64 protein-coding genes (1 of these 64 running past the window's edge) are annotated in these 57,671 nt (G+C 33.3%); 49 read left to right on the top strand and 15 right to left on the bottom strand.

Going from position 1 to position 57,671, the window contains the following annotated elements:
* The 7 genes from nifS to ACKI44_RS03215 all read left to right on the top strand — a co-directional run.
* Positions 1-1,106 carry the 3' portion of a cysteine desulfurase NifS gene (nifS, locus tag ACKI44_RS03245; protein WP_407421483.1) on the top strand. The gene continues 100 nt to the left of window position 1, outside the view, so only the last 1,106 of its 1,206 coding nucleotides appear in the window; its start codon lies off the left edge, out of view; it ends in the stop codon at positions 1,104-1,106.
* A gap of 2 nt (positions 1,107-1,108) precedes the next feature.
* On the top strand, positions 1,109-1,483 hold the full coding sequence (gene nifU / locus ACKI44_RS03240; RefSeq protein ID WP_303736283.1) for a Fe-S cluster assembly scaffold protein NifU: 375 nt from the start codon (positions 1,109-1,111) through the stop codon (positions 1,481-1,483).
* A gap of 52 nt (positions 1,484-1,535) precedes the next feature.
* Positions 1,536-1,901 carry a desulfoferrodoxin family protein gene (locus tag ACKI44_RS03235; protein WP_303736284.1) on the top strand — a complete coding sequence of 122 codons (366 nt, stop codon included), beginning with the start codon at positions 1,536-1,538 and terminating at the stop codon, positions 1,899-1,901.
* A gap of 83 nt (positions 1,902-1,984) precedes the next feature.
* Positions 1,985-2,485 (top strand): hypothetical protein, encoded by a 501-nt coding sequence (locus tag ACKI44_RS03230; RefSeq protein ID WP_407421480.1) that lies wholly within the window; start codon positions 1,985-1,987, stop codon positions 2,483-2,485.
* Between the two features lie 9 nt (positions 2,486-2,494).
* A complete protein-coding gene (locus tag ACKI44_RS03225; RefSeq protein ID WP_407421478.1) occupies positions 2,495-4,756 on the top strand; it encodes an OB-fold nucleic acid binding domain-containing protein in 2,262 nt (753 codons plus the stop codon).
* Between the two features lie 9 nt (positions 4,757-4,765).
* Positions 4,766-5,671 (top strand): double zinc ribbon domain-containing protein, encoded by a 906-nt coding sequence (locus tag ACKI44_RS03220; protein ID WP_407421476.1) that lies wholly within the window; start codon positions 4,766-4,768, stop codon positions 5,669-5,671.
* Positions 5,672-6,649, top strand: a complete 978-nt coding sequence (locus ACKI44_RS03215; protein WP_407421474.1) for a zinc ribbon domain-containing protein — start codon at positions 5,672-5,674, stop codon at positions 6,647-6,649.
* Here ACKI44_RS03215 and ACKI44_RS03210 read toward each other — a convergent pair.
* Positions 6,646-6,927, bottom strand: a complete 282-nt coding sequence (locus ACKI44_RS03210; RefSeq protein ID WP_303736289.1) for a winged helix-turn-helix domain-containing protein — start codon at positions 6,925-6,927, stop codon at positions 6,646-6,648. The genes ACKI44_RS03215 and ACKI44_RS03210 overlap by 4 nt on opposite strands.
* A gap of 420 nt (positions 6,928-7,347) precedes the next feature.
* On the opposite strand from ACKI44_RS03210, the gene ACKI44_RS03205 reads away from it, so the two are divergent.
* The 10 genes from ACKI44_RS03205 to rrp42 all read left to right on the top strand — a co-directional run bounded on the left by ACKI44_RS03205 (position 7,348) and on the right by rrp42 (position 16,019).
* Positions 7,348-7,941 carry a zinc ribbon domain-containing protein gene (locus ACKI44_RS03205; RefSeq protein ID WP_407421471.1) on the top strand — a complete coding sequence of 198 codons (594 nt, stop codon included), beginning with the start codon at positions 7,348-7,350 and terminating at the stop codon, positions 7,939-7,941.
* A 230-nt stretch (positions 7,942-8,171) separates the two neighbouring features.
* Complete coding sequence (locus ACKI44_RS03200; protein ID WP_407421469.1) at positions 8,172-10,028, top strand: transglutaminase domain-containing protein; 1,857 nt, start codon at positions 8,172-8,174, stop codon at positions 10,026-10,028.
* Between the two features lie 61 nt (positions 10,029-10,089).
* Positions 10,090-10,593 carry a hypothetical protein gene (locus tag ACKI44_RS03195; RefSeq protein ID WP_407421467.1) on the top strand — a complete coding sequence of 168 codons (504 nt, stop codon included), beginning with the start codon at positions 10,090-10,092 and terminating at the stop codon, positions 10,591-10,593.
* Between the two features lie 70 nt (positions 10,594-10,663).
* A complete protein-coding gene (gene rnp3 / locus ACKI44_RS03190) occupies positions 10,664-11,362 on the top strand; it encodes a ribonuclease P protein component 3 (protein WP_407421465.1) in 699 nt (232 codons plus the stop codon).
* Positions 11,363-11,719 (top strand): Rpp14/Pop5 family protein, encoded by a 357-nt coding sequence (locus ACKI44_RS03185; RefSeq protein ID WP_407421463.1) that lies wholly within the window; start codon positions 11,363-11,365, stop codon positions 11,717-11,719.
* Between the two features lie 217 nt (positions 11,720-11,936).
* Positions 11,937-12,707, top strand: coding sequence for an archaeal proteasome endopeptidase complex subunit alpha (gene psmA / locus ACKI44_RS03180; RefSeq protein WP_407421461.1), 771 nt, complete (start codon positions 11,937-11,939; stop codon positions 12,705-12,707).
* A gap of 36 nt (positions 12,708-12,743) precedes the next feature.
* The gene (locus ACKI44_RS03175) at positions 12,744-13,445 is read left to right on the top strand and encodes a ribosome assembly factor SBDS (protein WP_407421459.1); all 702 of its coding nucleotides are present in this window, start codon (positions 12,744-12,746) and stop codon (positions 13,443-13,445) included.
* Positions 13,446-13,476: 31 nt separating this feature from the next.
* A complete protein-coding gene (gene rrp4 / locus ACKI44_RS03170; protein WP_407421457.1) occupies positions 13,477-14,508 on the top strand; it encodes an exosome complex RNA-binding protein Rrp4 in 1,032 nt (343 codons plus the stop codon).
* Positions 14,509-14,531: 23 nt separating this feature from the next.
* Entirely contained in the window at positions 14,532-15,224 is a 693-nt protein-coding gene (rrp41, locus tag ACKI44_RS03165) for an exosome complex exonuclease Rrp41 (RefSeq protein WP_292798944.1), read from the top strand.
* A gap of 9 nt (positions 15,225-15,233) precedes the next feature.
* Positions 15,234-16,019 carry an exosome complex protein Rrp42 gene (gene rrp42, locus ACKI44_RS03160; RefSeq protein WP_303736296.1) on the top strand — a complete coding sequence of 262 codons (786 nt, stop codon included), beginning with the start codon at positions 15,234-15,236 and terminating at the stop codon, positions 16,017-16,019.
* Here rrp42 and ACKI44_RS03155 read toward each other — a convergent pair.
* The 8 genes from ACKI44_RS03155 to aroD form a co-directional block, all read right to left on the bottom strand.
* Positions 16,002-16,613 carry a molybdenum cofactor guanylyltransferase gene (locus ACKI44_RS03155; RefSeq protein WP_407421455.1) on the bottom strand — a complete coding sequence of 204 codons (612 nt, stop codon included), beginning with the start codon at positions 16,611-16,613 and terminating at the stop codon, positions 16,002-16,004. The two genes, rrp42 and ACKI44_RS03155, sit on opposite strands and share 18 nt — an antisense overlap.
* A gap of 4 nt (positions 16,614-16,617) precedes the next feature.
* A complete protein-coding gene (locus tag ACKI44_RS03150; RefSeq protein ID WP_407421453.1) occupies positions 16,618-17,379 on the bottom strand; it encodes a hypothetical protein in 762 nt (253 codons plus the stop codon).
* Between the two features lie 19 nt (positions 17,380-17,398).
* Entirely contained in the window at positions 17,399-17,962 is a 564-nt protein-coding gene (gene cbiT, locus ACKI44_RS03145) for a precorrin-6Y C5,15-methyltransferase (decarboxylating) subunit CbiT (RefSeq protein ID WP_407421451.1), read from the bottom strand.
* Entirely contained in the window at positions 17,963-18,511 is a 549-nt protein-coding gene (locus tag ACKI44_RS03140; protein WP_407421449.1) for a UbiX family flavin prenyltransferase, read from the bottom strand.
* 8 nt (positions 18,512-18,519) lie between these two features.
* Positions 18,520-19,746, bottom strand: coding sequence for an HD domain-containing protein (locus tag ACKI44_RS03135; protein ID WP_407421447.1), 1,227 nt, complete (start codon positions 19,744-19,746; stop codon positions 18,520-18,522).
* 5 nt (positions 19,747-19,751) lie between these two features.
* Positions 19,752-19,982, bottom strand: coding sequence for a hypothetical protein (locus tag ACKI44_RS03130; RefSeq protein WP_407421445.1), 231 nt, complete (start codon positions 19,980-19,982; stop codon positions 19,752-19,754).
* Between the two features lie 177 nt (positions 19,983-20,159).
* Positions 20,160-20,774 carry a S24/S26 family peptidase gene (locus tag ACKI44_RS03125; protein ID WP_407421443.1) on the bottom strand — a complete coding sequence of 205 codons (615 nt, stop codon included), beginning with the start codon at positions 20,772-20,774 and terminating at the stop codon, positions 20,160-20,162.
* Between the two features lie 5 nt (positions 20,775-20,779).
* Positions 20,780-21,460 carry a type I 3-dehydroquinate dehydratase gene (aroD, locus tag ACKI44_RS03120; RefSeq protein WP_407421441.1) on the bottom strand — a complete coding sequence of 227 codons (681 nt, stop codon included), beginning with the start codon at positions 21,458-21,460 and terminating at the stop codon, positions 20,780-20,782.
* Positions 21,461-21,610: 150 nt separating this feature from the next.
* Between aroD and ACKI44_RS03115 the strand changes: the two genes are divergently transcribed.
* The 4 genes from ACKI44_RS03115 to ACKI44_RS03100 are packed head-to-tail and all read left to right on the top strand — an operon-like array spanning position 21,611 to position 24,626.
* Positions 21,611-22,336: a hypothetical protein gene (locus ACKI44_RS03115; protein ID WP_407421439.1), complete on the top strand. Its 726-nt coding sequence runs from the start codon at positions 21,611-21,613 to the stop codon at positions 22,334-22,336.
* 17 nt (positions 22,337-22,353) lie between these two features.
* Entirely contained in the window at positions 22,354-23,214 is an 861-nt protein-coding gene (sucD, locus tag ACKI44_RS03110; RefSeq protein ID WP_407421437.1) for a succinate--CoA ligase subunit alpha, read from the top strand.
* Between the two features lies 1 nt (position 23,215).
* Positions 23,216-24,418 (top strand): hydroxymethylglutaryl-CoA reductase (NADPH), encoded by a 1,203-nt coding sequence (gene hmgA / locus ACKI44_RS03105; protein ID WP_407421435.1) that lies wholly within the window; start codon positions 23,216-23,218, stop codon positions 24,416-24,418.
* A gap of 4 nt (positions 24,419-24,422) precedes the next feature.
* Complete coding sequence (locus ACKI44_RS03100; RefSeq protein ID WP_407421433.1) at positions 24,423-24,626, top strand: hypothetical protein; 204 nt, start codon at positions 24,423-24,425, stop codon at positions 24,624-24,626.
* Here the strand turns inward: ACKI44_RS03100 and ACKI44_RS03095 are convergent.
* From ACKI44_RS03095 to ACKI44_RS03080, 4 genes are read right to left on the bottom strand one after another with little or no spacing between them, the layout of a single operon-like run.
* Positions 24,623-25,264 (bottom strand): DUF116 domain-containing protein, encoded by a 642-nt coding sequence (locus ACKI44_RS03095; protein WP_407421431.1) that lies wholly within the window; start codon positions 25,262-25,264, stop codon positions 24,623-24,625. The genes ACKI44_RS03100 and ACKI44_RS03095 overlap by 4 nt on opposite strands.
* Before the next feature lies 1 nt (position 25,265).
* Complete coding sequence (locus ACKI44_RS03090) at positions 25,266-25,718, bottom strand: hypothetical protein (protein WP_407421429.1); 453 nt, start codon at positions 25,716-25,718, stop codon at positions 25,266-25,268.
* Positions 25,719-25,757: 39 nt separating this feature from the next.
* On the bottom strand, positions 25,758-25,913 hold the full coding sequence (locus ACKI44_RS03085; protein ID WP_303736312.1) for a hypothetical protein: 156 nt from the start codon (positions 25,911-25,913) through the stop codon (positions 25,758-25,760).
* A 31-nt stretch (positions 25,914-25,944) separates the two neighbouring features.
* Positions 25,945-26,979, bottom strand: coding sequence for a hypothetical protein (locus ACKI44_RS03080; RefSeq protein ID WP_407421427.1), 1,035 nt, complete (start codon positions 26,977-26,979; stop codon positions 25,945-25,947).
* Between the two features lie 248 nt (positions 26,980-27,227).
* Here ACKI44_RS03080 and ACKI44_RS03075 point away from each other — a divergent pair, with 248 nt between their 5' ends.
* The 10 genes from ACKI44_RS03075 (at position 27,228) to ACKI44_RS03030 (ending at position 39,847) form a co-directional block, all read left to right on the top strand.
* Positions 27,228-27,659: a hypothetical protein gene (locus ACKI44_RS03075; protein ID WP_407421425.1), complete on the top strand. Its 432-nt coding sequence runs from the start codon at positions 27,228-27,230 to the stop codon at positions 27,657-27,659.
* A 249-nt stretch (positions 27,660-27,908) separates the two neighbouring features.
* The gene (locus ACKI44_RS03070; RefSeq protein WP_407421423.1) at positions 27,909-28,136 is read left to right on the top strand and encodes a hypothetical protein; all 228 of its coding nucleotides are present in this window, start codon (positions 27,909-27,911) and stop codon (positions 28,134-28,136) included.
* Positions 28,137-28,338: 202 nt separating this feature from the next.
* Complete coding sequence (gene thsA, locus ACKI44_RS03065; RefSeq protein WP_407421421.1) at positions 28,339-29,994, top strand: thermosome subunit alpha; 1,656 nt, start codon at positions 28,339-28,341, stop codon at positions 29,992-29,994.
* A 393-nt stretch (positions 29,995-30,387) separates the two neighbouring features.
* On the top strand, positions 30,388-34,884 hold the full coding sequence (locus ACKI44_RS03060; protein WP_407421419.1) for a transglutaminase domain-containing protein: 4,497 nt from the start codon (positions 30,388-30,390) through the stop codon (positions 34,882-34,884).
* 162 nt (positions 34,885-35,046) lie between these two features.
* Positions 35,047-35,751, top strand: coding sequence for a metal-dependent transcriptional regulator (locus tag ACKI44_RS03055; RefSeq protein WP_407421417.1), 705 nt, complete (start codon positions 35,047-35,049; stop codon positions 35,749-35,751).
* A 112-nt stretch (positions 35,752-35,863) separates the two neighbouring features.
* On the top strand, positions 35,864-36,379 hold the full coding sequence (gene endA / locus ACKI44_RS03050; RefSeq protein WP_407421415.1) for a tRNA-intron lyase: 516 nt from the start codon (positions 35,864-35,866) through the stop codon (positions 36,377-36,379).
* A 107-nt stretch (positions 36,380-36,486) separates the two neighbouring features.
* On the top strand, positions 36,487-37,575 hold the full coding sequence (locus ACKI44_RS03045; protein WP_407421413.1) for a tryptophan--tRNA ligase: 1,089 nt from the start codon (positions 36,487-36,489) through the stop codon (positions 37,573-37,575).
* Entirely contained in the window at positions 37,541-38,161 is a 621-nt protein-coding gene (locus tag ACKI44_RS03040) for a stage II sporulation protein M (RefSeq protein WP_407421411.1), read from the top strand. Before ACKI44_RS03045 ends, ACKI44_RS03040 begins: the two co-directional genes overlap by 35 nt.
* A 62-nt stretch (positions 38,162-38,223) precedes the next feature.
* The gene (gene thrC, locus ACKI44_RS03035) at positions 38,224-39,417 is read left to right on the top strand and encodes a threonine synthase (protein ID WP_407421409.1); all 1,194 of its coding nucleotides are present in this window, start codon (positions 38,224-38,226) and stop codon (positions 39,415-39,417) included.
* Positions 39,418-39,649: 232 nt separating this feature from the next.
* Positions 39,650-39,847, top strand: coding sequence for a histone family protein (locus tag ACKI44_RS03030; protein ID WP_058738942.1), 198 nt, complete (start codon positions 39,650-39,652; stop codon positions 39,845-39,847).
* A gap of 112 nt (positions 39,848-39,959) precedes the next feature.
* Here the strand turns inward: ACKI44_RS03030 and ACKI44_RS03025 are convergent, their stop codons facing one another.
* Positions 39,960-40,847, bottom strand: coding sequence for an alpha/beta hydrolase (locus tag ACKI44_RS03025; RefSeq protein WP_407421407.1), 888 nt, complete (start codon positions 40,845-40,847; stop codon positions 39,960-39,962).
* A gap of 269 nt (positions 40,848-41,116) precedes the next feature.
* On the opposite strand from ACKI44_RS03025, the gene ACKI44_RS03020 reads away from it, so the two are divergent.
* The 18 genes from ACKI44_RS03020 (at position 41,117) to argH (ending at position 57,162) form a co-directional block, all read left to right on the top strand.
* The gene (locus ACKI44_RS03020) at positions 41,117-41,677 is read left to right on the top strand and encodes a hypothetical protein (protein ID WP_407421405.1); all 561 of its coding nucleotides are present in this window, start codon (positions 41,117-41,119) and stop codon (positions 41,675-41,677) included.
* A gap of 80 nt (positions 41,678-41,757) precedes the next feature.
* Positions 41,758-44,766, top strand: coding sequence for a C1 family peptidase (locus ACKI44_RS03015; protein WP_407421403.1), 3,009 nt, complete (start codon positions 41,758-41,760; stop codon positions 44,764-44,766).
* A gap of 265 nt (positions 44,767-45,031) precedes the next feature.
* Positions 45,032-46,627: an ABC1 kinase family protein gene (locus ACKI44_RS03010; RefSeq protein ID WP_407421401.1), complete on the top strand. Its 1,596-nt coding sequence runs from the start codon at positions 45,032-45,034 to the stop codon at positions 46,625-46,627.
* Between the two features lie 394 nt (positions 46,628-47,021).
* Complete coding sequence (locus ACKI44_RS03005; RefSeq protein ID WP_407421399.1) at positions 47,022-48,188, top strand: AAA family ATPase; 1,167 nt, start codon at positions 47,022-47,024, stop codon at positions 48,186-48,188.
* 455 nt (positions 48,189-48,643) lie between these two features.
* Positions 48,644-49,012, top strand: coding sequence for a 50S ribosomal protein L7Ae (gene rpl7ae / locus ACKI44_RS03000; RefSeq protein WP_407421397.1), 369 nt, complete (start codon positions 48,644-48,646; stop codon positions 49,010-49,012).
* A gap of 34 nt (positions 49,013-49,046) precedes the next feature.
* The gene (locus ACKI44_RS02995; RefSeq protein ID WP_042692817.1) at positions 49,047-49,253 is read left to right on the top strand and encodes a 30S ribosomal protein S28e; all 207 of its coding nucleotides are present in this window, start codon (positions 49,047-49,049) and stop codon (positions 49,251-49,253) included.
* 14 nt (positions 49,254-49,267) lie between these two features.
* Positions 49,268-49,429: a 50S ribosomal protein L24e gene (locus tag ACKI44_RS02990; protein ID WP_295594697.1), complete on the top strand. Its 162-nt coding sequence runs from the start codon at positions 49,268-49,270 to the stop codon at positions 49,427-49,429.
* On the top strand, positions 49,426-49,878 hold the full coding sequence (ndk, locus tag ACKI44_RS02985; RefSeq protein ID WP_303737210.1) for a nucleoside-diphosphate kinase: 453 nt from the start codon (positions 49,426-49,428) through the stop codon (positions 49,876-49,878). The genes ACKI44_RS02990 and ndk overlap by 4 nt, the downstream gene beginning before the upstream one ends.
* 28 nt (positions 49,879-49,906) lie before the next feature.
* On the top strand, positions 49,907-51,697 hold the full coding sequence (gene infB, locus ACKI44_RS02980) for a translation initiation factor IF-2 (protein WP_407421395.1): 1,791 nt from the start codon (positions 49,907-49,909) through the stop codon (positions 51,695-51,697).
* Positions 51,698-51,735: 38 nt separating this feature from the next.
* A complete protein-coding gene (locus ACKI44_RS02975; RefSeq protein WP_407421393.1) occupies positions 51,736-52,161 on the top strand; it encodes a 30S ribosomal protein S6e in 426 nt (141 codons plus the stop codon).
* 63 nt (positions 52,162-52,224) lie between these two features.
* A complete protein-coding gene (locus ACKI44_RS02970) occupies positions 52,225-53,439 on the top strand; it encodes a translation initiation factor IF-2 subunit gamma (RefSeq protein WP_407421391.1) in 1,215 nt (404 codons plus the stop codon).
* A gap of 14 nt (positions 53,440-53,453) precedes the next feature.
* Positions 53,454-53,846 carry a PIN domain-containing protein gene (locus ACKI44_RS02965; RefSeq protein WP_407421389.1) on the top strand — a complete coding sequence of 131 codons (393 nt, stop codon included), beginning with the start codon at positions 53,454-53,456 and terminating at the stop codon, positions 53,844-53,846.
* Between the two features lie 67 nt (positions 53,847-53,913).
* Positions 53,914-54,474 carry a DNA-directed RNA polymerase gene (locus ACKI44_RS02960; protein WP_303737214.1) on the top strand — a complete coding sequence of 187 codons (561 nt, stop codon included), beginning with the start codon at positions 53,914-53,916 and terminating at the stop codon, positions 54,472-54,474.
* A gap of 2 nt (positions 54,475-54,476) precedes the next feature.
* Positions 54,477-54,653, top strand: a complete 177-nt coding sequence (gene spt4, locus ACKI44_RS02955) for a transcription elongation factor subunit Spt4 (protein ID WP_303737215.1) — start codon at positions 54,477-54,479, stop codon at positions 54,651-54,653.
* A gap of 7 nt (positions 54,654-54,660) precedes the next feature.
* Positions 54,661-55,170 carry a GTP-dependent dephospho-CoA kinase family protein gene (locus ACKI44_RS02950; protein ID WP_407421386.1) on the top strand — a complete coding sequence of 170 codons (510 nt, stop codon included), beginning with the start codon at positions 54,661-54,663 and terminating at the stop codon, positions 55,168-55,170.
* Between the two features lie 19 nt (positions 55,171-55,189).
* Positions 55,190-55,507 (top strand): 30S ribosomal protein S24e, encoded by a 318-nt coding sequence (locus ACKI44_RS02945; protein WP_407421384.1) that lies wholly within the window; start codon positions 55,190-55,192, stop codon positions 55,505-55,507.
* A gap of 8 nt (positions 55,508-55,515) precedes the next feature.
* The gene (locus tag ACKI44_RS02940) at positions 55,516-55,668 is read left to right on the top strand and encodes a 30S ribosomal protein S27ae (RefSeq protein WP_292784086.1); all 153 of its coding nucleotides are present in this window, start codon (positions 55,516-55,518) and stop codon (positions 55,666-55,668) included.
* 72 nt (positions 55,669-55,740) lie between these two features.
* Positions 55,741-57,162 carry an argininosuccinate lyase gene (gene argH / locus ACKI44_RS02935; RefSeq protein ID WP_407421382.1) on the top strand — a complete coding sequence of 474 codons (1,422 nt, stop codon included), beginning with the start codon at positions 55,741-55,743 and terminating at the stop codon, positions 57,160-57,162.
* A 240-nt stretch (positions 57,163-57,402) separates the two neighbouring features.
* On the opposite strand, the gene ACKI44_RS02930 is transcribed toward argH, so the two are convergent.
* On the bottom strand, positions 57,403-57,579 hold the full coding sequence (locus ACKI44_RS02930) for a hypothetical protein (protein WP_407421380.1): 177 nt from the start codon (positions 57,577-57,579) through the stop codon (positions 57,403-57,405).
* Positions 57,580-57,671: the final 92 nt, after the last annotated feature.

Below are 57,671 nucleotides of genomic sequence, written 5' to 3'. Positions count from 1 at the left end.
ATTCAATAGGTCGTGAATCTAAAAAGGCTTTGGAAGAAGCTAGACAAAGAATAGCTGATTCCATTAACGCAAAAAAAGATGAAATAATATTTACAAGTGGAGGTTCAGAATCTGATAATTTGGCTATTAAAGGAATAGCTTTCAAATTACGCAAAAAAGGTAAACACATTATTACTTCTGAAATCGAACATCCTGCTGTTAAAGAATCTTTATATTTCCTGGAATCTCTCGATTTTAAAGTAACTTATTTGCCGGTCTATGAAAATGGTATTATTAAAATTGAAGATTTAAAGGAGGCTATCACTCCTGAAACAATCTTAATTACTATTATGCATGGTAACAATGAAATCGGTACTTTGCAGCCTATCGAGGAAATCGGAAAAATAGCTCATGAAAATGGTATTCTATTCCATACTGATGCTGTTCAGACTTTCGGTAAGGTTAAGATTGATGTTGAAAAGCAGAATATCGATTTATTGTCCGTATCCTCCCATAAGATTAATGGTCCAAAAGGTGTAGGTGCAATATATATCAAAAAAGGCGTCAGATTAATACCGATTATTCATGGCGGTGGCCAGGAAAGAGGTATCAGGGCAGGTACTGAAAACGTTGCAGGAATCGTCGGTTTTGGAAAAGCTGCAGAAATTGCCACTTCAAAACTTGATGAGCATGCTGAAAAGTTATCTAAAATCAGGGATGAAATCGTTGAAAAAGTACTCAATACTATCCCTGAGTCTTATTTGAATGGTGATGTTAATGAAAGATTGCCTAATATTGCCAACATCCGTTTTAAAGCTATTGAAGGTGAATCCTTAATTTTATTATTGGATGCTAAAGGTTATCAGGCTTCAACAGGTTCTGCCTGTTCATCCAATAAACTGGAAGCTTCACCAGTACTCACTGCTTTAGGTTTGGATCCTGTGGATGTCCATGGTTCCTTAAGAATATCTCTAGCTCCTGAAAGTGATGAATTCGATGTTGATGAATTTGTAGATGTTCTTAGTGAAGCTGTTCAAAGATTAAGAGAAATGTCACCTCTCTGGAATCAGGAACTTGATTATGATGGTGTAATGTGTAAAAAACATGATGATTGTAGGATGTGTTAAATATGGATTATAGTGAAAAAGTAATGGATCATTTTGCAAATCCAAGAAACTGTAGAAAAATGGAAGATGCTGATGGGGTTGGAACTGTTGGAAACCCTACCTGTGGAGATTTGATGACTATCTACATCAAAGTTGAAGATGATAAAATTGAAGATATATCCTTCCAGACATTCGGTTGCGGTGCAGCAATTGCAACAAGCAGCATGATTACCGAAATAGCTGTTGGAAAAACTTTGGATGAGGCTTTAAAAATTTCACGTAATGATGTGGCTGATGAGCTTGACGGACTTCCACCGGTTAAGATGCACTGTTCAAATCTTGCAGCCGACGGTCTTCAGGCAGCTATTGAAAACTATTACGAAACCCATCAAAGTTAAATAGTCATGACAACTATACATAAATATAACTAAATTTATGGAGATGTTTGTTATGGCAAAAATATTAAAATGTGACGATTGTGGAAGCATTATCCAAGTTTTAGCTGAAGATGACGGTGACACTTGCGATACTCATATGTTTGAATTCCCGGCACAGACTGAAGGAGAAAAATCTCCTAAACACAAACCTGTTGTTGAAATTGATGGTGACAAAGTAACCGTAAAAGTCGGTGAAGCTGCTCATCCAATGGATGATGACCATTACATTCAATTCTTGATTGTTGAAGCAGGTGCTGAACAATACGCAAAATGCTTCAAACCAGGAGATGTTGCAGAAGCAACCTTCACAGTAAACTCTGCTGATGATGTAAAAGCATTTGCTTTTTGTAACTTACACGGACTCTGGTCCAGCGAATAGATTTTAAGATTTTATCTTAAAATTTTTCTTTTTTTTCTTTTCATGACAAATATTAATAACATCTTTTTTACATATATTATAATGTGTCAAATTATAGTAAAGTAATAATTTTTATCGTTATTTTAATCGTTTTTTCAGGTGCTGTAATCTATTTATATAATACTGAAAGCAGTATGAACCAGGCAATGCCCGATATCAGTTCAAGTATCGTTGCGGGGGATTCCGATTACAACCGTGCCGTTGATTTGTTGAATGATAAAAGTTATAATGAAGCAAAAAACAAGGCCATTTCGGCCGAAAATAATTTTAATCAAAGTATGATTCAATTATTGGATATAAAAGATAATTTTACGTCTGATACTAATGACGTTCATAAGAACTATATCAATACAGTAATTAAAGAGCTTGAACTTAAGATTAATGCTACTGAGAATTTATTGGAATCAATAGATTATTATAGGAATTATCAAAACAGTACAGGAAATGATTATTCAAGCCATGCCAATGAACTGATGAACGAAGCATTAGACTTTCAGAATGTAAGAAACAATTTGGTTAGAGAAAATCCTAATTTATTTAAATGAGGTATTAAATTGAAGAAGAATTGTCCAAAATGTAACGGTTCCGGATCTGTTGTTGTAGATTATAAGGAATGTTCTAGCTGTGGAGGAACCGGATATGAAGAGGACTCTTTTGATGTTGGAAATCATTTCAAAGGAGTAAATAACAATGCTAGAGCAAAATTTGATTTAGGTGCAGAACAGGATGTTCCATGTGAAGTCTGTAATGGAAAAGGCCAGGTTGAAGTTTATGAAGACTGTGCTTATTGTAATGGAACAGGTCAAGTTAATGTTTGCCGTGATTGCGGTAAACCTTTAGATGAAAAATACGACATTTGCGCTGAATGTGGAGCTAAACGTAGGGAAAGAAAAGAGGCTGAAGAGAAACGCCGCGCACGTGAAAATGAAGTTAAAGATGTATATATTTTAGATCCTCTGGTTCAGATGCGTGATATGGACCGTGATAAACTATACAAAGGAAAAATTACCAGAATTGAAAAATACGGTGCATTCGTTACTTTAAACAATAACGTCTGGGGTCTCATGAGAGGAGAAGTCTCCGGCTATAATGTGGGAGATGAAGTAATAGTATTCATCACTTCCATCAAATCAAGGGAAGGAAAGATTGATTTTGCTCCTGCTTACGTTAGAAATCATAGGATTATCAAATTAACAAAATCCATTCCCCGTACTGTCATTGATGACTTGGACAGTAAAATGGGAAGGATGGTTCGCATTGACGGTGAAGTTTTACAGGTTCAGCAGACATCAGGCCCTACAATATTTACCGTAACTGATGAAAGTGGCGTTGCTGAAGTTGCTGCCTTTGATGAGGCAGGTGTCAGGGCATATCCTGAAGTTTCAGAAGGTGATGCCGTTGAAATATTGGGTGATGTTAATCAGCATGGCGGAAAGACACAGATTGAAGCATCTTCAATGACAAAACTTGAAGGAACCAAAAAGGATGACATCTTAAAATTAATTGACGATGCATTAAATGAGAAAGCCAGACCTGAAGATGTTGAATTCTTAGTCAAAAGTGACATTTTAAACAAACTTAAACCTAAGATGAGGGAGGCTGCCCACAAGATCAGAAGAGCAATTCTCGACGGCAGGACAGTTTTACTCAGACACCACAATGACGCTGATGGAATATGTGCCGGAGTTGCTATGGAAAAGGCAATCGTTCCTTTGATTGAAAGGAACAATCCAAGCAATGATGCGCAATATTATTATTTCAAACGTTCTCCATCAAAAGCTCCATTTTATGAGCTTGAAGACGTTGTAAAAGACTTGTCCTTTGCACTTGAAGACCAGGAAAGGCACGGTCAGAAGCTGCCGTTAATAGTTTTACTTGATAACGGTTCTACAGAAGAAGACATTGTGGCGTTAATGCAGGCTAAAATCTATGATATTGAAGTTGTTGTAATAGATCACCACTCTCCTGGAGATTTATTGACTGTAGATGAGCGTGACGGTGAAATCGTAGGCGCTACCGTTGCAGTTGATGAGTATGTTGATACTCATGTAAACCCTTACCTTGTCGGCGGAGACTCACAGTTAACTGCAGGAGCATTGGCCACAGAAGTTGCCCACATCATCAACCCTGAAGTTAAAGAGCTAATAAAACATCTTCCGGCTATTGCAGCATTGGGAGACCGTGCGGAATGCGGTGAAGTTTATCAGTATCTGGAACTTGCATATGAAAAAGACTTTACAAAAGAGCATTTGTCAAAAGTGGCTGAATGTATTGATTTCGAATCCTATTTCCTGAGATTCATGAACGGTAGGGGAATAATGGATACCATTCTTGCTGTCGATAATTTTGATAAACATTATAAAATGATTGATGCTTTATATAAGGAATATGAAAAGAGAATCGATACTCAACTTAAAGCGGTTCTTCCAAACATTGAAAAAACCCAGTTTGAGAATGGAATTTACTTCAATATGATTGACGTTGAGAAGTTTGCCCATAAGTTCACATTCCCTGCTCCAGGAAAAACCTGCGGTTTTGTCCATGACAGTGTGATAAAAGAGCTTGGGGAAAACAAGCCTATAGTTACCTTAGGTCACGGGCCTGATTTCGGTGTATTCAGAGCAACCGATGCAGTTAATGAGGAATTTGGGTTCAATGTCAACGATATTGTTTCAGAATTAGCTGTTAAGGTACCTTCAGCAGGTGTTGACGGAGGAGGACATGAATGCGCAGGTTCCGTCAAGTATATTGAAGGGTTGGGAGAAGAAGTCCTCTCACAAATAGTTAATGAAATAAAATCTTTATCTAAAATTTAATTGATTTTTATGGGGTTTTGGAATTATTGTCCTGATTGCGGAAAGAGATTAAAGCCAAACGAGAAGGAATGTTCTTCCTGTGGGGCTGAAACAGTTTTTCTCGATAATGAGGATAATTATTTTTTCACTCCTCCAATCCATAATATTGGTTTTTTTGATTTGAAAATTGATTTTTCACCATATATCAACACTGATGCTGATTTTAAATATGATATATGTGAATGTGGATATTTAAATAAGATTGATAATGAATTCTGTCCATTTTGTGGTGTAAAACGTATTGACAAGAGCATATCAAGATTCATTAAAAAATTCGTAAAGCCGAAATTTAACATGGACGATATTGAAGTCAATAATGACATTATCTGTGAATGCGGTGCTGTAAACTCCGAAGACAGTGAATTTTGTGAAATGTGTGGCAGGTATTTGCATGAGGAAGTTAAAATTGATGATGCTCATGCCAATTTTAATTTGGAGTATAAAAATCCTATTTTTTGTGTTTGTGGAGAAGAAAATTCCGAAGACAGCCAATACTGTGATAATTGCGGAATTCCTTTAAACGGTTATCACCATATTGATGAAATCAAAATATTGTGTGTATGTTCTGTTTTGAATGATTCAACCTCTGACTTTTGTGTTGAGTGCGGAAATAGTCTTAATGAGGAAATCTCAGAAATCATATGTGTCTGCGGCACCAGAAATCCTTTGAGTGCAAGATTCTGTTCATCATGTCAAAAACGTCTGAATCCCGAAAGACTCATTAAATCCAAGATCGTCTGCAGCTGCGGTAAAATAATGGATTTCAATTCAGAATTCTGTCCTAATTGTGGTAAAAATGTTAAAAAGATTATTAAACGTAAAAAATCTTTTTCAAAAACTATCAAGTCTGTTAGAAATGCATGGAACGGTGTTTAGATGAAAAAATGTGAAGTTTGCGGAACTTTGAATTTGAAAAAAAATAACTATTGCACACACTGCGGATGCAGAATAGTTGAGGAAAACATCTGTCCTGTCTGCGGTCAAAAAAATCCTGATTCAAGTGATGTCTGCATTAATTGTCACGCTCAGATAACGCCGATAGCTATTGACAGTTTTGATGTCTTATTCAGTGAGCATAATCTTTCACGGATTTTAAATGCAAATTTCCAGTATGAGGAATATGTGGAAATATTAAACAATATTTTTAAGAAACTGGATTATGCAAATATTAGTGGGGAAAGTCCTAAAGAAAAGGTTTTCCAAATTGCCAATGTTTTTACCTATGTCGTTCCAAAATCAAGCGGTATCCAGCGTGGAGAATATGGAAGTCAGCTTATTTTATTTGATGACCGTTTAGATGAAAGCCTTCAGACTTCAACAATTATTCACGAGCTGGCTCATTTTTTACTCTTTGACATTACTGTTAATATTTTATCAAAAATTTTGGAGGTAAATCCTTCACCGGTCATTAAAAGTTTTGTGGAGCATTTTTTGACATTGCCTGATATTGAAGTTATCAATGAATTCTACGCCCACAGCGTTGAAAACAGATTCATACCTTTAAAATATCAGAATTTCAATTCATTCATTAAATGTGTAACCGATTTGAATATGGGCAGTGAAGAAATTGATGTCTACATTAGGATAGCTAATTCCTTTGCTTATGAAGTTATTCATTATTTGCAAAAATATATCAATGATGATTTAAGGGAAGCCATTAGACTGCAGTTTAAAATAGACATGATTGAAACTAAAAAACTTGAAACTGATTTTGGTGATCTGGTCTGTGACCCTCAGGAAAAAAACATTGTATTTTTGAATTTAATCGGTAGTCACTTTGAGTATTTATTAAATAATGAAGAAGCTAGAGAAGAATTAGGATATTTGAAAAATAAGTTTGAAGATTTTGATTAATCTTCTTTTTCATTTATAGTGTCTAATACTTCTTTACCGGTATCAGTTAATCTATATAATCTTCCTTTACGAGCTTCTTCATTTATGCATTCAACAATTTCTTTGTTCTTAAGTTCGCTTAAAACTTTTGAAATGTGATTAGTTCTAATACCGCTATCTTTTGCAATGTTTGTTGGTATTTTTACTTCATCACCAATAGACTTTAAGGTTTTTTCACGATATTTTGATATTTGAACATATGATGTCAATTTCAAAAGCTCGTCATTTTCTTTACTCATAATACTTATTTTATATGTTCTAATATAAAAGATTTTAGAATTATGGCACTTTTTTAGTGTTTTTAATGTATTGTTTTGAACATTAATGTATTTTTATGTACATCAATTTAATATTAATAAATTATTTATTAATTGTGTTAAAGATGCTAACTAATTAAAAATTTTTTAATATTTTTGTTCAAAAATTAAATAAAAATCATATATTTTTCATAAGTTTATTCAATTGTCAAATATTTTTTTAAACACAATAAATGTATATTTTGTCCATAGGAATAAATCATTATTAATACTAAGTTATTTATATGATGTGTTTAAGATTATTTAAATAGTATTATTCTATCTTAAAAAGATATAATGGAAATCTATAATTTGTATAAATTCTAAAATTACTATTATAGAATCAATTAAATTATTGATATTATGAAATGTAGTAAATGTGGTTTTGAAAATAAAAACACTGCGAAGTTTTGCAGTAAGTGTGGTAACTCACTTGAAGCAAAGCCTGAAATTGAAAAAAACAATAACAATTCCAAAATAATTATCGTTGCATTAGTGATTATAATTCTTATTTTGGCAGTTAGTATAGGTTATTTTGCATTAAATAATAATTCTAATGTTTCTAATCAAGTTCAGTCAGCTTCACAAAGCCAGCAAGCCCCATCTTCTAGTGGGGAAAGTTCACAACAGACCACTTCATCCGAACCAGCTAAAGAGTCAAAAGAGTGGAAACTGATCGGAACATATTCCGGTTCAGGAAGTGGTAGTCAGTCAATAAATGTTCCTGCAGGACAGATTATGGTTAAGATATCTGCATATCCTATTAAAAATTATGCAACTAATCATTTGTACGTTACAGGTTCTAACGGACAGTCTGCAGGTGTGGATTGGGGTTCAAACAGTGCTGTTGAAACAAGATCCGATTCCGTATCTTACACATCCTCATCTCCGCAAACCTTTACTATTGATTATTACGAGACTGTCAGCTGGCAAGTAGAGTTCTACAGATACCAATAGCTTTTCATTTAAGTGATTATTTTAATCACTTTTCTTTTTTTCTTTTACGCCAAAATTGAAATTTTTTGAAATAAATGGTGATTTTTTAATATTTTTAATCGGATATTATTAATTTTAAATTGTAACTGCAACTGAATATTATATTTTTTTTAGGTTTCCTGACATAAAACTATATATTTATGTATTATAAAAATATTAATTGGTAATATATTGTGGGAGAAGTGTTAAAAATGAATTATAAAATTTTATTATTGACTTTAATCATATTAATTGGAATTTCAAATCCTATTGTTTTTGCAGAGGATATTGATGGAATTTACAATTCAATTGATTTGAACAAAATAGATATTGTAGAAATAGATAATCAGAAATATTTGAATACAGAAATTGAGCATTTTTATACAAATCAAACAGATAAATGTAAAATTGAGGTCGTTGATGATGATATCGGCTTAAATTATGGTCAAAAGGAATTAATTTATAATGATCCTCTCACTATAAATCCTGAGGACATAAATTCAAAAAATTCTCAGAGATATTTTACTATTTTAACTCAGGATGTTCAAAAAGGATCATATTTTCAAGTTATTCTAAAAAATCGTACTGTGGGGTCTACTGATGGTATTCCACTTCCTAATCAGCAAGTAACTTTTAATATTGAGGGTGTAGAAACTCAAACAACAACAGATACCAATGGTATCGCTAAAATTAATATGACACAAAATGCAGGGTATCATGAGGTGCACTTTAGTAATGGTGCATATAATAATGTTATGAATGTAGAGGTATTTGAGGGTAATTGTCATTTTAAATATCAATTAAATGAATTATATCAAACTGAATATTTTACTATTCTTTTGTTGGATGAGAATAATAATCCATTAGCAAACAAAAATGTATATATCAATGTCAATAATATCATTTATCCTAGAATTACTGATGCTAAAGGTATGTCTAAATTACGTATTAATTTGGATACTGGTACATATGTGGTTTACTATTCATTTGCAGGAGATACATTTTATTCTCAATGTTCTGGTTCAACTACGATTACTGTTGCAAGAAAAAATGTAATTCTCACTCCATTAACTAAATCTGTTGTTACTCATTCACAGAAATACTTAGTAAAATTAACTGATAATTCATATCAACCAATTAGTAATGCATCTGTTCTTATTTCAATTAATGGAGATACTTATACTAGATATACAAATTCTGATGGGATAGCTAAATTAAATATTAATTTAAATCCAGGTTATTTTTATTCTATTACTGCATCATATAACCCTCAATCACCAACTCCTTATAATTCAAAAACAATAACAACATCATTGGCCGTTTATGAATCGAATATAGCGAGCACTATAACTTTTAGTGGAACTTACTTTAATAAAGATACTTTTTTAACTGTTACATTAAAAACTACTGGTGGAAATGTAATAACTGGAAGATCTGTTGACTTATGGATTAATGGAAATATATATTCCAATATTACAAATAATCAAGGCAATGCTTTTTTTAAATTAAATCAGGCTACGGGAGTTTATGGTGTTTCTGCTATGTATGCGAGTGTTGCTCATCTAAGTAGTTACATTTATAAATTAATTTATATCACTGATGGTAACATGAACAATGATTATCAAACGTGGACTGATGATTATAATGATTATCAATGTTTAAATAATACTTTAATAATAAATTTGGCTAATCAGCTCACTGCAAATTGTAATAGTGATTTGGAAAAGGCTGTAGCTATTCATTCATATGTTTCAAGAATGAATTATCGTTTGTATGGTAACGGATTAAATGATGCTTATAATTCTCTTATGTTGTTCATGGGGAATTGTGTTGACCAATCTAATGCATTCATGGCTATTGCAAAAAAAGCAGGACTTATTGTAAGGGGTGTGACTGGAGTTGATTCTAATCTCATTAATGGTCATGCATGGACACAAGTTAAAATTGATAATAAATGGGTTGTTGCTGAGATTACGGGATATAATTTTGGATGTTGGCCTGGAATTGAAACTTATTCTATTAATAGGGATTATTTCGCTGCATTTAATAAAGAGGGATATAAATCATAAAATATTTAAATCATTAATATATATAAAATATATTACATATTAAATTATAAAGGAGGCACGTATGGACAAAAAATACGCAATAGTTATTGGTATTATTTTAGTTGTATTTCTCATTTCATCAAGTTATGCACTTTTAACTAATGGTAATGCAAATTCTACTAAAAATACTAATGATGTTACAAAAGACAGTAATATTTCTGTAGATAAATCTGTTAGTGTAGACAATAGTAGTATGGATAATTCTGCTGGTGTAAGTAAATCTATTGCTTTAAAATCTGAAATAAATGGTGTAGTTCCTAACTTTAAGGTTGTCAGTGAAAATCCTCCTGCAGATAGAATATACCGTGAAAATGGTAAATTGTTCTTCGAAGGATATGATGCAAATGGAAATAAATTTGTTTCAGAAATGCCTGATTTACCTAATGAACATTATGCTGATGATGGTGATTCTGTAGTTTCAGATAATTCCGGAGATAATTTCAATCCAGATGACGATCCTGTCATGAAAAATAAAAAAGTATATTCACAAATGAATTTAACTCCAGAGACTATGGTCTATATTTAGGTTAGATTATTCTAACCCCTCTTCTTTTTTTTAGTAAAGTTAATAATATATAAAATATTAAAATTTTACTATGTTTGATTTAAATGTTAATGGAAGCAGTTTTGATAACAATTTAATGTTGGCGAAACAGGCATCCATTTATGACTGGAAGCACATTAATTTTTCATATACTCAAAATGAATATGATGATGCCTTATCTTTTAAAAAGGATTTAGAAGATAACTTAGAAGATGTTATTGGTATTGATTATACATTGCTCATTAAATCAAACAATCCTTCAGAAATCAGAAAGATTGTCCGCAAATACAGAAAGAAGTCTTCATGCATTTCTGTTTTGGGAGGTGACTTGAAGGTCAATCGTGCATCTTTGGAAAATATTCAGATTGATGTACTTTCAAAACCTTATCTTAAAAGATATGACTCTGGATTAAATCATGTTTTGGCAAAAGAGGCAAAGGATAATAATGTTGCCGTTGAAATTGTCTTCAGTGATGTCTTGAAGTCCTATCTCACACACAGATCAAAGGTACTTGCTAATTTTAGAGACATCTATAAATTGCATAGAAAATATGATTTTCCTCTGATTTTATCCTCCGGTGCAGAATTCGTTTTTGATTTAAGAACGGTTAAGGATTTTCAGGCTGTTTTTACCCAGTCAGGTTTAAGCCAATTGGAAGTTAAAAATTCATTTAAGGCTTCAGAAAACATTTTGAAATTCAATAATGATAGGAAAAACATGATTCTCTCAGGCGTAAAGGTGGTGGATTAGATGAAACTTAAAGTTCTTCCAAAATCTCAAAGAAAACATAATCATTATCTTGTTTTGGATATCAAATCCGAAGAGGAACTGACAAAAAATGATTTCACTTCAATCGTATGGGATGCATGTGTCCGTTTTCAGGGTGAAAACAATACGTCCAATTTCAATTTATGGACTATTGAACTGATTGATAAGGATAATATTTCATTTTTCAATGAATATAAAGCTATTTTAAGATGTCAAAGGGACTTTGAAGATGAAGTCCGTTCCAGCCTGGCATTGGTTAATAATTACAATAGAAATAAAATTTCAATAACATGCATTGGCATTTCAGGCACAATAAAAGGCTGTTCCAAATTCATTTAATAACTTTTTGTTATTTAAAAATAGAAAACTTTATAAATATATTAAATATATAAATAACAATTGGATTTATGGAAAAAAGAAAAAAATATTTTAATTATTTTCATGATTAAAATTAAAAGTACCTTTTCATGGAGATTTGGTTTTAATTTTGTATTTTTTAGTAGTTGAATTTAAAAATTATATTTATAAAATTATTTATTAAATGTGAGGTAATAATATGCAACCTTTACAAAATGCTGGATATGATAGGGCTATTACTGTATTTAGTCCAGATGGAAGACTTTTCCAAGTTGAATACGCAAGAGAAGCTGTTAAAAGAGGTACCACATCAATAGGTGTTAAATGTCCTGATGGTATTGTTTTAGCAGTAGACAAAAGAACTACTTCTACTTTAGTAGAATCATCATCTATTGAAAAATTATTCAAAATAGATGAACACATAGGTGCAGCCACTTCAGGTCTTGTTGCTGATGCAAGAGCATTGGTTGAAAGGGCAAGAGTGGAAGCTCAAATCAATAAAATAACCTATAGTGAACCTATTAGAGTAGACAGCCTAGCTAAAAAATTATGTGACATGTTACAGTTATATACCCAAAACGGTGGAGTAAGACCATTCGGTTCCGCTTTAATTATTGGTGGAGTATATAATGACAAATGCAAACTGTTCGAAACAGATCCTAGTGGAGCATTAATTGAATACAAGGCAACCGCTATTGGTTCAGGAAGATCCGCTGCAATGGATATTTTCGAAGAGCAATATAAAGATGATTTATCCATCGATGAAGCTATTGCATTAGCAGTAACTGCTATTAATGACGCTACCGAACATGATACTACTTCAGACAATGTTGAAATAGCTGTCATTAAAAAAGACGATGGTGAATATGTAAAACTTTCAAAAGATGAAGTAACTTCATACATTGATGACGTTCTCGGTAAAAAAGAAACCGAAGAAGAAGATGTAGAAGGCGAAGAATCTGAAGAATAAATGTTTTTCGATTAATTTTAGTTGAGGGATGTTTCAATGGTAAATGTAGATGAAGCAATAATAGCTAAATATGAATATAGTGGTGAACATTTCGAAATATTGGTTGACCCTGATTTGGCAGCTGAATTTAGAAATCCTGATGGACAGGACGTTGCCATTGAAGATCTTTTAGCTGTTGAAGAAATTTTTAAAGACTCCAAAAAAGGAGATAAAGCTTCTGAAGAAGCGATGAATAAAATATTTGAAACTACAGATCCTATTGAAGTTTCTAAAATAATCCTTGAAAAAGGAACCGTTCAACTGACTGCAGACCAAAAAAGACAGATGCAGGCAGAAAAAAGAAAACTGGTTATTAATAAAATAGCTAAGGAAGCTATTAATCCGCAAAACGGCCTTCCGCATCCTGTTCAAAGAATTGAAAATGCATGTGATGAGGCAAAAGTTAAATTCGATCCTTTCACTTCTGTAGACCAGCAGGTTCAAACAGCTCTTAAAGCCATTAAACCGCTTATTCCAATTAGATTTGAAAAAGTTAAGGTGGCTGTTCGTTTACCTGGTTCTGCAGCAGGTGGTGCTTATTCTGTTATTCACGGTTTTGGTGAAATTTTAAATGAAGAATGGCAACAGGACGGTTCATGGATTGGTATTGTAGAAATGCCTGGAGGCCTTCAGGATTCTTTTGCTGCTAAAATGGCTGAGATTTCAAGTGGTGAAGCAGAGACGAAAACTATTAAATAATTTATATTCATGTTCATAGAGTGGGATTTTTATGATATATGTGGAAGATAAAAATTTAGTAATTCCTGGTCAAATATTGGCAGATGACGATTATTATCCAGGAAGAGGAACTTTTAAAGAAAACGGCAAAGTCTGTTCTTCTTTAATTGGTTTAGTTTCTCTAAGAAATAAGAAAATTCGTGTAATCCCTCTCAAAAGCAAATATGTTCCTAAAAAGGGAGATGTTGTAATCGGTAAGATTAATGATGTCAGATTCTCAATGTGGGATGTAGACATCAATTCTCCATATTCCGGAATTTTACCTGCTTTTGAGGTATTTGGTAGGGATAAAAAAGAACTTAATAAAGTATACGATGTAGGTGACGTACTCTTTTTAAGAGTAATTGATGTAGATGAAGTTAAAAAAGCCAAACTTGGTTTGAAAGGCCGTGGATTGGGTAAATTTAAAGGAGGAATCATTGTAGATATCTCTCCAACAAAAGTTCCTAGATTAATCGGTAAAAAAGGTTCCATGATCAACATGATTAAAAATAAAACCAATTGTAAAATTGTCGTTGGTCAAAACGGACTTGTTTGGGTTAAAGGAAATGAAGACATGGAACAGCTTACCCGTGAAATTATCCATACTATTGAAGCTGAAGCTCATACTTCCGGTTTAACCAATAAAATCAAAAACAAATTATGCCTAGCTATTGACGGCGAATTGCCTGTTGAAGAAACAGAAGAAGAATTTGTATTGGAAAAACCTAAACTTCAAAACTTCAAAGAAGAATTAGAGCAAGAAGAAAGAGAAAAAGCTGAAGCTGAAAAAGAAATGCAGGCTGAATCTGAAGTTGAAGAGGAAGCTGACACTGAAGATGACAGTGAAATTGAAACTGAAGAGGAAGCTGACGCTGAAGAAGAAGTTGAAGCTGAAGCTAGTGAAGAAAAAGATACTGAGGATAAACCTAATTTTTATGATGTTATCGAAGAATTGAAAAAGAAAAGTCAAAGTAGAAAAGATAAGAATTTATCCTACAGTGATAAGTCAAATAATAATTCATTTATATTAAATAATCGATAATTTCTGTTTATGAGGTTGATAAGATGTCTGAAATGATTAGAGAGGATGGTAGGAAGTATAACGAATTACGTCCTATTAAAATTGAAGCAGGCGTTCTTGAACGTGCTGACGGTTCCGCTTATCTTGAAGTAGGTGGAAATAAAATTTTAGTTGCTGTTTATGGGCCTAGAGAATCATATATTAGAAGGTTACTTGAACCTAATACTGGTGTAATTAGATGCAGATATAATATGGCTCCATTTTCAGTGGATGACAGAAAAAGGCCAGGTCCTGACAGAAGATCATCTGAAATTTCAAAAATTACTGCAGATGCATTAAGACCTGCGTTAATGTTGGAAAATTACCCACGTTCAATGGTTGATATTTATATTGAAGTAATTGAAGCAGAAGGCGGAACCCGTTGTGCTGGAATTACAGCAGCTTCCGTTGCTCTTGTCGATGCAGGAGTTCCTATGAAAGATATTGTTGTAGGATGTGCTGCAGGTAAAGTCAATGATGAAGTTGTTCTAGATTTATCTGAAGTTGAAGATAAGGAAGGACAGGCTGACGTTCCTATAGCTATCATGCCAAGAACTGGTGAAATTACTTTACTTCAAAGTGATGGAGATTTAACTGAGGAAGAATTCCAAAAAGCTATTGATTTAGCTATGGAAGGATGTATGAAAGTTAGTGAGCTTCAAAAAGAAGCATTAATGAAAAAATACTCTACAGAATAGGTGTTTAAAATGGATATAGTACCGGAAATTACAAGAGAAAGTATTACAAGCCTTATCAGCAATGATAAAAGGGAAGATGGTAGGGCACTTGATGAATATAGGGATATTTCTATTGAAACTGATGTTATTTCTAAAGCTGAAGGTTCTGCAAGAGTAAAAATAGGTGGAACTCAAGTTATCGTAGGTATCAAACCTCAACTTGGTAGTCCATTCCCAGACACTCCTGATCTTGGTGTATTAATGACCAATTGTGAAATGTTGCCGATGGCTGATCCTACCTTTGAACCTGGACCACCTGGTGACGATTCCATTGAACTTGCACGTGTTGTCGATAGAGGAATACGTGAAAGTGAATTGGTCGATTTGGATAAGCTCTGTGTTGAAGAAGGTAAACACGTCTGGATGTTGTTTATTGATTTACACATAATCGACAACTGCGGAAACCTTTTCGACGCTGCGGAATTGGCTGTTATGGCTGCACTTAAAAGCACTAAATTGCCTACTGCAAGTGTTGTAGATGATGAAGTTGTAATCGATAAGGAAAATACCTTCGATTTACCAATCAATAATGAAGTAGCTATGTGTACTTTCGTTAAAATTGGTGATAAAATGGTTTTAGACCCTACATTATCCGAACAACGTGTTGCTAAAGCTCGTTTAAATGTTGGTGTTACCAAAGAAGGCAGAATTTGTGCTATGCAAAAAGGCGGTCAGCAACCGTTAACTAAAGAAGACATATTTTCCGCTGTCAATACAGCAATTTCAAAAACAAAAGAATTAGTCGAATATCTTTAAGTCCTCCGGATGATTAAGATTTCTAAATTCTTTTTTTAATATTTTTTCATTATCTATTAAAACAAATTTCGTATCTATTTTTTCTATTACTCCTTTAATGTGCAGGGAGTCTTTTGAAATCAGATCTTTTATTATTGGAACAATATTTTTATTGTATATTGAATGTAGCGGTTCTGATGTTTTTAGCTTGTTTTCGCTGTCATGGTATGGTACAACTGCCTGTATATCTTCTGTAATTTCACTGAAAAGAGTTTGAATGGTGTTTTTTGTAACAAATGGGTTGTCACATGGAAATACTATTGCATAATCTGTAGAAATGTTTTCAAGGCCGGTTAAAATACCTGATATCGGACCTTTATTTTTAATCTTATCTTCTACAAATCTCATCTCATAGTTATAATCCTGAGGATCAATAAACTCCCCATATTTATCAATCCTCTCAGCATCATTTAAAACGATTATAACTTCATCCATTTCATTATTTAATGTGGAAAGTATGTATTTAATCATGGGTTTATCTTTAATAATTAAAGACCCTTTGTCTCGCCCCATCCTTCTGCTCTGCCCTCCACATAAAATAATGCAAGATTTCATTTTTTCATTCCTTTACGTATGCGTCTGCATTTTCATCAAACGGATTTGTACGAACTATTAATGCAATCATGTATGGGTAGTGTTTGTTAAGGTATCTTAAGTAGTAAATCCATTCGTGAATTAGCTTATTGTAAATTCTTTCCATATCTCCATTGAGGTGATTGAAATCGATATCGCTGACTTTGCTTAAATCAGGTCTGTGTTCGAGTTCCTCATCCAAATGAAGAATTGCAGTCAATAATCCTGAAAATTCTTCTTTTTCAAGTAAATTCGGATTATTCAATAAATTAATTATAAATTCTCTTTTATTAATCAATAAATCTCTAATATTTGTTAAATATTCTTCTCTATCTTCCGGTGAAACATCCGCTTTAAATGGGATATTTTTGTTTTTGATTTCTTTCAATTTGTTTTTATAGTCGTTATCATCCCAGTTTTTGATGGATTCGAGATAATTGGTATCCGCTTTATGTGCATTGACAGAACTTAACTGGCCGATTAAATCGTTTCCAATTTCGGAAAAGAATGTGGACATAATCATATCAAGTTTTTCCATCATTGCTTCTTTTTCTTTTTTGCTTATTATTTCATCAAGTACAAATGCCACGATGAGTATATCTACCGGAATGAAACCTAAATGTGTCCAGATATAAGAGACGACATGTTCGGGATCTTTTAAAATCAGTATATTTGATCCGTAAATAACGATTATTGCAATAATCATTATTATTGAAAATTTTATTTTCCACCTGTTATGGCTTTCCATTTTATAATCTCCAAAGTATTTATCTTTTTTTAGCAGATATTATCGCTATCGGGTTTTCACTCATCATCATAATCCCACGGTCAAGAACTCTTCCTTTAGAGATGTTCACTTCCATGATTCCAGGATTATAATTCAAATCTTTCAATTTGTTTACCGCTTCCACTTTAGTGTCAACAAGAATGGCGGTAACGATGATTCTTCCTTTTGGATTCAGTTTGGAGTCAATCAGCTCTAAAATGTTTTCCAATTGTTTGCCACTGCCCCCCACAATAGCAATATCAATATTTTCAACATCATTAAGTGCTTCAGCTCCGTCGCCACAGATTAATGTAACGTTATCTCCAAGTCCGAATTTGTCAAGATTTTTCTGAGTCATTTCAATAGCTTCAGGATTTATATCGATTGATGTCACGTGATTGGCTCTTTGAGCGAATTCACATGTAATGCCTCCAGTTCCACATCCCACATCCACTACATTGTCAGTGTCTTTAACATCTGATTTGTAGAGTATGATTGCTCTTATGGCTTCTTTTGTAGGGCCCGGAACATCGCATGATTTAATAAAATCCATATCTTCTAACATTTATTCCCACCTTTTAAATAAGTTATTTTCTATATTTAAGGAATCTAAGATTTTACCAACAACAAAATTTATCTGTTCGTCAACAGTGTCATGATTTGAATAAAATCCTGGCATTGCAGGTAAAATTATAGCTCCTTCTTGTGATAAGGTAAGCATATTTTTTATATGTGCAGTTCTAAGTGGAGTTTCTCTCGGAACGATAACAGTAGTTCTTCTTTCTTTTAAACTCACGTCTGCAACTCTTGTAATGGTATTGTCGCCATATCCGTTGGCTATTGATGATAATGTCTTCATGGAACATGGTACAATGGCCAAACTTTCAAATTTAAATGAACCGCTGTTAACTGATGCGGTTAAATCATCAAACTCATAATAATTGTCTGCCAATTTAATAATGTCTTCTATTTCCCAGTCGGTTTCAGTTTTTATCACGGTTTTAGCAGTATCACTAATAATTAAGCTGGTTTCTATTTTCAGTTCATTCAATGCTTCAAGAAGTCTTATTCCATATATTACTCCGCTGGCTCCTGTAATTGCAACAACTATCATTCTATCACTTAAAATAGTTTAATCTGATCATAATGTATTCCATGGAATTTTTCCCTGTCTATTTCAGGTAAATCCAGGTAATGATTTAATTTTAACTTGTCAAATCTTTCCTTTTCCTCGATTGGGACATAAACACTGATGTCCGGAATATTGAATCTTGCTTTGCTTAGTGCTCCTATGATATTGGAAATTTCAGTCAACGGATATAATTTTTCATCAACGCTGACCTGCGTTTTCATCTCATCGAAACGAGGATATTCGGCAATATTTATAAAGACATAGTTTCTGTCCATATTATAATCTTCAGCTATTTCCTCTTCAGCTTTTCTAAGGGTTTTCTGTTCGATTTTATATAATTTTTCAGGAGTTTTAAAGTTATCCAGCCTTATGGTTTTCACCCTTTTCGGGATAATTCTATTGTCCAGTCTGTTAATCATGTCTCTAACTATTTCATCGTCACTTTGTCTGAATAATGAAATGATGTCTGAATCATCATATTTGTACATGTCATGTGCATCGATTTTCCCTGAATCGATTTCCCTTTTTAAGGCTCTTCTAAACATTGAATTAACAATTCTTGTGGTGTGGTGCTGATAAACACTAGGATACATAAAGTATCTTGATACTAAAGCTCCTTCGGCAGCCTGAACACCTTTTATGTCAAGCACCAATCCGTCATCAAGTCTTAAATTAGATATGATTCTTTCATAATCGATTACTCCATAGGCCACACCGGTATTATGTGAATCTCTTAAAAGATAGTCCATCCGGTCAACATCCAATTCTCCGGATATTATCGGACCCAAATGTCCGTTACCGTTAATGATTTCGACAATTTCTTTAGTGTCAAATTTTTCATCAAGTAAATCATGCATTGATGTTTTTTCAATCACGTATTTTGTAAGCTCTTCATGGGGAAATGAAAGTACTGCTTCAGATACATGGGAAAATGGGCCATGGCCAACATCGTGGAGAAGCCCGGACATTCTGACCAGTTCAATTTCATCTTCGGATAAGTCTAACTCAGTGCCCAGTTTTGATGCCAGATTCATTGTTCCGATGCAGTGTTCAAATCTGCTGTGGTTTGCTCCGGGATATATTAAATTAATTAATCCTAACTGTTTGATTCTTCTAATGCGCTGGAACTGTGGCATATCCATTACTTCAACTTCAAATTCAGATAATCTAATATCTCCATACACACTATCTCTTATGAATTTTCTCTTTTTTTCCATACTGATCACCCTATTATCTCATTCCAGGTATTATCAGCCACTTCTATAATGTCATCGGTTATGTTTTTTAGTGTTGTCGTGTTTTGTGTTGTATTCTGGACTTTTGGAACGATTACTTCCACATTTTTAATATCATGCGGTTCAAATCCGTCATCTTCAATTGCAGTAAGTTTTGTAGTGTTGGTATTGTCTATATCAGCTACACTGGCAAATACACTACTAAAAACAAATGCCATCACTGCAATTATTAGAAATATCACTAAATATACTTGGGTTGATTGTTTCATAATAACACGATTAATTAATTTTAATTTATATGTTATTTACTATGGTTAAAGTGTTATTTAATCTTTTATAATTTAATTAAATTGCTCTGGTGATGTGATAGGTTTAAAAAAATAAGATAATACAGTTTAATACTGCACTACAACACCGCATATGTCATTAGAATCTACCCAAGTCGAAATTCCTTTTGTTTCATATAAAACTCCGTCTCTGTATTCTGATTCCACATTGGTATTGTCACTCGTTAAATAGATTTTGCCTCCCTTAATCTGGGATACTCTTTTGATGATGACGCCATATTCTGATGAGTTGGCCACCACTATATTTCCTGCTTTGATGTTTTTGGTTTTTTCAACGATAACCGTCTGTCCGTCACTTAATGTAGGATACATCGATTTTCCCTGAACGTGGTATAAAACAGGAATCTTATTTTCACCTAATGATGAATCGACCTTAACCTTGACGTTATCCAGACCATGTGCAAGACAAATTCTTAAAATTCCCTGCTTTAAACTTTTAGCGTCTGCGGTAGTATTATTCATTGCGCTGAATGTATACTCACAAATTTCCTTGTTCAGTTCATCAGTATTAACGCCGGCAAACGGGGATATTCTTGCTTGTGAAGTGACGTTTTCACCATCTATATAAACAGTAATGGATTCTCCGGCAAACAGGAAATATCCTCCCATAATAAGTAAAATAATTAATGCAATACCTATAGCTAAAGTACCCTTGCTAGCCATTCAAATCACCCTTCATCCATGATATTCAAATCCATATTAAGCAATGCCTTCATAGTTTCTATATCAATCTGTCCAGGAGCGGTAGCATCTCTTCCTGCAGCAAAGGTAATTGGTGAATTAAATTTGGAAGCCATTACTCTTGTATAACTGCCCAAATCACTCATTGAAATGGCGATTGTGTTTTCGCAGTGGGAAAGAATGGCCAATACCTTTAACGTATCATCCAAATCCTTTGGCATAAATGCAACTTTGGCAATATCTCCAAGTTCCTGTTCCTTTTCAACGATATAGGTTATTTCATCAATTTCCGGTGTTTTTTCAAAGTCATGGTAAGAGACAATGGTCTTAACACCGGTATCATGAATCATATTGATATATTCATCATCGCTTTGAAGTTCAATGTCAACGTATTCAACTAAATCAGCACATTTATATAGAATATCAATCCTTTCCTCTTCTGATCCTTTAAAAGAACCTCCTTCTGTCGATATTCTATTGGTTGCAATCATGGGAAAATTAATTTCCTCAATAGTATGCTTTATTTCATTAAAATCAGGATTTTTAAGTGCATCAATTCTAAATTCCAAAATATCTGCACCCTTGTCTATACAGTCATTTGCAACTTCTATTACTTCATCAATTTTACTTTGAAAAATTGGAATAGCTATTTTAGTTTGTGAATACATTAATAAATATTTTTGAATATTGTTATAATTAATTTTTTCTAAAAACTTTTGGTTATGACTTAATATTTAAATAAATTAACTAACATAATATATTACAGATAAAATTTTGATTTTATTAATTTTTTTAATTAAATAATTAAAGGTGTTATTTTGAAAGTTACAGCTATAGGTGCCGACATTTCTAAAAATGATGTGTCCTGTAGTAATACATTAGTGGAAAATATAGAGAAAAATCTTTATAGACTTATTGAGTTAGGGGCTAGTCATGCAGCTTTAACCAATGTCACCGGTGATGATGTTGTTGTCACGGCATTTGTTGAAGATGATTTGCTTGAAACTGTTAACGGAGGAATAGTTGATATTTTAAAGGACTGTGCTGAAAACTTGGGAGATTTGTCCGGAATATCAGATGATGAATCTGAAGCCGGAGAAGGAATTTCCTATGCAGAGGCCAAGTTCCGTCCGGGATATTATCCTGATGCAATTATTTTAGGTTTTGACACTTATGGTGGAGAACCATTTGTTGCCGATGTTGCAAATTCTGCCATCAAGGCGGCAAGAGGCATGGACAATTTAACTGATGTGTCAGATTTAATTGAGGCAAAGACAAGAAAAATTCCCGGTATAGGATATGTTTCTTCTGAAACAGATGATCCTGTTGTTGTTGCAACGGTTGAAAATATAGAATCCGTTGGTGTTATAGCAAGCGCGATGATTGGAGCTGCCCTGGGTAATAAGAATACTTATTTGGTTGAAAGAGGAACAACCTGTAATGTATTGCCTGGTAGTGTGATTTTTTCCGCTACGGCATTAATGAACGGTAATGTAATAGATTTAGCTATTCCATTTCAAAATAAAACTAGAATTTTACGTTAATTAAGGGATGTTATATTATGATTTTATTAGATAAAAATACAAAATGTTTAGTTCAAGGAATCACTGGAAAGCAAGGTTCTTTTCATACAGAACAAATGTTAAAATATGATACCTGCATTGAAGCTGGCGTAACTCCTGGAAAAGGAGGTCAGGACTTCATGGGTGTACCGATTTTCAATTCCATCGAAGAAGCTGTTGAACAAACTGATATCAACTCTTCAATCATCTTTGTTCCTGCAAAATTTGCAAAAGATGCTGCTTTTGAATCAATCAGACACTTGGATTTGGTCGTAATCATATCAGAACATATTCCTGTTCATGACAGTTTGGATATTATGGCTTATGCAAAACAGATGGGAACTACTGTTATCGGCCCTAATACTCCTGGAATCATTTCTCCTGGCGTCGGTAAATTAGGAATCATGCCTACACATATCTTTGATGAAGGAAATGTAGGTTTAATTTCAAGAAGCGGTACATTAACCTATGAAATTGCAAGTGAACTTACCCGTGCAGGAATCGGACAAAGTACCTGTGTCGGTATTGGTGGAGACCCTGTTGTAGGTACCAATTACATTGATATCTTAAAAAGATTCGAAGCTGATGATGATACCGAAGCTGTTGTTTTAATCGGAGAAATCGGTGGTAATGCAGAAGAAAAGGCTGCTGAATACATTAAAAATGAAATGACAAAACCTGTCGTATCATATATTGCAGGAAGAACCGCACCTCCAGGAAAAAGAATGGGTCACGCAGGAGCTATCATTCAAGGAAATAGCGGTACTGTAGAAAGTAAAACCAAAGCTTTAAACGGTGCTGGTGTGGAAGTAGCAAAAATGCCATCTGAAATTGTTGATTTACTTAAAAAGGAAATATAACATGACTCATCAAGAAATTATTGATAAATTACTTAATGGTGAAATAAAACTCTACCAGGTAGACAAGGAAGTTTCAGCCAAAGAGGCCACAGACATTAGACGTGAATTTTTAGAACAGAAATATTCCATTAATCTGGACAATATTTCTAATTATACTCTTGATATGGAAAGGGCTTCAGCCAGAAACATCGAAAACTCAATAGGAGTTTTGCAGCTGCCTATGGGAATTGCAGGACCTTTGAAAATAAACGGTGATAACTGCAAACGTGAGGTTTACATTCCTCTTGCAACTTCCGAAGGAGCACTTGTGGCTTCAATTAACAGGGGAGCATCTACAATTACTGCTTCAGGTGGTGTTAATGCTCACGTTCTATCAGATATCATGACACGTGCGCCAGTTATCAAAACCGAAAATGCTACACAGTCCATGGAAATCAAACAATGGTTTATTGATAATTTCGCTGAATTAAAAGAAATCGCTGAAAGCACAACATCTCACGGCAAGCTTCTTAAAATAGACCCTATTCTTATTGCCGGATCATATGTTTACCCACGTTTCGTCTACTCTACAGGGGACAGTATGGGTATGAATATGGTAACAATAGCTACAGAAAAGATTTTGGATAAATTGGCAAGCGAAACCGCCGCACGCCACATTGCACTAAGCGGTAATGTCTGTGTTGACAAAAAACCTGCAGCAATCAATATGGTTGAAGGAAGAGGAAAAAGTGTTGTTGCAGATATTTTAATTCCTGAAGATATTGTTAATAAGAAGTTAAAAACCACAGCAGAAGCAATGGAGGAAGTCAACATTGCTAAAAATCTGATAGGCTCTGCCGTTGGTGGAAGCATGGCTTATAATGCCCATTACGCTAATATGGTTGCAGCTATCTTTTTGGCTACAGGTCAGGATGCAGCTCACGTTGTTGAAGGGTCATTGGGTATTACAACTGCTGAAGCCCGTGATGGAGATTTATACTTCTCAGTTAACCTGCCGGATTTACCTGTTGCTACCGTTGGCGGTGGAACCAGTCTTGAGGTAGCTAATGAAGGATTGAATATTTTAGGTGTTGCAGGTTCCGGAAAAGCCCGTGAATTTGCAGAAATTGTTGCAAGTACTGTTCTTGCAGGAGAATTATCATTAGTTGGTGCTTTAGCTGCCGGACACTTGGCAAGAGCACATCAAGAATTAGGCCGAGGTTGAAAAGATGGAAGACATTGACAATTTACTTTTACCTGAAATTAACTTGGAAACTGACGATATTATAATGAATATTGCAGTTAAAAAAGATTATTCTGAAATTGAAGATATTGACAAAAGAAAAGAAGAATTTATCAAGGATTTAAAAGCTTTCATTGAAGAATTTTCTCAAACAGAAGAATCTAAAGAATTCATGAAGTATTATGATTAGTCTTTTGAATTGATTATTTTTAATACTTCACTGACATCCACTTTTGTTTCATAACATCCTGTTTTTTTAAGTAGAACACCTTGTGGGCAAAAATCAGATAGCAACATCATTATCTGATTTAAATCCTCATGGCATGCAACGCCAACCACTGCCTTGAACTTATTTTCCATAACTATTTTTTTAACAAAGCTTGATCCTGGTACGATATAAAGTTTATACCCTTTAGGTTCAGCTTTCTTTTTAATGACTCCAATGGAGCATAATCCGCAGCAGGTACAGTTAACGCCGTCCTTTTGAAGTGTGGCCGGACAGTCCCTATGTCTTAAGCAATGTGGTAAAAATATTAATGTTTCCTTGGCGGGAATCTGTTGGAATTTCTTTTTATTGATGTCATTTCTTATTTCTATACTCATATTGTCAATCAGATAATCATCAAGCTTTAAAAGCTTGGCAATTGATTTAAACGGTGAGTAAAGAGTGTCAATTATAAATAAAAGTGCTTTTGGAAATATTATTATTCCCCTTTTTAAAAACATTCTTCCGAAAAGAAGTGCTATAATAAATAATATTATAATTAGAATAATGATGAATACGAGCAGCTGGCCTAAAAAAGTATAAATAAAGTCAAAGTTAAACATGTTAGAACCTTTCAATAGTGTAATTTTCATGATTTCTATTTAGTTTTACGCCAGTTGATGTTTTAACGATAGATAATCCTGACAGTGAGTCGCATGAACATAATACGTCCTGTTCGGGGTGTGTTCCGGGAATGATATTGCAGTTCAACTTAACCTTTTCACCTACAGACAATACCTGTGCCAATCTCTTGACGGATGGATGGTCCTTATTCAGGATAACTATCGGTGAGTCCTCTTCACGGGTTAAATAGGCTTGTGATCTTATTGCACGTTTGTCTTTTTTAAAGTTAGATACTGCTATGATGTCGTCCTTTTCAAGGAACTGAACAATTTCTTCATTGTCCTGCGTAGCTATAAAGAGCATTTTATTGTCATGTGCTACTTTTACAACACCGACAATTCCGCTTTCCCCTTCCAAAAACAATATTTCATCATAATTAAAATCAATATCCATTTTATCCCAAAAAATAAAAAAAGAAGAATAAATAATTATTTATTCTTTTAATTCAACGTTGTCGCTTTGGCAAGATGGACAAACAACTTTCTTACCAAGGCCTTTGAATTCATTTCCACAGTCTAAACATCTATATCTTTTTGTTTTTAATTTATTCAAATCAATGTCGGCCATCGGCCCACCGCTAGAACACATTTAAAATCACCTTTATAATATTATATATTAATTATATAATTAAATTTTTCTTTTGTTTTCTTTGCATCAAATCAAGTTTTTTGATTTTTTCAAAAATTCTATTTTCTTTAGTAATGCTGTACAAGAGACGATAAAAGAACAGTGACTGATTTAAAAGATTGTCCTTTTCATATTCCATTGCCAGTTTTTCCAGGTTTTCAGTTATGAATGAATCAACTTCTAGTTTAATGTGCTTGTAATGCATTAATTCCTCACATTTTTCATTATCTAAAGAAATATTGTATGATTTTTCAAGCTGTTTTATTCTCTCCTGAGTAAATGGGTCATTTTCATATTTTAAGCTGTACCTGTAACATGAAACAGCCAGTTCAATATTGTTTTCCTCATAATAGTAAAATCCCAGATTCCTGTAAATCTGTGCAAGTTCATATCCTGAATATGCATATCTGAGAGCATCCATTGTATAAAAGTAGAATTTGTTGAATGTGGGAGCTTTCATTTTATAAATGTCACATAATTCCAATATGATTTTTGCTGATACAGGATTTATTCTGAGGGCCTCTTTTAAAGCTATTTCCGCTTCCTCCAAACGTGCGGCATTTCTTAATAAAAATCCATAAGCATAATATAAATCTTCCAACGGCTGGTTGTCCGGTATATATCTAATTTCCTTCTCACATCCTATAAACTCATTGAATATCAGTTCCTCTAAAGGGTTGGAAAAGCTATGGTACTCATTGATTTCATCATTTTCATAGAGTTGGGGCTGTGATTTTATGAATGTATCAAGTTTTTCAAGTGCAGTTTCATAGTCATTGTTCTGTATATAAAATTCCGCTTCAATCAATGTTTCCTTAATGGGGTTTTCCTCATTAACGATTCTTTCGAATTCTTCCTGCTCTTCGGGAGTTAAACATTCCCAAATCATTCTGGAGATTTCTTTGATTATTTCCGTTGAATCCTCATGGGTTTTATATATTTCAATTTGGGAAATTAAATATCTGCGGTTCAGCTCATTGTTTGACCCGAGGTTTCTTTTTATATCTTCAATGACTTTTTGATACATATAATATTATATATGTACTTCATCTTTTAAAATTTAACATATTTTTAAATATAATTTATATTTTGAATTGAGCTTTAATTATAAGTTATTTAGTTTATAATTGGTTATTTTTTCTTTTTTAATCATTTAACAATGCAAGTGAGTACTTACATTCGAAAATCTTTATATATGGTCTTTTTCAAATAGTATAACTAAGTAGATGTATTAAAAAACTAATACCTTTACTTTAAATTTATTAAAGTGATACTATGAATAAAATAATTTTAAGTTTATTATTAATTTCAATAGCTTTTATTGGAATAGGTGCTGCTGCAGCATCTGATGTCGATAACTTCGGTTCCGATAGACCTGAGTTTGGTGTTAATGAAAATGTTGTTTCAGATTTAGAAGGTCCTAGTATTATTCAGGCTCCTAGTATTATTAGTTCAGATTTAGAAGGTCCTAGTATTATTCAGACTCCTAGTATTATTAGTTCTGATAGACCTGAAATGAATCGTCCTTGGATGTATGAATCTTACCCTGCAGTGGACTTAGGAGGTACTCCTATTTGTATTTATCTGGAATCTTCAATTTGTGGAGGTTTGGGCCCAGATTTTGGTCCACATTTTCCTGGTGTTAATTTCGACATACATGATCACCCAGTTAATCCTATTGGTCCAAAAGGTCCAATTTTACAATAAATCAAGTTTCTCCCATAATTTATATAAGTGCTTTTTTAAGCACTTATTCTTTTTTATCTAATTTTTCAATAATCTTTAATTATTGGTTATTTATATTATAATTGGTTATTTTTTATTTTTTTATCATTTAATGATGTATGCAAGTGCCTACATTCGAAAACATTTATATATGGTCTTTTTCAAATAGTATAACTAAGTAGAAGTATTAAAAAATAATACATTTACTTTAAATTTAATTGAAGGGATACTATGAATAAAATAATATTATGTTTATTGTTAATTGCAATAGCATTTGTTGGGGTCTATGCTGTTGCGGCATCTGATGTAGATGTGATTGTTCCGAATATAGAAGATCATTCATCTGAAGATATTCCTACAGTTGTTTTTCCGGGAGATGAGAGACCTGTTGTTGAGCCTACTTCTCCAGAGGGAATGGAACTTATACCTCTCAGCATTCTTGAGGGTTTTTTCAGATAACGGATTAGCAATATAATTAAATCAAGTTTCTCCCATAATTAATATAAGTGCTTTTTTAAGCACTTATTCTTTTTTATCTAATTTTTTTTAAATTTCATTAATTTTTCAAGATAAGGCAATATTTTTATATTATCACAAATCAATATTATTAATGTATAATGGTTATACAATATTATGAAATTAATTTTAAAGGTGAAAATATATGGCAAATCAACCAATATTTATTCTTCCTGAAGGAACCGAAAGATATTCTAAAAGAGATGCTTTAAGAATGAATATTACTGCTGCTAAAGTATTGGCAGGTATTGTAAGAACTACTCTCGGTCCTAAAGGAATGGACAAAATGCTTGTTAGTGGTATGGGTGATATCACTATTACAAATGACGGTGCAACTATCATGAGAGAAATGGATATTGCACAGCCTGCAGCACGTATGCTTGTAGAAACCGCTAAAAAACAAGAAGATATTGTTGGAGACGGTACTACTTCTGTTGTTGTTATTGCAGGTGAATTATTAGCTAAAGCTGAAGAATTATTAGAAGGCGGTATTGCAACTTCTGTTGTTGTTAAAGGATACAGAAATGCAACTAAAAAAGCTGTTGAAATATTAAATGATATAGCTATCGATGCTGATGATAAAGAAACTCTTAAAAGTGTTGCTGTAACTGCAATGAGTGGTAAAGGATCAGATTATGCAAAAGAACATTTAGCAGAATTAGTTGTTGATGCTGCTTTAAGAATTGAAGAAGACGGCGTATCCGATATTGACAATATTAATATTCAAAGAGTTTCCGGAGATTCAGTGGAAGATTCATTTTTAGCTGAAGGTATTGTTATTGATAAAACTCCTTTATCCAAAAACATGCCTGAAAGTGTTGAAGATGCAAAAATTGCAATCATGAAATATCCTATTGAATTGAAAGATATCAATACCAGTACTAAAATTGATATTACTTCTCCTGATCAGTTTGCTGCATTTTTAGACAATGAAGAAGAAATGATTAAAGATTTAGTTAACCAGATTGTTGATTCCGGTGCTAATGTATTGTTCTGTCAAAAAGGTATTGATGATTTGGCTGAACACTATCTTAAAAAAGCAGGAATCATGGCATTTAAAAGAGTTAAAAAATCAGATATGGAAAGAATTGAAAAAGCTACCGGTGCTAAATTGGTCACCGATATTGAAGACTTATCTGAAGATAAATTAGGTCACGCAGGTAAAGTTTATCTTGAAAAACTCTTTGATCACAAATTAACTTTCATTGAAGAATGTGAAAATCCAAAAGCATCCTCAATTGTTTTAAGAGGAAGTACCCGTTATGTAACCGAACAAATCGCAAGAGCTTTAGATGATGCTTTAGGTGTAGTTGCCGCTACCATTGAAGAAGGTAAAGTTCTTATTGGTGGAGGAGCTTGTGAAATTGATTTGGTAAAACAGTTAAGAGATTATGGTGAATCTGTAAGTGGAAGAGAACAATTAGCTATTTTAAAATATGCTGAAGCTTTAGAAGTCATTCCAAAAACCTTAATTGAAAATGCAGGTTTAGATACCATTAACTTAATTGCTGACTTAAAGGCTGCTCACGAAGACTCAAATGCTATCGGTATTAACGTATTCTCCGGTAAAGTTGTTGACATGAAAGAAGACGGTGTTATTGAACCTTTAAGAGTAAAAGTTCAGGCTCTTCAATCTGCCGGTGAAGCTGCTGAAATGATATTGCGTATTGATGACATGATTGCAGCTAGAAATGCACTCAACTCAACCGGTCCTGATGAGTCCGGAAATGATGCTAGCGGTATGCCTCCAATGCCTCCAGGTGGTATGGGCGGAATGGGCGGTATGCCTCCAATGATGTAAACTTGATTTACATCATTTATTTTTCTATTTTTTTTATTAAAATTTATAATTTTAATAAGTTTTTTGTAAATATTTGTTATTTTTGATTTTAATATTAGGTTATACATTGAATTTAATATAAGAAGCATTATACTAATTTTTTTGATTTTGATTTAAGGTTTTAACCTAGTTAATAAATCCATATCCTTTAAGCTTTTTATTAGCTAATCTACACATATTTTTACTTCTTAGGTTATTTTTACAGTTTTTTAGTATTAATTTTTAAAATTCGTCCCGTTTAAAGCCATAAAAATAATAAATAACTTTATATAAGATATTCTTAATATATTATAAACATAATGGAAAATAGGATTTTTCCATAGTTGTAAAATACGTTACAGGAGGTTAAGTATTTTGAAAAAACAAATATTCTTGACATTAATGATATTGATTGCATTTTTGTCGATCGGTGTTATTTCTGCAAGTGAAATAAATATAGATGATAACTATACCGCTCAAGTTTCAGACGGTGTTTTGTTAGCTGTTGATAATGGGGGTGTAGAGTCAGATTCTTCAAATATCTTATCAATTAACAACGTTGATACAAACGTGGATGATACTATAGGTGCGGGCAATGAATCAACGAAAAAAGCTGTTAAAATAGATGCACCAGATATTAATTTATATTATAAGAACGGAACAAAATTTATAGCTACTTTAAGTGATATTGATGGAAATAAGTTAGCTAATCAGACTTTATTAATTTCAATTTCTGGGATAAATTATACCAGAACCACTAACAGTGATGGTCAGGCTTCAATTGCCATTAATTTAAATCCTGGAGAATATAATTTTGATGTTTATTATAATGGTAATGATAATTACTTAGATACTAAAACAACCGCTAAATGTGAGGTTTATTCTACAATTTCTGGAGATAATCTTGTAAAATATTTCAGAAACTCAACACAATACTATGCTACATTTTTAGATGGTGACGGTTCTCTATTAACTAATGCTACAGTCATATTCAATATTAACGGTGTATTTTATGACCGTAAGACTAATCAAAATGGTACTGCTAAATTGAATATTAACTTAGAACCTAAACAATATATATTAACTGCTATACATCCTGTTACCGGATATATGTATAGTAATAATATTACTGTATTATCTACCATTTCAGGTGAGGATTTAACTAAAGTATATAAGGATAGTCATCAGTATTATGCTACATTTTTAGATGGTGATGGTTCTCCATTAACTAATACAAGTGTTAAATTTAATATTCATGGTGTATTATATACTCGTACTACTAATTCTAATGGTACTGCTAAATTGAATATTAACTTAGAAGGTGGGGACTATATTATAACAGCATATCACCCTAATGGTGAAATGCATGCTAATAACATTAAGGTATTAAGTTCAGCTAAGACTAATATACTCACTAATAATTATACTTACTTTGTAGATGATAAACAAACTATTAATGTTACATTAATGAATGAGTTAGGTTATGGTGTAGCTAATCAGAATATAGATATGGATTTATTCGGCAGAACAAGTACTCTAACTACTAATGATGATGGTGTTGCTAGTATAGATGTTATTTTACCAGCAGGTTATTATGACCCTGTTTTCACATATGCTGGTTCTGGTCCATATAAGTCATCTACAGCAAAGGGTTCTATTATTATAATGGAAGGTATTCCTATATCCTTTAATACAAGTAGCAGTATTATATATTATAATAATAAGGAAACATTTGATGTTACTGTATTTACTGATGATGGTGTTGTTATTCCAAATGAACCTATCTATTTCACTGTAAATGGTATTGTTTATAAAAGAACCACTAATGCTAATGGTACTGCAAAATTAAATATTAATCTAGAACCTGGTGTTTACCCAATCTCATATAGGTTTAACAGTACCAATTATCAAGACTTGACTGAAGAATTAGATCTTTTAGTAATTGATGGTAATAAATCTGTACTGATTGGTGAAAATACAACAGTTGGTTATGGTGATGGTGAAAAATTCTATGTTACATTAAATGTCGGTAATGTTGGATTGCCATATAGGATAATTACACTTAACATCAATGGTGTAAATTATACCAGAACAACTGATGAGTTCGGTGATGCGTCAATTGCAATTAATCTTAATGTCGGAACTTATCTCATAAAATATTACTATGCAGGTGAAGACAGAATTGAAGCATGTCAGGGTGAAGCATATGTCACTGTAAAAGAAAAAATTCCAACTTCATTAAAATGGATGTCTGCTTCTAAATTCATTGCTGATACAGATATTAATCTTAAAGTTGCATTGTATGACGAAAAGAACAATCCATTAGCTGATCAAATTGTTGTCTTCAAAATCAATTCTAGACAATATGCCAGAATTACTGATTCACAGGGTATAGCTACATTAACTGTACAATTGAATGCCGGCACATATTTCATAGAATATTCATTTGACGGTGATGAGGATTACTACTCAAGTGAAACTGCAACTCAAATTTCCGTTTCCAAATCACGTACTTCTAACGGATTCGGTTACTGGTCATTTGGTAGAGATATGGAAAGCATTGATTTAGCTCAATTTGCATCATTAGGTACTACTGATATTTTATTAAACTTCTATGCATTTACAGTACATGGTGAATCTAAAGTTCTATCATGGATTGAAAAAGCAAACTCCTATGGAATTAATGTCCATATCTGGATGCAGGTATTCTATTCAGACGGATCATGGGTCAATCCTGTCTCTGGCGGATCAGTTAATCAAGCATACTTCAATCAAGTTATTAACGAAGCAAAATACTATGCTGGCTTAAAAGGCGTGGCTGGTGTTCACTTCGATTACTTAAGATATCCTGGTACTGCTTATAAAACCAGTGGAGGTACAGCTGCAATCACTGAATTTGTAAGGCAGGCTACTACCGCATGCCGTGAAGTAAACCCTAACATTATAATGTCAGCTGCTGTAATGCCTGAAACCACTAATGATATCTATTATTATGGTCAGGACATTCCTGCTATTACCAAATATCTTGATGTAATTATTCCAATGCAATATAAAGGAAATTACGGTACTGGAACAAGCTGGCTGGCTTCAACTACAAAATGGTTTGTACAGAACTCCAACGGTGCTGAAGTTTGGTCAGGTTTACAGTCATATGTATCAGATGACAATCCTACAAAATTAACATACACTGAACTCTTTGCAGATTCACAAACAGTTATTGATAATGGTGCTAGCGGTGTCATAATGTTTAGATACGGTTTATCCGTATTCCTGGACTTCAATGATTTGGTGGATCCTTCATATGGTGATGTAATTGATATTAATGATGTTATAATTGCAGCATCTGATTTAAAATATTATATTGAAGAAAATTATATGTTGCCTTACAAAGTCGGTGTAGGTCTTGACAGTTACACACTTCCTCAGTTCCTATACCTGATGAGTGAAGCATTAATGATATTGAACGGTGATGTTAAAGAAGACATTGTTTCAATAATTGTGACTGACCCTGCGGATAATGCCGGTCATGTTATTCACAGCGAATTGGATAAAGCTGCATATATGGATGTCTGTAGACGTGTAAATGAATATTGTTACTCAAATAATCAGGCACCAACTAACATGACAGCTTTAATTGGTGATATTAAGTATGAAACAATGGTCTACATGTTTGCCCGTGCTTTGGATTTCTATTCATCCAATTCTGCACTTCCTGCAATGGTATTGGTAAATAATTTCTTGGATGAACCGACTTTAACGGTTAACATGCTTCCAAGTTATTCAACACAGGAATACAGGTACATTAACTATACTACAACCTGGTTGAACTACTGTCCAAATTGCGAATATTATGGAACTTTACTTATCAATCCAAAAGGAACTTATGAAGGTGAATTGACTTGTTATCACTGTGATAGTGATTACTGTGGTGTTACCGGTCATGAAAAGATTATAGGTTCCGATTCTGTATTAACAAGACTTTCAGAATCTGTTCCTACAGACCCTGGTGATTCAGGAGATGAAGTTTCCATTGGAAGTATTGTTGACGGTGCAGCTTATCTGGCGGATTATTATGCTGAATATGATGAATTCCCAGAATATATTGTTGTGGAAGAGGGTAAATACACTATCCAGCAGTTCCTGTACTTGATGACTAGGGCTACTGTACAGATTGATGCTTCTAACTTCAAGCCAGTTACTCTCGTGGATATTACCGGACCTGAAAATCCAACCGGTGATGCTGTCGACGGTGACTTAACAAAAACCCAATATCTTGATGTTGCAAATAGGGTTGCTAACTTTATTAGTAATAATAACCTTATTCCAAATTATGCTTCATCTGATTTAGGTAGAATTGCATATGCTACATTAGTGGACACATTCTCACGTGTATTGAACTATTATGCTGATCATGGGGCATTACCTGCTTCCGTTCATGTTAAATATGTTTCCCCTTCATCAAAATCCGTATCTGATTTAGCTAAATCATTGGTTGCTGGATTGACTTCGACTAGGGATAAAGCTACTGCTTTATTCAACTATGTAAGGGATTACATTGAATATGAATTCTATTATGATACTCAAAAAGGTGCTGAAGGTACATTAATCTCCGGTTCAGGTAACTGTTGTGACCAGGCTCAACTGCTTGTTGCAATGGCAAGGGCTGTTGATTTAACTGCCAGATTTGCAACAGGATACTGTTATTTCACCTTAAGCGGTTCATGGTATGGACACGTATGGGTACAGTTCCTGGTTGATGGAGTATGGGTTAATGCAGATCCAACCAGTGCAAGAAACTCCTTTGGAGTTATCGTCAATTGGGATACCTCTTCATACACTGACAGAGGAACATATGATATTTTACCTTATTAGGTCTGAAATCGTAAAATAATAATTAAAATCAGTTAATAATTAATTTTATTAACTTTTTTCCTATTTTTTTTAAAATAAGCAACTTATTTTTTAGGTTAACCAAAACTTTTTTATACTCTTAAATTAAATATATTAACATTTATAAATTTAGGTGGATTTTTCATGGCTGATGAAAAAATAAGTGAAAATATTGAAGAATACTTGGAAGTTCTTTATAGAAACGGTAGTAATAAAGAACAAGTATCAACCACAACTCTTTCTAAGGAGTTAGGAATTGCTCCGGGCAGTGTAACTCAAATGCTTAAAAAATTAGAAAATTTAGGTTATATAGTTTACACTCCATACAGAGGCGCTACCTTAACAGATGAAGGAATGAAAATCGCTCAAAAAATCACTAGAAAACATAGAATTTTAGAAAAATTCTTATTGGATATTTTAAAAGTTAAAGAAGAAAATATTCACGATCAGGCTTGTGAAATGGAACACACATTATCCGACGAAGCTGAAAGGGCTTTATGTACCATGTTGCACCATCCTGATTTATGTCCTGATGATAATGTAATTCCTGCATGTGATTTGGATTTTGACAGCTGTCAGCAATGTTTCTCTGTTAAAGACTTTGACAATGTTATCAACAGGAAATTTAACCTGCTTTCAATTTCTGAATTAAATCCGGACACTTCAGGGGTAATTTCATTCATTCGCGGAAATAGTGAACTCCTGGATTCAATTGCCGATGCCGGAATTGCAGTTGGAAATAATATCCATTATTACAATAATGATGGAAATGAATTTGTAGTTACCATTGAAGATGAAGACTTTTCTCTTTCACCTGAAATGGCAAATAACATTTTTATTAGGGTTTAAACCCTCAAATCTTTTTTTTAATTTAAAATTTTCTTATAAACAAATATTTTATATAACATCAACTTCATAATATATTGCATTAAAATAATTTTTTTCTTATTATGGTGTTTTAATGCGTGGTAATTTATCTAATGAAATTGTATCAGTTAAAATAGAAGAAGGCAGTAAAAGGCCTATTGCTTTACATGAGAAAAGCTTTTTTGGTAAAATCGAAGAGGACACATTAAACCTTTCTTTAATTGAAGCTTGTTATTTAATGGAAAAGGACCGTTTGGATGTTTATGAAGATGATATCCTGTGTACTGTATCCTATTTAATCGATCTTTTAAAGGAAAGGGATCTCTACGGCAGATACATTGTCTACCGTGACCTGAAGGATAGGGGTTATGTTATAAAAACCGGATTCAAGTACGGTTCCGATTTCCGTCTCTATGACCGTGGCCGTTCTCCGGGAAAAGGCCATTCAGATTTTCTCGTTAAAATCGTATATGAGAATTATGACATTTCAGCACTTGACTTTGCAAGCTATGTCAGGGTTTCTCACGGAGTTAATAAAAAATTGTTATTGGCAATTGTCGATGATGATTTGGACATAACGTACTATAATGTGGAATGGACAAGACCATAGCTTTAATTTATTCAAGATACAATATTTCAATTAGTTATTTAAATTACTATAATAATTATTAATCAAACATTTAATTTAATGAAGTTACATGAGTAAGGTGATAAAATATGATTGATCCATGGGCATCAACTAGCGTAGATTATGATAAGTTAATCAATCAGTTCGGTATTGAAAAAATTTCAGATATTATTGGAGATATAAAAGACCCTCAAAGATTAATGAAAAGGGGAGTAGTATTCGGACACAGGGAATTTAATCAAATTAATGACTTGATCAATAAAAAGGAAGATTTTGCAGTAGTAACCGGAATGATGCCGAGTGGCCAGATGCATATCGGCCATAAAATGGTAGTTGACCAGTTAATATGGTATCAGCAAAAAGGTGCGATGCTGTCATTGCCAATAGCTGATTTGGAATCATATGCCGCAAGAAACATGAGCTTTGAGAAAGGAAAGCAGATTGCGGTAGAGGAATACCTGACAAACTGGATTGCACTTGGCCTTGACTTGGAAAAGGACAATGTAAATGTTTATCTTCAGTCTCAAAACAAGTCACTCTTTGATTTGGAATTCAAGGCATCAAGAAAAACCAATTTTTCACAGCTACATGCCATTTATGGATTTGACAACTCAACAAATATTGCACATGTGCAGGCGCCGTTAATGCAGGTGGCAGACATACTGCTTCCACAAATAGAAGAGTTCGGAGGCCCGAAAAAGGTTGTTGTTCCCGTTGGTGTTGACCAGGATCCCCACATCAGACTTACAAGAGACATTGCCCACAGGTTAAATGAGGAGCTGGGTTTCATTCAGCCTGCATCTACCTATCACAGATTCCTCACCGGATTAACGGGAGATAAGATGAGCAGTTCAAAGCCAAACACTGCAATCTATTTGAATGAGGAACCTGAAGTTGCAGCCAAAAAGGTAAAAACAGCTAAAACCGGCGGAAGAGAATCCCTTAAAGAGCAGGAAGAATTGGGCGGTGAAGTGGACAAATGTGTAATATATGAAATGCTTGTTTACCACCTCATTGACGATGACAAGGAACTTGAAAAAATCCGTGAAGAATGTTTGGCCGGAAACCTCCGCTGCGGTGACTGTAAGGCAAGAACCGCTGAATTGATGCAGGAATACTTTGAAGATTTAAAAGACAAACAACTTGAGGCATCTGAAATTGCTCAAACAATATTATAAGGAAGTTAAATCGGCTTTTTTGGAAAATAAAACAGCCATTTACATTTCTTTATTTATTCTTATTTTTTCCTTGATTTTGGGATATTTTCTGGAACCCTATCTTTATAGCTATTTCAATCCCGTAGTTGATGATTTGTCACATAAGGTCGAAACAGGCGTAGTTAAGCTGACTTTTGGAGATATTTTTTTAAATAACATTAGGATAATACTTCAGATGTTTATTTATGGATTGCTGTTTTGTCTGTCCGTTTTTTTATTGGCTTATAATGGATTTTTCGTAGGGTATTATGTAGCTATTTCGAATAATCTTTTCAGGGTGCTTGTCATGCTGATTCCTCACGGGATATTTGAATTGACTTCATGTGTTTTGGCCTGTTCATCTGGTCTGGTTCTATTCACTTTTCTGTTCAAATTCCTTAAGACCTATTTGATAGAAGACATGACCTTGAAAGAAGCATTTTCAATAAATAGCTATAAAATAAAACAGGCTGTAATCATTTTCATGGTCGCAGTTTTTCTTATGGTAATTGCAGGTTTTGTAGAGGTATATCTTACAATTCCGATAGCCCGTTTTTTCTTAAGATAATTTTTTATATGATTTAATTCAAATTATTAATATATAATTTTTAATTTATTTTAGTGATATTTATGATACGTTGTGTTTCATGTGGAGCAGAATATGACGACGATGAAGTAATTTACACTTGTGAAAAATGTGGAAGTGTACTTGAACTCGTCAGTGATATTGATGTTTCTAAAGATATATTTGATGGTAGAAAAGATACCTTATGGAAATTTAAAGAATGTATTCCAGTAGATGAAAGCAAAATTGTTTCTCTCGATGAAGGGGGAACACCATTCTGCAAATGTGATAAATTAGGTGAAGAACTCGGCGTTAATCTTTATGTAAAAGTCGAAGGATCCAACCCTACTGGAAGTTTTAAAGACCGTGGTATGACTGTAGGCATGACCAAAGCTATGGAATTGGGTGTAAGTACTGTAGGATGTGCTTCAACAGGTAACACCTCAGCTTCCCTTGCAGCTTATGCGGCACGTGCAGGTTTACGCTGTATCGTATTTTTACCTTCCGGAAAAGTTGCTTTAGGTAAATTGGCTCAGGCAATGTTCCATGGTGCTGAAGTAATGTCTATTAACGGTAATTTTGATGAAGCTCTTGAAGCAATGACTGCTCTTGCTTTAGAAAAACATCTTTACTTATTGAATTCAATCAACCCTTACAGATTGGAAGGTCAAAAAACTATCGGTTATGAGATTTTAAGGGACTTGAACTGGGAGGCTCCTGATAGAATAATTTTGCCTGTAGGTAATGCAGGAAACATTTCAGCTATCTGGAAAGGTGTATCTGAGTTTTATAACGCAGGTTTTGTTAAAGACTTGCCAATGATGACAGGTATTCAGGCTGAAGGTGCATGTCCTGTTACCAATGCGTTTAGAAAAGGGGATAAAAGAGTAGTGCCTGTTGAAAATCCTGAAACCATTGCAACTGCGATCCGTATCGGTGCACCTGTAAGTGACATCAAGGCATTGAATGCAATTTATGACTCAAACGGTTACTCCGAAACCGTAACTGATGAAGAGATTCTTGATGCTCAAAAATTGCTTGCAAGAACTGAAGGTATAGGTGTTGAACCGGCTTCTGCAGCTTCAATTGCTGGTCTTAAGAAATTGGTCGATCAGGGTGTAATCGATAAAGGTGAAACCATTACCTGTGTTGTAACCGGACATTTACTTAAAGACCCTAATACAGCTATTGATGCTTGTACTAAACCAACAGAGGTTGATGCAGACATTGATACTTTAAGAAAATTATTAATGGAATAATAATTTTTCTTCTTTTTTTATTTATCTTTATTTTTATATTTTTCTAAATTTTTTTTCTAATTTTTTCTATAACCTTATAATACAATAATATATTATGTTTCAATTATTGCCTTTGTAATGTTTGAAAAGTGTAGTGTAGTTGGTGATATATATCAAAATTTGACCCATTTTTACCAATAGATTTATATATGGGAAAGTTTAAAGTATTAGTATAAAAAAATGAGGTGAAAAAATGGAATTACCAATTGCTCCTGTTGGCAGAATCTTAAAAAATGCTGGTGCAGCTAGAGTATCCGACGACGCTAAAGAAGCATTAGCAGAAGCAATCGAAGATTACGGTAACGAAATCGCAGCAAAAGCTGTTGGATTCGCACGCCACGCTGGCAGAAAAACTGTAAAAGCAGAAGATATCAAATTAGCAATCAAATAGATGTATTCTGTTTAGTAAGAGTGGATAGTAATTTTTTAATTACTATCTTTTTTCTTTAAATACTACTTTTTTTTAAAACTTTTTTTGTGAAATTTTACTGATTTTTTGATGGTTATTTTTTATAATCCAGAATTATTTCAACGACATGATTAAATGCTTCTTTTGCCTCAGGCATTACCGGATAGATTGCATAGACATGATTCATTTCTTTTCCGACAATCAGCTCTGCATCAACGCCGTTATCCTTTAATTTTTCATGAAATTTGACAATATCTGGATATAATATTTCATGGGTTCCTACAAATAGTGTAGTTTTTGGAAGTTTTCTTACTTCTCCAAATAATGGGCTTATCTTATAGTCTTTAGGATTTAACTCTCCCGCCCAGCTTTTTCCCATTTCACGCAAACCGTCTATTCCCAGCATAGGATCGAATTCAACACCATCATAATCTCCGGACATTGTCACGTCGACCCAGGGGGATATTAAAATTAAGTTTTTAGGCTGGGGTGAATCATTAACTGCCAAATATTCGCAGAATGCTGCTGACAATCCTCCTCCTGCAGAGTCACCCATAATTATAATTGGCTTATCCAGAGTTAACATGTAGTCATATAGTTTTTCAACAATTTCATAGGTTTCTTCATAGGTATGGTTTGGAGCAAGAGGATATATTGGTGCAAATACACTTCCATTAATCTTTTTTGCAAGCTTATCGCAAAATAAGATGTGAGGTCGCCTAATTTCGTTTACGTATATTCCTCCATGGAGATATATGACAATGTATTCTGTATTTTCAATGTCATTGAAGGTTACCACCTGACATCCAAAGAAATCTTTGCTTTCAACTTTGGTGTGATATATTAGTTTTGGTATTTTGTAGGGTTCATCTTCTTCAAGGGAACGTTTTTGCATATGTTCTCTCGCTTTTCCAGCATCGTCAACATATTCGCGGTGTTTTTTGTCTAAAACTCTTTCCACAACTTTTGATATTATCGACATTCTGCCACCTTTTTTCATTGGATGTTTTAAGTTATGTTTTTTAAAATAAATAATGAATGGTGTTGATATCTAATTCTATCATTATTTGAATCCAACCTCATTTTTTGAAAGAATTTTTCAAATTTTCCTGTTTATATTTACGTTTTCCTAAATTTTACTTAACAATTAATTTAAATTAGTTTAGGATATTTTTTAATTGTTCAATATTACAAAAGATTAATATAAAAGTAAATTATAATATATTCATATAAGTAAGAGGAGTTCGAATTATGGATAATGATAAAATGTTGGCCCGTTTTGGAATTTCTTCAAGACTGGCATATGGTCTTTTAGTTCAAAGTATATTGGTGATAGGTGTAACTATAATCAGTATATGGGGTATTTTTGAAATATATCAGGGTTTTACTATTAATTATATAACAAATATTATTTCATTTCTGGTTTGTATTTCTCTTTTGGTTTACTCATTTTATGGATTCAATGCTAAAAATCATCAAGAATCCTTTTTTGCTGCTGCAATAATTTTATATATCATATTGACTATCTTCGTTTTATTCACGACCATAACTAATATTAGAAATCCGGTTACCATACTCTCAGTAATATCATTGGTTTCCATAATCTTTTTCTTCCGTGAATATAAAGTAAATTATAAGGCTGCTAACTATGCAATGTTGATTGTTCTTATTTCAAACATAATTCTATTAATAATTAATGTTATGGGTGGAATGCCTTGGTTTGTTGGTATTAAATACATTATTATCCCAGTTACAATTGGTTTAACTTACTTTGAAAGAGTCCAAAGAGGAAAATATGATTTTGAAGTGTGAAATGGCTTTTATGGATGATTGAATATTTTGCTCTTCAATTACTTAATAAATGATTCGGATATTTTCCGGCGGTTTGGAAAATGGATTGCAAAAAATGTACTGTCTTATTGATATTGGCTATTTTCCTTTTAAGCATTTCGGCAGCATATGCTATGGATGATGGAATGGGCAGTGAGCATGCCGAATCACAAGATGCAATATTGGCGGAAAATCCAAAAACTTTCACACAATTAAGTGCAGAAATTAATGCATCCGGAAATACCTTTGATATTCAGTCTGATTATGCTTTCAGCAGTGAAAATGATGACGCTTATGTTTTTATAGATAAGACTAATTTCACAATTAACGGGAATAATCACATTATTGATGCAAATAAGGAATCCAGAATATTTTTCATTTCCGGAGACAATATAACAATTAATGATTTGGTTTTCATCAACAGTAATTCAACCCGTGGCGGAGCAATATATTCTCTTGGAAACATAACATTAAATAATGTCACATTCATCAGTAACACAGCGACTAGAGGAGGATCTGTCTATATTGACTTTGGTGAACTAAATTGTTTTGATTGTAAGTTTATAGATGGAAATTCCAGTTATGGTTCTGCAATATATTCATCTAATTCGATTACAAACATTGAAAATTCATATTTCACTTCAAAATATCTGGAAACTGGTGGTTTAATCTATTCCAGATATGGTGGGCTGTCCATAAACGATTCTATTTTTACAAATATTTCATCAAATAGATTCGGTCCTATTTGTTCTTTATATGGAAAATTATTTGTAGATAACTGTCTTTTCACAAATATCGCATCAAAGAATGCCGCAGCTATTCTTTCTCGAGAGGGTCAGGCCATTATTTATAACTCCAAATTTAAAAATTTGAAATCAGACATATCTGCTACTGCAATAGGAGTAAAAGAGTTTAAAGAATGTGAAATTGAAAACTGTACTTTTGTTAATCTCACTTCCCACAATAATGCTGGAGCAATATTTGCTGAAGCTGAAGATGAAAATAAATCCGCAGCAATCAGAAATTCCGAATTCATTGATTGCAGTTCCGGATTTGGTGGTGCTATTGTTTATATGGAAGGTAATTTATCCATAACTGATTCAAAATTTATTAATAACGCTGCTAAATATTATGGCGGAGCTATCTATACATCTTTTGTTAATTTAAATATTATAAATTCTTCATTAATTAATAACAGTGGCGAAAATTACACGGTATTATATTTTGATAATGGGGAATTGTTTATTGTAAATTCCACTTTATCAGATAATAAAGCTTTAAATTCAGAGAATTCTGTTTATGCAATTTATTTAAACGATGCTGATGCAAAAATTGAAAATTCGACTATTGACAATGGTAAATTTAATATTTATGGAAACTTTGTAAAAAGTTACGAATCACTAAACAGCTCTCTTGATGAAGATACTGTTTCAATAGATAATCAAAATTACATAACGGATGTTGAAAACACAGGACTTGTTCTTAATCTAACAAATAATCTTCTTATTTCTGAAGAATATCCTTCCAGATTCGATTTGCGTGAAATGGGTTTGGATACTCCTGTAAAATATCAGGCAATGATGGGGTCCTGCTGGGCATTCTCTGTTATTGTATCATTGGAAACTGCATTTTTAAAATCAACTGGTTTGAAATATGATTTTTCTGAAAATAATGTGAAGAATCTCGAAATAAAATATTACCCGACAGGGTCTGCAACAGCAACTGAAGGAGGATACACGTTTTGGTCTTTAAATCATGCTCTCAGCTGGTATGGTGTTATTCCCGAAGATGAAGACATGTATGATGAAGTGGGTAAAGTGTCCCGTTATATAGAATCTGAAAACAGAATACATCTTCAGGATGCTTACTTTGTAATGCCAAATTCAACCAACTATATACAGGACCTTAAAAAGGGAATTTTTAATTTCGGTGCAGTTTCAATAGAGTATAAGTCTGCTCAAAATGCACCATATTTCAATGTAAATACTTCAGCCCAATACATTAACGAATCCCTATCCGTAAGTCATGCAGTTGCAGTAGTTGGCTGGGACGATAATTTTTCAAAAGACAATTTCTTAATCACACCGCCTGGAGATGGTGCCTGGATTGTTAAAAATAGCTGGGGAAGTGATTGGGGTGATAACGGATATTTCTATCTCTCATACTATGAAAAATCATTGTTTACAGTGGATCAGGATACAAATTTTGCCTATCCTTATATTGCATGTATTTTTAATAATACTATTAATTATCATGTTAATTATCAAACAGACTTAAATGGACTGTTTTATTTTGATAAGAATTATAATTATTATTCCAATGAATTCATTTCCAAATATGATGAGTTGATTGGTGCTGTTGGAACGTACTTTAATGATTCTGGTATCGATTATTCTTTTGATATCTATGTCAATGGGGAAAAGCTTTACTCCCAAAACGGCATAAGTGAATTTGCAGGGTATAGGACTATTGTTTTAAATGATTACGTTTCTGTTAATTCAGGTGACAAATTTAAAGTTGTATTTAGGAATAATGCCCTTCCTTATGAAGCACAATCAAGAAGACATTATGTTCAGGGAATGTCCTTTGTCAGTGTGGACGGCGAATCCTGGAGTGATTTTGCATTGGAAAATAAAACAGTCTGTCTTAAGGTCTATACTGTAGCTGATGATTCAATAATGATTCCCATAAGTAATGTTTCTGAGGTATATGAACCTGAGTCCTCTTTCAGCGTTAAGGTAGTGACTTCTGATGGACGACGCGTAATTGGAGCATCGGTTGAATTTACAATTGATGATAAAATTTATAATGTTAAAACCAATGATGAAGGCATTGCAATTTTTAAAATACCTGTGTTAAACCCTGGAAATTACACATTAACAGTTTCATATAAAAATCAGACTATAAATGTGACTGTGTTATCTGTTGATAAAGGCAATGAATCACAAAACATGACAAATGTGAGTGTTAATTTAAATCAGACACTGGAATCTGCCGGAAATCCAATTTTAATGGCGATTTTATCAGCATTATTGATTGTTGCTTTTCGCTGTAAAAGAAAACTTTTTTAATTCTAAGATATATGTTTTAGGTCTTTTGGAAAATGGTGGTTCAATGGCACCAATCAGAGAATATATTGCAGTCAAATATTTTACAGAAATCAGAATCTCCAATTCAAAAATCTGCTTTAATGATATTTCAGACTATGTCTTTTAATAAAAAACTTATTTGAACAGGTCAGGAATTATTTTGGTTTTTTCAAAAATTATAAGTATTCACAACAAAAATATAATATTAAATTGAATATTTACAATACTTCAAATTGAAGTGATAATCATGGATAAAAAAACAAAACAACGTTTGGGTGAAATTAGACAAGCTTTAAAAAAATACGGTTTTGATGAAATTTTAGGTCAAACAGCAAAAAGTAAAATAAGAAATAAGGATGATGACGAAGCACATAGTCTTTTATTAGATGATGAAGTTCCGGTAAAATTAAGATTAATGCTTCAGGAATTAGGAACCACATTTATTAAATTAGGTCAGCTGTTAAGTACACGGCCTGACCTTGTTGGAGAAAAAATTGCAGGAGAACTGGAAAACCTCCAGGATGACAATCCTGCCATATCCTATGATCAGGTTAAAGCGATAGTTGAAAGTGAACTCAATGGTAATATTGATGAATTATTCGAAGATTTTTCACATGAACATTTAGCAACAGCATCCATAGGTCAGGTTCATGAAGCTAAATTAATCACTGGTGAGAGAGTTGCAGTTAAAGTGCAAAAAGAAGGAATCACAGATAAGATTGACCTTGACATAAGAATAATGAAATTTGTTGCCAACCGTGCAGACAAATGGAATGCTAATCTAAGAAAACTGAATCTTCCAGGAATCATGGAGGAATTTGACCGTTCAATCCATAAGGAAATTGATTACAACAACGAATTCATGAACATGCAGCGCATCGAATTGAATTTCGAAGATAATCCAGAGATACATATCCCGGAAACCTATTCCCAATACTGTTCATCAAAAGTTTTAACTATGGAATTCATCGACGGTACCAAACTAAACGATGTTTATGCAAGCGAAAGCGATGAATTTGACAAAAAGCTTCTTGCAAAAAATGTCCTGGATTCATATCTCCAGCAGCTATTCATTGACGGGTTCTTCCACGGGGACCCACACCCAGGAAACATAATGATTTTAGAGGATAATGTTTTATGTTATCTTGATTTGGGTATGATGGGATTTTTTGACGAGGAATTTAAAAAGAACCTTTCAGAATTAATGATACTATTCGTAGACCAGGATATTGATGGATTAATAAATCAATTGATGTACATGGACATTTTGGATTACGACATCGAAACAAGAACCCTGAAAAGAGATTTGAATGATTTATTTGGAAGATACTTCGGTGTTGAACTCAACCGTTTCGATGGAGTCCTCGAAGAGCTTCTAAATCTTATGCAGGATTATGGTGTTATCCTTCCAAACGAATTCGTTACAATGGCAAGAGGATTGTCAATGGTTGAGGCCATTGCAGAGAACCTGGATCCCGAAATTGATGTTTTCGCATCAATCAAACCGATTGCAAAACAGGTTGCAAAGGAAAGAGTCAATCCTAAAAAGTATTTGAAAAGCAAGAAAAGCAATATTATCCTGTATGAACATATGATTCAGGCATTGCCTAAACTCCTTACAAGGACAATCCACAAGATTGACAATGAGGAACTGCAATTCAAATTTGAAGTAGACATTACAGATAAGGTTTCAATAATTGCGCTCATATCAGCACTCATTATCGGTTCTTCTGTTGTTTCATTCGGTCCGATTGTATTTGACATGCCTTTGATTTCATTAATCGGTTATATACTAGCTATAATCTTAAGTATTATTGGCCTTAAAAGATATGTCTTAAAATAAGATTGCAGGCAACTCAGCTTAAAAGAGTCGTTTAAAATAACTCAAATGTTTTAAACGGCTTTAAAAATTTTTTTAATTATTAACTATCGTGGACTCATCACCAATTCCTACTATTGATGTACAATCACTTCAAAGGATTACTTTTTTTAACTTCAAATAGGGTCAATAAAGTTTTTTTTACTATTTTTTGGATAAATTTTTAATTCTCATATGTCTATTATTTTTAGAATATTGAAAAACATAAGAAACATAACAATCATAAATTTTTTTTATGTTTTATATGTTTTTTATGTTTTCTAATGAAAATTTTTAAATACTCTTAAAAACATAAAAATCATAACAATCATAAATTTTTTTTATGTTTTTTATGATTTAATTAGTAGGAGTAGTAACCATGAAACATAATCCATTTAGAAAACGGACTGGAATATTACCATCTTATTTCACGGGCCGTGAAAATGAATTAAATGAACTTAATACAATATATCACTCAACTAAAATGGGTGTTCCCGGACATTTAATATTATATGGGCCAAAAGGTATTGGAAAAACATCTTTGTTATTGAAATTTCAAGAGCAAATTTCCAGTTTTGATAATGTATATTCAGTTAGGATTCCATTAATAGAAGGAAATTTTGAAGATATCTACACATTAATAATAGAAAAATGTTCTGATTATTTAAACATTAACATTGGTCATTTCTGGGAGAAAATAAATTCATTAGGTATTAATATACCATTGATTGGAGGTATATCCTTTTCACGTGAACTTCCAAAAACCAGTCCTGTTGTTGCTTTTGAAAAAATTTTAAAAGTGATTTATGATGAGTTAGGCTCTGATAATCCTGTTTTGATATTGTTGTTCGATGATCTACAAAGGATTATGAAGACTGACGAAACAATGAAAATATTAAGTATCTTACAAAATGCTCTTGTTGAATTAAATTTGCAGGGAAAAAATATAATGTTTGTAGCTACTGGTTCAGAAGATATTTTCTATAAAATACAGGACAAACTTGATTCAGCAGTACGAATATTTGAACCTTACTTAATCGGACCTCTATCCTATGATGAATTATGTGATGCAATTAATGTTCCACTCAAAAAACAAGATGTAATCTTTGAAAATGATGTTTTAAATGAGATATATGAGTTATCCGATGGAATTCCATATTACATGCAAATTTTAGCTTACTGCTGTTTTGAAGAAATTAATGAAGATAATAAAGTAACTATGGCAGAATTTAAAAAAGCATCTTTATGTGCATTAAATATTTTATCTCAACGTGAATTTAAAGTATTATTTAACAAATCCACTACAGAAGAAAGAAAAATACTATGTTTGATGGCTGAAAGTGATGAAACAGTTCTCTCGTATTCTTATATCAAGGATAACGCCAACTTAAATTCAGAACCTTCTTCGTTATTGAAAAATTTGATTAATAAAAACATGATAATTAAACCATCAAGAGGAAAGTATAAATTAAAGAATAATCTTTTCAGATTATACTTACAAAATTTGCGGATTAATCAGGATACTGGTTCAATTAGCAATTTTTAATTATGTTTCATATGAATTCTAAAAATGTATTAATTAAATTGATGAGAAAACCTTCATCAAATCAATTATCTTTTTTGCCTAATTTTGCCTTATTTTTAATAACATTTATATGTAATGAGAACAAAACATAATTAATGTCTAGTTCTCTAGAATTATTTCATTAATTACTAAATTTTTATTTTTAGTTTTGCTAAAAATTATATGAAATTCAGAAGTATTTGTATTGAAAGTTTAACTCCTCTTGTTTTATTATTATGGAGTTATATTTAGTGATATATGAATTATTCAAGAATTAGTATTATTAAAAACTATAATAGATTATTCATTTATTATATAGTTTGAGTAATTTCTATAGTTAAAAAATAATATAACTATATATAATTACAATTATTATAATTCAATGAATTATAATAAGCCGATGGATGGCATAGCCAGATGAAAAAGGAGGTTTATTTATGGCAAACATTTATGTAAAATTTGACACACCTGAAGAATTAGCTAAACAAGCTGAAGAAGCATTACAAACCGCTCAAGAAAGTGGTAAAGTAGCAAAAGGAACTAACGAAGTAACTAAATTTATTGAAAGAGGAGACGCAGCTCTCGTTGTTATCGCAGAAGATGTTGATCCTGCTGAAATCGTTGCTCACATTCCAGTTCTCGCTGATGAAAAAGAAATCCCATACGTCTACTTACCTACTAAAGAACAAGTTGGTGGAGCTGCAGGTTTAACTGTTGGTACCGCATCCGCTTGTATTGTAGACGCTGGTGATGCTGAAGCTGCTGTTGCTGAAATTGTAGAAAAAGTTGCTGAATTAAAAGAATAATTAAATTCTTTTGATTAATCATACGGTGATTTACATGGAAGAAGGAACTCCTGCTGAAGTCATTGAAGTTTTAAAAAGAACTGGTATGACTGGTGAGGTAATGCAAATCAAATGCAGAATCCTCGATGGTAGAGATAAAGGAAGAATTTTAACAAGAAACATTATGGGTCCTGTAAGAGAAGGCGACATTTTAATGTTACTTGATACAATTAGAGAAGCTAAGGAAATTAGAACTCCTTAAGAAGGTGTAAGAACATGAGAACTTGTTCATTCTGTCATAAAGAAATAGAAGAAGGCACAGGAAAGATGTACGTCAAAAAAGACGGTTCAATTTATTTCTTTTGTAGCAGCAAATGTGAAAAGAATATGATTAAACTCGGAAGAGTTCCAAGAAAAGTTAAATGGGTTAAAGAATGATTCAAAAAAGTTTTGTAATGATGAAACCGGACGCTGTTCAAAGACGTCTTATGGGTAAAATATTGTCCCGTTTTGAAGAAAAAGGTCTTCAAATTGTAGCTGTTAAATTAATGCAAATTGATGAAGAATTAGCAAAAACTCATTATGGAGAACATGCTGAAAAACCATTTTTCCCAAGCTTAGTTGAATACATTACTTCTTCACCAGCTCTTGCTATGGTTATTGAAGGGGAAGAAGCAATCACCACTATCAGAAAATTAGTCGGTGCAACTAATCCTTTGGAAGCAGATCTTGGAACAATCAGAGGAGATTATGCAATGGATACTGGAAGAAACATTATTCATGCTTCAGACTCTCCAGCTTCTGCAGAAAGAGAAATTGCTCTTTTCTTTAACGAAGACGAAATTTGCGATTATCAAATTGTTGATAACAATTTAATTTACGAATAAATTTAAAGTGATTATTTAAAAAGATATTATGAAAATTAGATCCCCTATTGTATCAGTTTTAGGACATGTAGACCATGGAAAAACTACTTTGTTAGATTATATTAGAGGAAGTACTATTGCTGATAAGGAAGCTGGTGGTATTACTCAACATATTGGAGCTACTGAGATTCCAAATGATACTATAGATGAAATTTGCGGAAACTTCATTTCTGCATTAACAATTAAAGACTTGATTCCTGGTTTGTTTTTCATTGATACTCCAGGACACGCTGCATTCACCAGTTTGAGAAAACGTGGTGGAGCATTAGCTGATTTGGCAGTCTTGATTGTTGACATTAATGATGGGTTTAAACCGCAAACTTATGAAGCTTTAAATATTCTTAAAATGTATAAGACTCCATTCATTGTCGTAGCTAATAAAATCGACATGCTTTTCGGTTGGGAAACTCATGAAGGTGTTTCCTTTAAGGAATCATTTAATCAGCAAGCTCAAAGTGTTCAGCAGGCTTTGGACACTAAAGTATATGAACTTGTAGGTACCCTTCACAAGGAAGGTTTCCAGTCTGAAAGATTCGACAGGATTAGTAATTTCGCTTCCCAGATTTCAATCATTCCGATTAGTGCAAGGTCTGGTGAAGGAATTATTGAAGTTTTAGCTATGCTTTTAGGACTTGCTCAAGAATATTTAACCGAACAGCTTGAAATAAATGAGGATGCTCCTGCTAAGGGTACAGTTTTGGAAATTAAGGAAGAAACTGGACTTGGACTCACAGTGGACAGTATCATTTATGATGGTGTTTTAAGAACTAATGATGAAATTGCTTTAATGACTTCTAATAATGAAGTTTTAACAACTAAAATCAGATCTATTTTAAGACCTCTTCCTTTAGAGGAAATGAGAGATTCCAAAAAGAAATTCCAAAAATTTGATGAGGTTGTTGCGGCAGCAGGTATTAAGATAGCTGCTCCGAATTTGGATGATGTCGTTTCCGGTTCTCCTTTACGAGTTTTAAACGATGAGGAGGACGTTGAAGAAGAAATCTTAAAAGAAATCGAAGACATTACCATCAATACTGATGATGAAGGAATTTTAGTTAAGGCAGATACTCTTGGTTCACTTGAAGCTATCGTTCAGCTGTTAAAAGAGTTGGATATTCCTATTCGTGAAGCGGACATTGGAGATGTTAACCGTAGAGATATTATTAATTCTTCAATTGCTTTAAACGAGGATGAATCACATGGTGCAATCATTGCATTCAATGTTGGTGTTCATCAAAATTCCGTAGAGGATTTAAATAATTCTGATGTTAAGCTTTTCAAAGGCGATGTAATTTATCAGATTATTGAAGATTACGAAGAATGGATTAGACAAAAAGAAGAAGCTAAAAAGAAAGCATTTTACAATGCAATTATTAAACCAGCTAAATTTATGGCACTTCCGAAATTAGTGTTCCGTCAAAGCAAACCTGCAATTATCGGTGTTGAAGCGTTAAGCGGAACAATAAAACAGGGTCAAAAACTAATAAATAAAAATGGTGAAAGTGTTGGAATAATTGCTAGTATGGAAGATAAGGGTGAAACATTACCTGATATTTCCAGAGGTCAAAGGGTTGCTATGGCTATCGATGATGCTATAGTAGGTAAAGATTTCGATGAAGGGGATGAATTATTTATAGACGTTCCTGAAAAACATTATAAATTCATTGAAAGGGAGTTTAAGGATAAGTTGACTGAAGATGAATTTGAAACTCTCTATGAATTTTTAGAAATCAAACGTAAACAAGATCCTGATTGGGGAAAATTCGGTCTTTTTGAATAATATATAATGATGATAAATAAAAAATAAGGAGGAATACCATGGCATTCAAAGTTGTTGTGTCTAGTAAAGCAGATTCTTACCAAGTGGAAGTCGATGATACTAAAGCTCTCAACGGTTTAGTTATCGGCGATGAATTCGATGGTAGTATTGTTGGTTTAGATGGTTATACTTTAAAAATCACTGGTGGTAGTGATAAAAACGGTTTTACTATGAAAAAAGATGTTCCTGGTACTAGAAGAATCAAAAGTTTATTAACTGGCGGTACTGGTTATCATCCTAAAAAAGCAAAAAAAGTCAAAGGTGTTAGAAAAAGAATCGCCATTGACGGTGTTAAAAGAAGAAAAACCGTAAGAGGTAACACTATTGCTGATGATATCGTACAAATTAACACTGTTGTTGTTAATCAAGGATCAAAACCAATAGCTGAAATTCTCGGTGCTGGTGAAGAAGAAGAGGAAGAATAGTTCTACTATTTTTCTCATTTTTACTTTATGTTGAATTAAAATTATTAAAAAAGGTGGTTATCTGTGAATGTACAGTCAGATGTTAACATAGGTTTGGTTGGTCATGTAGACCACGGTAAGACTACTCTTACCAAAGCATTGTCAGGAGTATGGACAGATACTCACAGTGAGGAAACTAAAAGAGGTATTTCTATCCGTTTGGGATATGCAGATATCGAATTTAGAAAATGTCCTAAATGTGGAGAACCTGAATGTTATACTACTGCGGATGTCTGTGAAATTTGTGGTAGTGAAACCGAATTAATCAGAAAGGTTTCTTTCGTTGATGCTCCAGGGCATGAGACTTTAATGGCAACTATGTTATCTGGTGCTGCTATAATGGATGGAGCAGTTTTAGTAATTGCTGCAAACGAACATTGTCCACAACCACAAACTAAAGAGCATTTGATGGCACTCGACGTTATCGGTGTTAAGGATGTTATTGTAGTTCAGAATAAAATTGATATTGTTTCAAAAGAAAGAGCTATTGAAAGTTATAATGAAATTAAGGAGTTTGTTAAAGGTACTTGTGCTGAAGACGCTTTAATAATACCAGTTTCTGCTCAACAAGGTGCAAACATGGATATCTTAATTGAAGCAATGCTTAAAAATATCGAACCTCCTGAAAGGAAGTTGGATGGCAGCGCTTTAATGCATGTTGCAAGATCTTTTGATATTAACAAACCAGGTTCTGGTGCTGATAAAATCAAAGGAGGAGTTATTGGTGGTACCTTGGTTCAGGGTAAATTAAGACTCGGTGACACTATTGAAATCAGACCGGGCATTAATAACAATAATCAAAGAATATATTTGACTTCAGAGATTATTGGTCTTGAAGCTAACGGTAAACAGGTTGAAGAGATCGGTCCTGGAGGACTTGTCGGTATTGCAACCAAATTAGACCCATCTTTAACCAAGTCAGATTCCCTTTCAGGTTCTGTAGCCGGTGAAGAAGGAACATTGCCTGATGTTTTAGATAGTTTTACTATGGAATCTCATTTGCTTGACAGAGTAGTTGGTACTAAAGAAGAACGTGACGTAGCTCCAATTAAACTCAAAGAACCTTTAATGATTAATTGTGGTACTACAACTACAATTGGTGTTGTTACATCAGCCAAAAAGGATGTTGTCGATGTTACACTTAAATTGCCTGTATGTGCAAGTCCTGGTGACAGGGTGGCATTGTCCCGTCGTGTTGGTGCACGTTGGAGATTAATTGGTTACGGTATTATTAAATAAGTTTGAGGGCAATAATGAGCTTAAAAGAAGTTGTAATTGATACCAATTTTTTTATGGTTCCTTTTCAGTTCAATGTTGATATCATCACTGAACTGGAAAAAGTATTACCTTCTTACAAATTAACTACTCCAAGCTTTGTTATCAATGAATTGAAGGGTTTGAAAAGAAATAACAAAGGTAAAATACGTTTAAATGCTAATTTAGCCTTGAAGTTAGCTAATTCTTCAAAAGTTGAAATAAAGGATATTTCATTGCTTGAAAATGAAACTGTGGATGATGCGTTACTGAGAGTTTCAGAAGTTTTAGCTACAAATGACATAGAATTAAAAAAACGTGCAAAGGCAAAAGGCATTACTATTGTCTATTTAAGGCAAAAAAATTATATAACTGTTGACGGCAAGATATAAACATATAATAATTAAACTTATTAATTAATTAATAATTCATAAAAAAATAAAAAAATGAGGGATTGTTTTGTACTACAAGGTCAAAATTGAAGACACAGTAAGAATACCTCCTCGTCGTTTCGATGAGCCTCGTGAAAAAGTTGCTATAGAAACTTTGAATGAGACTTATAACGGTCGTTTAGACAAGAATTTAGGTTTATTCATCTGTGTTAATGAAATTGAAGAACTTGGTGAAGGTAAACTCATTATGGGTGACGGTGCTTCATACCATAATGTTATTTTCAACTCAATATTCTTTAAACCTGAACAGCAAGAAATTATTGACGGTGAAGTTATTGAAATAGCTGAGTTCGGTGCTTTTGTTAGAATTGGTCCTATGGATGGTTTAGTCCACGTATCACAAGTAACTGATGATTACATTGGTTATGATGCAAAAAGAGGAGCATTGCTTGCAAGAGAATCTAATAAAACTTTAGATGAAGGAGATTTAGTTAGAGCAAGAACTGTAGCTATTAGTCTTAAAGACAATTCTGTTAAAGATACTAAAATTGGTCTTACAATGAGACAAAATAATTTGGGTAGATTTGAATGGATTGAAGAGGCTAAACAAAAAAGTAAGAAGGCTTAAAAATGAAAGCGTGTACTGTTTGTAAAATGTTATCAAATAAAGAACGTTGCCCTTCCTGCGGTAACCCTACTTCAGACAACTGGAGTGGTCTTTTGATTATTACTAATCCTGAAGAATCTGAATTGGCTCGTGAATTAAATATTAAAATTCCTGGAGAATACTGTTTAAGAGTTAGGTAGTGGTTAAGTGTTACGTTTAGATGCAGAATTAAATAAAGATGTAATTGTCGAACTTAAAAAACCGTTAGGCAAGTTATATCCGGATTTCGAAGATGCAATTGATGAAATTAAATCTTCCAAGTTTTTAATTTCTGTAGGTGATGCAACTTTCTCTAATCTCATTAAATACGAATTATATCCTAATCTTGCGATTATTGATAATTTAGTTCAGAGAAAAAATTACGATCATGATATTATACATACGGAAAATATTTTAAAGGCTAATAATCCTGCGGGAACCATTACTGATGATCTATGGGAAACCATAGGCAAAGCTCTTCAGTTATGTGACAATGGCGAATGTTATGTGATTGATGTTGCTGGGGAAGAAGATCTTGCAGTTCTTCCTTGTATCTTAATGGCCAGTGAGGATACAACCATTTTATATGGTCAACCTAACGAAGGTTTAGTTATTTTAAAAGTTTCTGATACAATAAAAAAAGCTCAAACGTTGATTGATGCATTTATTGAAGAATAAAATTAAGTGAGGCTTAATTATGGAAATCGATATTTTTGAAGAAAAAGAAAACAAATTGTTTAATAGAAAAGAAATCAAATTTTATGTTGATTACGATGGAGAAGCTACTCCTAAAGTATTAGACATTAAATCTAAATTAGTAGCTTTATTAAATGCTAAAAAAGATGTTGTTGTTGTAGACAATGTACAACCACACTACGGTGAACCTAAAGCATTAGGTTATGCTAAAGTTTACGACACTATCGATGATTTAAAATACATTGAAGCTGAACATATCATAGCTAAAAATACAGAACCTGAAGAAGAACCTGCTGAAGAAGAAGAGGCTGAAGAATAGGTGATTTTATGGTAAGAAAATCTGATTTATACAAAGTAGATGGCGACAAAATTGAAAGAAAAAACCCAATTTGTCCTCGTTGTGGCGAAGGTGTATTCATGGCTGACCATGGTGACAGATTTGCATGTGGTAAATGTGGATACACTGAAATGAAAAAATAAGATTTTTTAAATCTTAATTTCTTTTTTTATTTATTTTTATTTTTAACATAATATTTTTAAGAAGGGATTTCTTTGGATAATATTAGAAATGGTCGTTTTAAGACTGGAATGACTGATGAAGCTGCCGAATACACTTCATCTCTTGAAGCGGACATGCTTCTTTTCGAAGCTGACATCAAAACTAATTTTGCACACACTTCAATGCTGAAACATGAAGGAATAATTGATGCTGAAATTGCGGATAAGATTTTATGTGCTCTTGATAATCTCAAGGAAGAGGGTTATGAAGCTCTTGTTTTTGATGCCACCATTGAAGATGTCCATATGGCAATTGAAAACTATGTAACTTCCAAAATAGGTCCGGATGCAGGTTTTATGCACACTGCAAAATCCCGTAATGACCAGGTTGCATGTGATGTCAGACTGGTTTTAAGGGAAATGATTGAAGAGATTCAGATAGGCATCCTGGAATTCATGGAAGGATTAGTTGAAATGGCAGGAGAGCATTTGGAAGACATTTTCATCGGCTTTACTCACTTGCAGCATGCCCAACCGATTACAATAGCTCACCACTTGATGGCTCATGTTCAGGCTCTCAAAAGGGATTACGAACGTTTGGCAGACACATATAAGCGTGTAAATTTAAACCCATTAGGTTCAGCGGCAATGGCAACTACTAGTTTTCCGATAAACAGGCAGCTGACCACTGACCTGCTTGGATTTGATGCTTACCTGGAAAATTCCATGGATGGAGTTTCAGCACGTGATTTCATTACCGAAACAGTCTTTGATTTGGTCTCACTTTCATCAACCCTTGCTAAAATGTGCGAGGAATTGGTATTGTGGAGCACTTACGAGTTTGGCGTTATTGAAATGGCCGATGAATACTCATCAACTTCTTCTATTATGCCTCAAAAGAAAAATCCTGACGTTGCCGAGCTTGCAAGAGGCAAATGTGCAATTGTCAATGGTGAACTGGTTACCATTCTGACAATTCTCAAGGCCATTCCATACACTTACAACAGGGATTTGCAGGAAATAACTCCTCATTTATGGAATGCCGTCAAAGTAACAGGTGAAACATTATCAATCGTAACAAAAATGATGCTATCAGTTGAGTTTAAGGTTGACAGGTGTGCAGAGCTTGCTGGCAAAAACTTTGCAACAGCAACTGATCTTGCAGACATCATGGTTCGTGAAAAACAGATTCCCTTCAGAACAGCCCACAAAATCGTTGGTAGAATTGTTAATGAAGCCACAGCAAATGATATGGCTGAAGAGGATATCACTTCCAAATTCATTGATGACATTGCTGCTGATTTGGGCTTTGATGTGCTGAACTTGGAAGATGATTTGATTCAAAGGGCTTTAAATCCTGCTGAAAATGTTAGAATCAGAGCGGTTCCTGGAGGACCTGCTCCTGAAATGGTGGAAATTGCTCGTGATAATATTAAAGTTTTCTTGAATGAAGAGTTTGAGAAAAAGGGAATTTAAACAATTCCTAATATTTTTTTTAATTCAAAATTATTTTAGGTATGCCTAAACTTTAAATACTTTAAAAAACAATATCATTATTGTGGATATAATCTTTTGATTATTGAAGCAGATAGCAAGGGATATCTGGAAACTTATTTAAGATTTGTTCCTCAATGAATTCAAATAAGTAAATGCTCAGCTCCAGTATCTCCTTGCTCATCTTTAACTTCTTTTGTAAAAAAAAGTTAACGTAATGACTTATTCTTCTTTTTGAGATTCCTCGTAATTTTCATGAATCTCATCGGCCAGGTCTTGGTTTCCTTCTATGATTGGTCCGGTATAGTCGCAGTCATAGCACACCCATTGGGACCAGTTTTGAGGTATAATCCATTTTACATTTTTTGACCCGCATCTTGGGCAAATTTTGTGCATCATATTATTAAATTTCTGTTAATATTAATTAAATTTTTGCAAACTATTTGGTTTTGTAGAAACTCCATATCAGGTCAAGCGCCTCACCGGGTTCC

Source organism: Methanobrevibacter sp., from assembly GCF_045646205.1.
GTDB lineage: Archaea > Methanobacteriota > Methanobacteria > Methanobacteriales > Methanobacteriaceae > Methanocatella.
Note: the sequence above shows the minus strand (reverse complement) of the source record. Positions and strands in the feature narration are given on the sequence as shown.

Bases quoted from the DNA above. Each gene is read 5' to 3' on its own strand.
- nifU (WP_303736283.1), top strand. From the start codon at position 1,109: ATGGATTATAGTGAAAAAGTAATGGATCATTTTGCAAATCCAAGAAAC.
- ACKI44_RS03235 (WP_303736284.1), top strand. From the start codon at position 1,536: ATGGCAAAAATATTAAAATGTGACGATTGTGGAAGCATTATCCAAGTT.
- ACKI44_RS03220 (WP_407421476.1), top strand. From the start codon at position 4,766: ATGGGGTTTTGGAATTATTGTCCTGATTGCGGAAAGAGATTAAAGCCA.
- ACKI44_RS03215 (WP_407421474.1), top strand. From the start codon at position 5,672: ATGAAAAAATGTGAAGTTTGCGGAACTTTGAATTTGAAAAAAAATAAC.
- ACKI44_RS03210 (WP_303736289.1), bottom strand. From the start codon at position 6,927: ATGAGTAAAGAAAATGACGAGCTTTTGAAATTGACATCATATGTTCAA.
- ACKI44_RS03205 (WP_407421471.1), top strand. From the start codon at position 7,348: ATGAAATGTAGTAAATGTGGTTTTGAAAATAAAAACACTGCGAAGTTT.
- ACKI44_RS03200 (WP_407421469.1), top strand. From the start codon at position 8,172: ATGAATTATAAAATTTTATTATTGACTTTAATCATATTAATTGGAATT.
- ACKI44_RS03195 (WP_407421467.1), top strand. From the start codon at position 10,090: ATGGACAAAAAATACGCAATAGTTATTGGTATTATTTTAGTTGTATTT.
- rnp3 (WP_407421465.1), top strand. From the start codon at position 10,664: ATGTTTGATTTAAATGTTAATGGAAGCAGTTTTGATAACAATTTAATG.
- ACKI44_RS03185 (WP_407421463.1), top strand. From the start codon at position 11,363: ATGAAACTTAAAGTTCTTCCAAAATCTCAAAGAAAACATAATCATTAT.
- psmA (WP_407421461.1), top strand. From the start codon at position 11,937: ATGCAACCTTTACAAAATGCTGGATATGATAGGGCTATTACTGTATTT.
- ACKI44_RS03175 (WP_407421459.1), top strand. From the start codon at position 12,744: ATGGTAAATGTAGATGAAGCAATAATAGCTAAATATGAATATAGTGGT.
- rrp4 (WP_407421457.1), top strand. From the start codon at position 13,477: ATGATATATGTGGAAGATAAAAATTTAGTAATTCCTGGTCAAATATTG.
- rrp41 (WP_292798944.1), top strand. From the start codon at position 14,532: ATGTCTGAAATGATTAGAGAGGATGGTAGGAAGTATAACGAATTACGT.
- rrp42 (WP_303736296.1), top strand. From the start codon at position 15,234: ATGGATATAGTACCGGAAATTACAAGAGAAAGTATTACAAGCCTTATC.
- ACKI44_RS03155 (WP_407421455.1), bottom strand. From the start codon at position 16,613: ATGAAATCTTGCATTATTTTATGTGGAGGGCAGAGCAGAAGGATGGGG.
- ACKI44_RS03150 (WP_407421453.1), bottom strand. From the start codon at position 17,379: ATGGAAAGCCATAACAGGTGGAAAATAAAATTTTCAATAATAATGATT.
- cbiT (WP_407421451.1), bottom strand. From the start codon at position 17,962: ATGTTAGAAGATATGGATTTTATTAAATCATGCGATGTTCCGGGCCCT.
- ACKI44_RS03140 (WP_407421449.1), bottom strand. From the start codon at position 18,511: ATGATAGTTGTTGCAATTACAGGAGCCAGCGGAGTAATATATGGAATA.
- ACKI44_RS03135 (WP_407421447.1), bottom strand. From the start codon at position 19,746: ATGGAAAAAAAGAGAAAATTCATAAGAGATAGTGTGTATGGAGATATT.
- ACKI44_RS03130 (WP_407421445.1), bottom strand. From the start codon at position 19,982: ATGGCATTTGTTTTTAGTAGTGTATTTGCCAGTGTAGCTGATATAGAC.
- ACKI44_RS03125 (WP_407421443.1), bottom strand. From the start codon at position 20,774: ATGGCTAGCAAGGGTACTTTAGCTATAGGTATTGCATTAATTATTTTA.
- aroD (WP_407421441.1), bottom strand. From the start codon at position 21,460: ATGTATTCACAAACTAAAATAGCTATTCCAATTTTTCAAAGTAAAATT.
- sucD (WP_407421437.1), top strand. From the start codon at position 22,354: ATGATTTTATTAGATAAAAATACAAAATGTTTAGTTCAAGGAATCACT.
- hmgA (WP_407421435.1), top strand. From the start codon at position 23,216: ATGACTCATCAAGAAATTATTGATAAATTACTTAATGGTGAAATAAAA.
- ACKI44_RS03100 (WP_407421433.1), top strand. From the start codon at position 24,423: ATGGAAGACATTGACAATTTACTTTTACCTGAAATTAACTTGGAAACT.
- ACKI44_RS03095 (WP_407421431.1), bottom strand. From the start codon at position 25,264: ATGTTTAACTTTGACTTTATTTATACTTTTTTAGGCCAGCTGCTCGTA.
- ACKI44_RS03090 (WP_407421429.1), bottom strand. From the start codon at position 25,718: ATGGATATTGATTTTAATTATGATGAAATATTGTTTTTGGAAGGGGAA.
- ACKI44_RS03085 (WP_303736312.1), bottom strand. From the start codon at position 25,913: ATGTGTTCTAGCGGTGGGCCGATGGCCGACATTGATTTGAATAAATTA.
- ACKI44_RS03080 (WP_407421427.1), bottom strand. From the start codon at position 26,979: ATGTATCAAAAAGTCATTGAAGATATAAAAAGAAACCTCGGGTCAAAC.
- ACKI44_RS03075 (WP_407421425.1), top strand. From the start codon at position 27,228: ATGAATAAAATAATTTTAAGTTTATTATTAATTTCAATAGCTTTTATT.
- ACKI44_RS03070 (WP_407421423.1), top strand. From the start codon at position 27,909: ATGAATAAAATAATATTATGTTTATTGTTAATTGCAATAGCATTTGTT.
- thsA (WP_407421421.1), top strand. From the start codon at position 28,339: ATGGCAAATCAACCAATATTTATTCTTCCTGAAGGAACCGAAAGATAT.
- ACKI44_RS03055 (WP_407421417.1), top strand. From the start codon at position 35,047: ATGGCTGATGAAAAAATAAGTGAAAATATTGAAGAATACTTGGAAGTT.
- endA (WP_407421415.1), top strand. From the start codon at position 35,864: ATGCGTGGTAATTTATCTAATGAAATTGTATCAGTTAAAATAGAAGAA.
- ACKI44_RS03045 (WP_407421413.1), top strand. From the start codon at position 36,487: ATGATTGATCCATGGGCATCAACTAGCGTAGATTATGATAAGTTAATC.
- thrC (WP_407421409.1), top strand. From the start codon at position 38,224: ATGATACGTTGTGTTTCATGTGGAGCAGAATATGACGACGATGAAGTA.
- ACKI44_RS03030 (WP_058738942.1), top strand. From the start codon at position 39,650: ATGGAATTACCAATTGCTCCTGTTGGCAGAATCTTAAAAAATGCTGGT.
- ACKI44_RS03025 (WP_407421407.1), bottom strand. From the start codon at position 40,847: ATGTCGATAATATCAAAAGTTGTGGAAAGAGTTTTAGACAAAAAACAC.
- ACKI44_RS03020 (WP_407421405.1), top strand. From the start codon at position 41,117: ATGGATAATGATAAAATGTTGGCCCGTTTTGGAATTTCTTCAAGACTG.
- ACKI44_RS03015 (WP_407421403.1), top strand. From the start codon at position 41,758: ATGGATTGCAAAAAATGTACTGTCTTATTGATATTGGCTATTTTCCTT.
- ACKI44_RS03010 (WP_407421401.1), top strand. From the start codon at position 45,032: ATGGATAAAAAAACAAAACAACGTTTGGGTGAAATTAGACAAGCTTTA.
- ACKI44_RS03005 (WP_407421399.1), top strand. From the start codon at position 47,022: ATGAAACATAATCCATTTAGAAAACGGACTGGAATATTACCATCTTAT.
- rpl7ae (WP_407421397.1), top strand. From the start codon at position 48,644: ATGGCAAACATTTATGTAAAATTTGACACACCTGAAGAATTAGCTAAA.
- ACKI44_RS02995 (WP_042692817.1), top strand. From the start codon at position 49,047: ATGGAAGAAGGAACTCCTGCTGAAGTCATTGAAGTTTTAAAAAGAACT.
- ACKI44_RS02990 (WP_295594697.1), top strand. From the start codon at position 49,268: ATGAGAACTTGTTCATTCTGTCATAAAGAAATAGAAGAAGGCACAGGA.
- ndk (WP_303737210.1), top strand. From the start codon at position 49,426: ATGATTCAAAAAAGTTTTGTAATGATGAAACCGGACGCTGTTCAAAGA.
- infB (WP_407421395.1), top strand. From the start codon at position 49,907: ATGAAAATTAGATCCCCTATTGTATCAGTTTTAGGACATGTAGACCAT.
- ACKI44_RS02975 (WP_407421393.1), top strand. From the start codon at position 51,736: ATGGCATTCAAAGTTGTTGTGTCTAGTAAAGCAGATTCTTACCAAGTG.
- ACKI44_RS02965 (WP_407421389.1), top strand. From the start codon at position 53,454: ATGAGCTTAAAAGAAGTTGTAATTGATACCAATTTTTTTATGGTTCCT.
- spt4 (WP_303737215.1), top strand. From the start codon at position 54,477: ATGAAAGCGTGTACTGTTTGTAAAATGTTATCAAATAAAGAACGTTGC.
- ACKI44_RS02945 (WP_407421384.1), top strand. From the start codon at position 55,190: ATGGAAATCGATATTTTTGAAGAAAAAGAAAACAAATTGTTTAATAGA.
- ACKI44_RS02940 (WP_292784086.1), top strand. From the start codon at position 55,516: ATGGTAAGAAAATCTGATTTATACAAAGTAGATGGCGACAAAATTGAA.
- ACKI44_RS02930 (WP_407421380.1), bottom strand. From the start codon at position 57,579: ATGATGCACAAAATTTGCCCAAGATGCGGGTCAAAAAATGTAAAATGG.